Raw genomic sequence first — 51996 nt, 5'->3', positions numbered from 1 at the left:
TTATTGGAAAATTTTTTTGTTCCTTCAATGAAAGTGAAGCATAAGGTAATAGATGAGAGAGGTAGAGTGATAAAGAAGGTTTATGATCAGGCGAAGACGCCATACCAGAGGATCATGGAGAGTTCAGCTGTGCCCGAGGAAGTAAAAGAAGCTTTAAAGGAACATTATAACAGGTTATCCCTGGTAGAATTAAAAAAGAAACTTGATGAATTGCTTATCCGATTATTTGGAGGTAAAATGAAGGGGAAAATTTTTCAGGGACAGAAAAATGATCTAACTAATCAACATTTCAGGGACATATATTTTTGATCTAACACGGGCCTTTTGAAAAAAGTTAAAAATATTTTAATATTGTTTTATGAGTTTTGATTATACACCTCTTGCAGAAAAATTAAAGCCTAATAGTTGGGAAGATTTTGTAGGTCAATCCCATCTAGTAGGAGAAAAAGGCCTATTAAAAACTTTAATCTCTCAGGGTAAACCTTTTTCTTTTATTCTTTGGGGACCTCCTGGGGTAGGGAAAACCTCTTTGGCCTTTTTGGTAGGCCAAACTTTGAAAGCAGAATTTATAGTAGTAAGTGCTGTAGACACTACAGTTAAAGACCTAAAAGACATCATAGCCAAGGCCAAACAGCTAAAAGGGCTAAACAAACCTACCTTGCTTTTTATAGACGAGATCCATAGGTTTAACAAAACCCAACAGTCTTTTCTTTTACCTTTTTTAGAAAAAGGGGATATCTTCCTCATAGGGGCAACTACTGAAAATCCATCGTTTGAGTTAATACCCCCTCTTCTATCCAGAGTAAAAACTTTTATTTTAAATCCTCTTTCTAATGACGAGATTCTTTTAATACTTAAAAGAGGGTTAGAGCGGGTTCTTTCTGAGGCTAAAGAAGAATTAATCGTAGAACCTGAGGTGTTAGAAAAAATTGCTGAGGCAAGTAGTGGAGACGCCAGATCAGCTTTAAATTTACTTGAGTTGTCATTAGAACTGGCTAAGGCTTATGGGAAAAAGGTTTTATCTCTAAAAGACTTAAGAGAAGAACTTCTTTTTAAACCTATAAAATACGATAAAGCAGGAGATGAGCATTTCAATCTGATATCTGCGTTTCATAAAAGTATGCGCGGAAGCGACCCAGATGCTACTGTTTATTGGCTTGCAAGGATGCTCAAATCTGGAGAAGACCCTCTTTATATAGCAAGAAGGATTATAATTTGTGCGGCTGAGGATGTAGGGCTTGCCGACCCTATGGCCTTGGTGGTAGCGGTTGCGGCAAAAGAGGCCTTTGAGTTTTTAGGCCAACCTGAAGGGGAGTTGGCTTTGGCAGAGGCAGCTATATATGTGGCCAGTGCTCCGAAAAGTAACTCTGTCTATCGCGCCTTAAATGATTGTTATAAAGAGATAGACAGATCTAAGGAACTTCCTGTTCCTTTACATCTGAGAAATCCTGTTACTCGTCTCCTTAAAAACTTAGGTTATGGAAAAGACTATAAATATGCTCACGACTATGAAGAGGGTTTTGTTTTTCAGTCTTACTTGCCAGAAGACATTAAAGCTAAACAATTTTACTTTCCATCAGACCGAGGAATTGAAAAGAAAATTAAGGAACGTTTAAAAATCCTTTGGAAAGGGTTTAAAACCTACGATAAATAACTTAATTTTAAGAAAAAACATACCAAACCGTTTGCTTATAAGGGTCTACAAAGTTTTTCTTCAATTTCCCCTGAGGTATCTTTTCTTCAGAAATTATATTGTAGCCTTGGTTTAAAAAGGTTAATAGGTCTTCTTCACGAGTTAAAACTTTAACCGGACCTGAGGCATAAAAGATGATAACAGGATTTTCCTTTTGCCAAAAGGCTAAACTACCTTGAACGATTTCTCTTTTGATGACGTGCAGTTGATATGAAAGCTGGGTTAAATGGTGGAAGGTTATTGTTCCAAGGATAATCAAGTTTATCAAGAATAAACCTAACAAAAACTTTTTTAAAATCAAAAGAAAAGACGTGGGAAAATTTTCAACGAAAATCTTAGAAAAGATTATAGCCCAGAAAGGATAGACCCAAAGAAGATATTTATCAAACTTTTTCCCGGTAAAACTTAACAAAAATACAGGGATTATGGCTACGGTCGACAAGAAAAAAACTTCCTTGTTTTGTATAAGCTTGTGCCAAATTTCCTTTGCTTTTTCTTTATGGTAGGCTTTTTGTTTCCAAATTAGATAGAAAAGGAAGATAAAACAAAACCAAAAGTTAAGCAAGAGGTGTTTAAAGTAATAATACCAAGGATCTCTGGCTCGATCAAGCAGACGAGTTTTAACGTCAGTATCTAAAAATTCTTTAAATATTTCTTTACCAAAGGCTACATATCCATAACCATACCAACCTAAAGAAGGAATCAGTAGTATTAACCAGCCTAAGGGATTTAACAAAATTTTAAAAACCCTTTTATCTTTGGTTAACAAACCATAAACAAGAAGCCCTGGAAGATAAAAAAAGTTTAAAGGACCTCTGGTTAAAACACCTGCCGTTAGAAACACATAAAAAAGATATTGATAAATCCTTTTGGGGGCTACAAATAAATAAAGGTAGGAAAAATAAAACATCAAAAAAGAGAATAAAACAAACAAAGGTTCTATATCTACCCTATTGAAAAAAGAAAGAAAACGTAGATTAGCTAAAAGCATGATTAAAGAAAAAAGGCCAGACTGCCAATCTTTATCAAAGAACTTTATAAATACTAAAAACAAGAGTGTATAACAAAACACCGAAAAACATCTCAGACCAAAAACCAGCTTATCTGGGTCAGAAGAAAAGGGTTTACTCCAAACTGAAGCTAACCATGTATAGAGGGGGGTTTTGTAAAATAAGGTTCTCCGTTATAGGTTTGAAAAATTTTAAAATCTTTTACGGTTTCTTTAACTAAAATGGCTCTTCTTAACTCTTGATACGATGAAGGAGGTTGAAAAAAGGAAAAGACCAAAAAAGAAAGTGTCGTAAGAAATAAAACCAGAAAAACTTGAGTTTTTAAGTTCATAATGCCTTTACAAGAAAATTTTTAGGTATATTTTAGTATAGGTTTATTTATTTTAAAGTGAGGAAAAACGATGAAAGTTAAACTGGCTATTGTAGGTTGTGGGAAGGCAGCAGAAAGGCATCTAAAGATCTATCAAGCTTTGCAAGAAGAAGTAGAGGTGGTTGCTGTTTCTGATGTAGTACCAGAGAGAGCCAAAAAATTTGCTGAGGCCCTTTCTGCTAAACCATATACCGACTATCAAGAAATGCTTAGCAAAGAAAACATAGAAGTAGTAGACCTTTGTCTTCCTTCCGGCATGCACGCTGAAGTAGGAGAGATTGTTCTTGAAAAATTTGAGAAACATCTTTTGGTAGAAAAACCTCTGGCTCTTACCCTCAAAGATGCCGAACGTTTGGTTAATTTTGCTCAAAAGAAACAGCTTAAACTGGTTACCATCTTTCAAAATCGGGCTAACCTTCCTGTACAAAAGCTAAAAGAAGCTTTATCTAAAAATCTCTTAGGTAATCTTGTTTTGTTTTCTGCTAAATTTTATTGGAGTAGAGATCAAAGATACTATGATTCTGCTGCCTGGAGAGGCACTTGGGCCTTTGATGGAGGAGCTTTGGCTCAGCAAGGATGTCATTTTGTAGACATGCTTTATTACTTAGGAGGTCCGATAGAGAGTGTTTTTGCCAAGATGGGAACCTATCTGGTAAACATAGAGGCAGAAGACCTTTTAGTGGGTGTGTTTAAGTTCAAGAACGGGGCCTTAGGTACGATAGAGGCTACCACATGTTCTCGTCCTAAAGACTTAAAGGCTGAATTGGTAGTATTGGCAGAAAAAGGTTCAGCTGTCCTTGGTGGTTTTGCTATGAACAGATTAGACCATTTAGCCATCGATGGGGTAGAAAACATAGAAGATTTTGTCTCAGGTTTTGAAAAAAATCCTGACCATCCCTTAGGATGGTCTCATTTTACTTACTTAAGGTCTGCGATGAAATATTTTAGCAGTTCGGAAAAAGATCCTTGGTTGGTGGTTGGAGAAGAGGCCATACCTTCTTTAGAAGCTATCATCGGTCTTTATGAATCAGCAGAAACAGGAAAAGAAATAAAATTTCCCTTTGAACCTATAGCCTGTAAATTAGGTAAAAAAAATCTATAAGAGGTTTAAGATGAAAAAAATTCCTCTTTTAGACTTGAAAAGGTCTTGGGAAGAGATAAGACAAGAGGTATACCAAGGGTGGGAAGAAGTTTTGAGTTCTATGCAGATTTTAAACGGAAAGTATTTGCAGGAGTTTGAAAAAAATTGGGCTGAATATTTAGGGGTAAAATATGCCTTTGGGTGTAGTTGTGGAAGTACGGCCTTACTTATGGCTCTTATAGCTTGTGGTATTGGAAAAGGGGATGAGGTTTTACTTCAAGCCAATGCCTTTATTGCAGACATAGAGGTGATTCACTGGGTAGGAGCAACCCCTGTATTAGTAGAGGTAGACCCTAAAACCTTTGGTCCAGATTTAAACGACCTTTATTCTAAATTAACCCCTAAAACCAAGGCCTTGATATTGGTTCATATGTATGGACATCCTGCTGAGATGGATGAAATACTTGATTTTTGTGAAAAATATGGAGTTATCCTTATAGAGGATGCTTCTCATGCTCATGGGGCAACCTATAAAGGTAAAAAAGTAGGCACTTTTGGAAAAGTAGGATGTTTTAGCTGTGGACCTGTTAAAAACCTTAACTGTATAGGAGATGGAGGAGCGATTGTTACCGATGATGACGAATTAGCCTTTAAGATTAAGTTTCTAAGGGTGCATGGACAGGTAGAAAAAAACCATTCTCATTTTTTTGGGTTTAACTCAAGACTTGACGAACTTCAAGCTGTCATCCTTAATGCAAGGCTTAAAACCTTAGATAAAAAAAATGAAAAAAGAAGAGAAATAGCTCAAAAATACCACGAAGAACTTTCTGACCTTAAAGACCTCACCTTACCTCCTCTTGATCCTGAACACAGACAAAGTGTTTATCATAGGTATGTAATAAGAACTCCTTTTAGAGATGAGTTGGTCTCCTTTTTAAAAGAAAAAGGTGTAGGAACAGGGTATTATTATCCTATCCCTTTACACTTACATAAAAGTTATCAAACCACCTATCAGAAATCTTTTAGCCTTCCTGTAGCAGAAAGGTTGGCTAAAGAATCTCTCGCTATTCCTATGTATCCTGAGTTAACTGACGAAGAAATAAACTATGTCATAAGCTGTATAAGGGAATTTTTTCAGAAACAAGGATAGCTTATGAAGATTTCTCTTATCGTACCTGTTCATAACGAGGAAGGAAACGTTCCCATAGTTTATCAAGAAGCTAAAGCTGTTCTTGAAACCTTAAAGTCTTCTAAAGGGTATCAATACGAAATCATCTTTGTCAACGACGGAAGCACAGACAAAACCTTAGAAATTCTTAAAGAATTAAAAAAAAATGACCCTTTTTTAAGAATACTAAATATGGATCGTAACCGGGGAGAGGCAGCAGGCCTTACCGCAGGCTTTCAAAAAGCTACAGGAGATATCATCGTTTCTATGGACGGAGACGGCCAAAACGACCCTAAGTATATCAAAGATCTAATAGAGAAACTGGAAACAGGGTATAAGGTAGCCACTGGTTTCAGGTTAAAAAGAAAGGAAAATTTTTGGATAAGAGTCCTTCCGTCAAGAATAGCCAATTGGTTAATCAGTGTTTTTACAGGGTTAAAAGTAAGGGATAATGGGTGCTCGTTAAAGGCCTATCTTTCACCTATACCAAAAAAATATCAAATACCCCATGGTTTTCACAGATTTTTACCAGCTCTTTTCGGGGTTAAAAACGAAGAGGTATGTGAGGTACCTATAGTTGACCGTCCAAGGATATATGGAAAATCCCATTATAACCTAAAGAGGACTTTTGAGGTATTAAGAGAACTTATTACCATTCCTTTTGTACTTAGAAATGCATGGTTTTACGAAAAATTTTTTAAAATTAACTTTTGGGCCTCGATAGGTATGGGGATAATACTTTTGGTTTTAGCTGTAAAGTTTTCTCCTAAATTTTGGGTCTTAGAATTTTTTAACTTAGGCTATACCTCTATCTGTTATTTAATCTGGAAAAACTTAACTCGCTTCAACCAGGCTCAAAAAGAAGGGGTTTTTCAGGTAGAAGAAATTTAAAAACCTGGTAAAATTGACTTATCTAAAGAGAAATTTTTAGGGAGGGATAAGGTAATGTCATTTTTAAAAACAGTAGACCCAGATATCTGGGAGTTAATCCAAAAAGAAAGAGACAGACAGGAATATCAGCTTGAGATGATAGCTTCAGAAAACTTAGCCCATGAGGCTATCATGGAGGCAGAAGGTTCTTATTTGATGAACAAATATGCTGAGGGATATCCAGAGGCTCGTTATTACGGAGGGTGTACTTATGTAGATGAGGTGGAAAAACTTGCCATAGAGAGAGTAAAGATGCTTTTTGGGGCTGAGCACGCTAACGTACAGCCTCATTCTGGCACCCAGGCTAACATGGCTGTATATTTTGCCGTATTAACCCCTGGAGATACCATACTTTCGATGAACCTCTCACATGGAGGCCATCTTTCTCACGGAGCTTCCGTTAATTTTTCTGGGAAACTTTACAAAATCGTTCATTATGGTGTATCAAGGGAAACAGAGACTATCGACTACGACGAGGTAAGAAGGTTAGCCCTTGAACATAAACCTAAAATCATAGTGGCAGGAGCGAGTGCTTATCCCAGAACCATAGACTTTGAAGCTTTCTATCAGATAGCCCAGGAAGTAGGGGCTTTCTTGATGGTAGACATGGCGCATATAGCAGGTTTAGTAGCCGCAGGTATCCACCCTTCGCCCCTTCCTTATGCTGATTTTGTGACCTCAACCACCCATAAAACCTTAAGGGGACCAAGAGGTGGATTCATTCTTTGTAAAGAAAAGTTTGCAAAAATAATCGACAAAACAGTTTTTCCAGGTATACAAGGTGGTCCTCACATGAACGTAATAGCTGCTAAAGCTGTTTGTTTTAAACAGGCCTTAGAGCCTGAGTTTAAAACCTATCAACAACAGGTGGTTAAAAACGCTAAAACCATAGCGGAAGTGTTTAAAGCTGAAGGTTTTAGGATCGTTGCGGGTGGTACAGATAACCATTTGATTTTGGTAGACGTTTCGGTAAACGGTCTTACCGGTGCAGAGGCTGAAAAGCTTTTAGAAGAGGCAGGTATTACGGTTAACAAAAATGCTATACCTTTTGACCCACGTCCTCCAAGAATTACCAGCGGAATCAGGATAGGAACCCCAGCGATTACTACCAGAGGACTGAAGGAAAAAGAGGTAGAAGAGGTTGCTCAATACATGTGTGCTGTCTTGAAAAATCCAGATAAAGAAGGATTGCGTAAAGAGATAAGGCAAAAAATAAGAGAGATTTGCGAGAGGTTCCCTTTTTACAAGAGGTAAGATCTTATGGAACGTCCAAGCTGGCATGAATATTTTATGCTTATAGCAAAGATGGTTGCACTAAGGTCCGGATGTAATTCCAGACCTACAGGCGCGGTGATAGTAAAAGACAAAAGAATTTTAGCTACCGGATACAACGGCCCCATGCCTGGGGCTTGGCATTGTACAGATAAAGGACCTACCTATTGTTTTAGAAGAGAAAAGGGGATTCCAGACATAGATAAATACAATTTCTGTAGGGCTACTCATGCTGAGGCTAACGCGATCGCTCAGGCCGCAAGATTTGGAATTCCAGTAGAAGGAGCCAGTCTTTACTGTACGCTTGCTCCTTGTTATGTCTGTCTAAAATTAATCGCCTCTGCTGGAATCAAAGAAGTCTACTATGAATATGACTACGAAAGCAGAGATTTTGAAAGGGACCTTTTTTGGAAAGAGGCTATAAAGGAAGCAGGGATCAAAGTTTTTAAACAAATTGTGGTATCCGAAGAAACTATGAAAGCTCTTTCAACCATCCTACCCTACCCTACCTCTCAAAGAAGACTCCCTCCTACAGAATAAAGCTTTACTTTTTCAACTCTTTCTGTTGATTTTTGGCCCAAAAAGTCTTATTTTTTGTATAAAAACAGGCCTTTTTATATCAAAAGGAAACTGGAGGGTAGGTTTATGTCTAAGGATTATTATGAGATCCTTGGAGTTCCAAGAAATGCTACGCAAGAAGAAATTAAAAAGGCCTATCGTAAACTGGCCATGAAATATCATCCTGATAGAAACAAAGGCAACAAAGAAGCTGAGGAAAAGTTTAAAGAAATAAATGAAGCCTATGCTGTTTTATCAGACCCTGAGAAAAGAAAACTTTATGACCTTTATGGGTCAACAGAATTCCAGAGAAGATATACTCAAGAAGACATCTTTAGAGATTTCGATTTCGAGACCATCTTTAGAGACATAGGAATTGACTTAGGGGGATTTTTTAAAAAAAACAAAAGGGGAAGCAGAACATTTATTTTTGACTTAGGGGACATTTTTAGCAACCTCTTTGGAACCCACTTTGGAGGAGAAGAAGACTTTAGCCCATTTGGCGAGGTTTATGAAACCATACAATTAGATCTTCCTCTTACTACCGATGAGATTATAAAAGGTGGGGAAAAAGAAGTTATTCTTCCAGGAACTTATGAAACCATAAAGATCAAAATACCTCAAAATGTAAAAGATGGACAAATCCTTAGGGTAAAAAAGAAATCAGGGAAAACCACAAAGGAATATCTTTTTAGAATAAAAGTAATCCCTTCTTCAGGTTATAAAGTTGAAGATAGCAACCTTATCATAGAAAAAGAACTTCCTGTGAGCAGTTTTTTCTTGGGCGATGAGGTAGAAATCCAAACCCCTGAAGGAAGAAAGGTTAAAGCCAAAGTTCCACCTTTAACCAAACCTGGAGCTAAACTAAGACTCAAAGGGTTAGGCCTCCCCATCACTGGAGAAAAACGAGGGGATCTTTATGTGGTTTTAGTTCCTAAAATACCAAAAGCTCTTACTGAAGAGCAAAAAAAATTAATAGAAAAACTAAAAACCTTAGGGCTTTAATTCTTTGTTGACAAACCTTTTAAAAGTTTTAAAATTTGGATTAGCCATTAACTTCTCTAAAACATCCTTAAAAGGGGTTTCCTATGGTCAAAGATATTATGAGTAAAGCCCTTCCCACTGAAACCAAAGGCGTAAGGGTACTTTTTGGAGAATTTGTAAACATAGATTATCTTTATTCTTATTTAGGAACTATTATTTATGCTGAATCAGGGATGCAAAATATTTTTATTTTAGAAAACAAGTTTTGGGGTAGGATGCTTTTTATTAACAACAACCTTCAGTTTACTTCAAGAGACGAGTTTATCTACCATGAATCTTTGGTACATATCCCTGTTCAATCCACCCCTGAAGGTAGTATTAAGAAAGTTTTAATTTGTGGTGGAGGAGACTACGGGGCAGCAAGAGAACTTTTGAAATATCCAGAGATAGAAGAAGTGGTTATCGTAGACATAGACCCTAAAATACCTAAGTTAGTAGAAGAATACTTCCCTGAGCTTTTACCTGAAGATCCAAAGGACCCAAGGCTTAAACTGATAGTAGAAGATGCTTTTGTTATGGTGCAAAAATATTTAGATGAGGGGAAGGCCTTTGATTTGGTAATCATAGATTCTACAGACCCTGATATAAGTGACACAGGTATTACGCAGGAGCTTTCTCATGCCCTGTTTGGAGTAAAATTTCATCAGATGCTTTATAAGCTTTGTCCTAAAGGAGTTGTTGTACAACAATGTGGGACTCCGTTTACGATGAAAAACATTTTTACAGAAACTTATAAAACCTTCATAAACGTTTATCCTGCAAAAGAGGTGTTTTGCTATAGAAGCAATGTACCATCCTTTGGTAGTGATAATGCTTTTATCATGAGATGCCCTTATCCTAACCCAGAAATTCCAAAATGGAAAGAATTACCAAATGTATACTTTTATTCTCATGAAATACATGGTTCAGCCTTTGGTCTTCCTAAATTTTGGAGGGAGGCTTTAGCGGTATGAAGGTCTTAGGGGTGTTAGGTTCGCCTCACAAAAACGGTGGGTCTGCTCAGCTTTTACTTGCTGCCTTAAAAGGGGCAGAAAGAGAAGGAGCTAAAACTGAGCTGGTCAGTGTTTACGACGGAGAAATAAAACCTTGTATAGGATGTATCCATGACGAAGAGCCTAACTGTAAGTTTCCTTGCATATTTGAAGACTATGGAAAAATCATTTTAGAAAAAATCTATGAAGCAGACGGTATTATCTTTTCTACCCCGATTTATTGGTTTGCACCTTCTGGGCAGTTAAAAAACCTGATAGACCGCATGACTTGTCTTGAAAACATGGTCTCCTACGGAGAACCAAGTTATCTCGAAGGAAAAGTAGTAGGTGCTATAGCTGTAGGTGCAGACGAAGGGGGAGCCTGGACAGGAGGTTATATCATTACTACCATGACCTCAATGGGGGCTATCATCCCCCCCTGGGGTATCGCCTACTCACATAAGGCAGACAGAGCTATTTATGATGATAAAGCCTTGATGGATGCGATAAACATCGGTATCTTAACCACAAGGACTATAGCGAGACTTAAAGGTATTCCTGTAGATTTAACCTTTGTTTATAACAAAGAGCTTCTTGAAAACATCAGAAAAGAAGTTATCGCAAGTTTAAATTTTATAAACACAGGAAAGGAAGGCTATGGAAAAAGAGAAGCTAAAAGAAGCAGTATTTAAGGCTATTTTTGATAGAAGAAGTATAAGAAAGTATTTAGACCAAAAACCTGACAAGGAATTAATTTATCGTTTGTTAGAAGCAGGTATATGGGCTCCTTCTGGGTTAAATAACCAACCTTGGAGGTTTGTAATAGTCTGGTCTGAAGAAATTAAACAAAAGCTGGCAGCCTTAACCAGATATCATGAAATCATCAAAAAGGCTCCGGTTTTAATCGGTGTTTTTTTAGATAAAGACAGGATGTACCACCAGATAAAAGACCATCAATCTGCAGGTGCTTGTATCCAAAACATACTGCTTGCAGCCCATGCTTCTGGCCTTGGGGCCTGTTGGTTAGGTGAGATCTTAAAAAACGAGGAAAAAGTAAAAGAAGTCCTCTCATTACCTAAGGAGAAATACGAACTTGCAGCTTTTATCGCCTTAGGATATCCAGATGATCAAAGTAAAAGGACCTCCAGACAACCTTTAGAAAACTTTATCATCAAAGAGATTTAAAAGACTAAGCAGGGGGTTCTCATGACCAAAAAATTCGTTCCCTTGATGTTAAGCTTGAGTTTTATTTTAGTAGGATGTAGTAAAGGATTAGGAGGTTCAGGCGGTTGTCCTACAGTACAAGAGTTTCAAAAAAAATTAGATAGTTTACAGCCTGGAATTCAGATAGAAAAAATAGAAAAATCACCGATCCAGGGGTTATGTAAAGTAGTGATTAAAATATCGGAGTTTAATAAAGCTCTGTTTTATACTGACGCAAAAGGAAATTACATCATAAGTGGGAACATAATTGACATAGCGCAAAAAAAAGATATCGTAAGAGAAGAGATGAACAAATTAAACCAAAAAGTGCTTGATAAAAACACGTTAGCAGAGGTAGAAAAGCTTGTTGACCTTACCTATGGCAACTCTCCTAATGTCGTATACTTTATTACTGACCCTGACTGTCCTGTCTGTAAACGTGCTGAACCTGTGTTAGAAAACCTGGCTAAAGAAGGGAAGATTACGGTCAAAACCATACTTTTACCCTTAGAGTCTTTACATCCCGAGGCCAAAAATAAATCTATATCCCTTATCTGTGATAAGAAAGGTTTTCAAGACCTTATCCAAGGATATAAAGGGGCTAATCTTTGCGCTTCAGGGAAAGAAAAAATAGAAAAAAACATAGATTTTATGTTTAACAAAATAGGAGTAACCGGGACCCCTGCTTTTATCTTCCCAGACGGAGAGGTTGTAATAGGCTGGGTAGGTCCGGAGTTTATTCTCAACAAGTTTAACTTGCGATAAAAATATGTTAACCGTTCAAGAAAAACTTTTTTGCTTAAAACTGGCAAGAAAAACCTTAGAAGACTATTTTAAAGGAACTTATGAACTAATTAACCCTCCAGAGGAATATCCCTCTCTTAAACAAAAGAGAGGGGCTTTTGTGACCTTACTTAAGGAGGGCCATCTGAGAGGGTGTATCGGGATTATCGAACCTTTATATCCTCTTTATCAAGTAATCCAAGAAATGGCTATTTCTGCAGCCTTTAAAGATCCAAGGTTTCCTCCTCTTACCAAGGATGAACTTCCTTTTATAGAAATAGAGATTTCTGTGCTCTCTCCTCTTAAAAAAGGAACTATAGAAGAAATAGAAATAGGGAAGCATGGTGTATATCTAATCAAAGGCTTTTATCGAGGGGTACTCCTTCCTCAAGTACCTGTAGAGTATGGTTGGGACAAAAAGACCTTTTTAGAACACCTCTGTCTTAAAGCTGGCCTTCATCCTAACTGTTATAAGGAAAAAGACGTAGAAATCTATCTTTTTACGGCAGAGGTTTTTAAAGAAAGCGAATTTTTTTAAAACTAATCAAGCCTTTTTGTCTCCTCTAAAGAGGCTTATCAACTGGCTCAGGTTGTTGCAAAGGGCTTAAGTTTGACTATAATAACCAAACTTAGCTAAAAATTTTTTTATAAAAGGTCATGGATACAGCCTTTTTTATTTTTTCCTTAACATATTTATTGATGGCTATAGGACAACCTCCGTTATTTAGGATTGACCGAACAGGAGCAGCTATCATAGGTGCCTCTCTTATGGTAATCTCTGGGGTTTTATCTGTATATGAAGCTTATGAAGTCATAGATTATAAAACCATTTTAATCCTCTTTGGAATGATGATCTTGATCGCTAACCTAAGGTTGTCTGGATTTTTTAACCTTGTGTTATCGTGTTATCCTTTTTAGCCCAAAGAGTACAAAACCCCTCAAAACTACTTTACCTTTTGATTTTTACTTCAGGCATGTTATCTGCTTTTTTATAAACGCCACAGTTTGTTTAATCTTTACTCCCTTTATCCTTGCGTTAACCCAGAGGATAAAACTAAACCCCAAACCTTATCTTTTAGCCCTTTGCATGTCAGCTAACATAGGTAGTGTAGCTACCATCACAGGAAACCCTCAAAACATCATAATTGGGGCGGCTTCAGGCATATCTTACAGTAAATTCTTTTTTCATCTATTTCCAGTAGCTTTAGCAGGACTTTTTATCTGTGCTGGGGTAATCCACAGGTTTTACAAAAAAGATTTAACCTCACCAGTAAAAACCCCCGAAGAAGCCTTAAAATATAGATACAATAAGCCTTTGGTCATAAAATCTTCTTTGGTAGCCCTAATCACAGTAATTCTTTTCTTTTTAAACGTACCTATGGAAATTGTTTCTATAGGTGTAGGGTCATTTCTGTTGATTACCAGAAGGGTTAAGCCTGAAAAGGTGTATAACCTGATAGACTTTAGACTTTTAATCCTTTTTATAGGGCTTTTTATCGTCATAAAAGGGGTTGAAAAATCTGTAGTTTTTTATAGTTTGGTAGAACATTTTCAGATGTTAGTAACGGCCCCTCTATCTTTGGTATTTTCTTCTCTCTTAGTTTCTAACGTTGTAAGCAACGTTCCTGCAGTTTTGATCTTTAAACCTCTTATAGTTAATTACTTTAATGACGAAAAAGCCTGGTTTTTCTTAGCGATGTCCTCGACTTTTGCAGGGAATTTAACCATCCTTGGGTCTATCGCTAACATCATCGTCATCGAAGGAGCCTCTCCAAAAGTAAAGATTGGCTTTTTTGAATACCTAAAAATCGGTCTTCCGGTAACCCTACTCTCCGTTTTAGTTGGACTTGTGATTTTAAGTTTATTTTAATTTTTCCCTCTTGTTTAAAATCAATTTTTTAATAATATAGTGTTATATGAGTCGAACGAAAAAATGGGAAAAAATTGAAGAGGCAAGAAGGATTTTAAACCTACCTAAAAAAACTACGAGAAAAGAAATTAAAGAAGCTTACCATCGTTTGGTCAAAAAACACCATCCCGATGTTGGGGGAGATAATTCTACGATAAAAAAAATAAATGAAGCCTATGCCCTTCTTATGGAATATTGTGATAATTACTTGATAAATTTAGAACCTAATGATAATATACTTAATCCAGAAGATTGGTGGTTCGAGCATTTTGGAGAGGATCCTATTTGGGGTAAGGGAGGTTAGTAATGTTAATAGTTCAAAAATACGGTGGAACCTCGGTAGCTAACATAGAAAGGATTAAAAAAGTAGCAGAGAGGGTAATCAAGTATAAAAAAGAAGGGCATGACCTGGTGGTGGTAGTTTCTGCGATGGCAGGAGAAACAGACCGATTGATCAATTTAGCCAAAGAGATCACCCCAAATCCTCCTCTAAGGGAGTTAGACCTTTTAGTTTCCACTGGAGAACAGGTTACCTCAGCTTTATTAGCCATAACCCTTCAAAGCATGGGATTTGACTCAGTGGCTTTTTTAGGTTACCAAATACCTATCTACACCACCAACCTTTTTACCAAAGCCAAAATAAAGGAGATCAAGGTAGATAAAATAAAAAAAGAACTTAACCAGGGGAAAATCGTAGTAGTAGCAGGTTTCCAGGGGGTCACTGAAGAAGGAGATATAACTACCCTTGGAAGGGGTGGTTCTGATACCACTGCAGTAGCTTTAGCTGCTGCACTAAAGGCTGACCTTTGCGAGATTTACACAGACGTTGAGGGTGTATACACTGCTGACCCACGTGTAGTAAGTAATGCTCGTAAGCTTAAAAAGATATCCTATGAAGAGATGCTTGAAATGGCAAGCAGTGGAGCTAAAGTTTTAGAAATGCGGTCTGTAGAATTAGCCATGATATATAAAGTAAATTTAGTAGTAAAATCAAGTTTTACAGAAGCAGAGGGAACCTTAATAACCGAGGAGGATGAAGAGATGGAAAAGGTGTTAGTATCAGGTATAACCTACAGCAGGAATGAAGCGCGTATAAGCATATATGGGGTTCCAGATAAACCAGGCATTGCAGCTCAGATCTTTAGCCCTATAGGAGAAAAGGGTATTATTGTGGACATGATCATTCAAACGGTGCACCCTGACAATAAAGCTGATATTACCTTTACTGTCCCGAGAACAGACTATTCTCAAGCCTTAGAAATAGTAAAAGAGGTGGCTAAAAAACTAAAGGCTGAGAGAGTAGAAGGGGATGATAAAATCGCTAAAGTTTCTATCGTCGGAGCTGGTATGCGTACCCATTCAGGAGTAGCAACCAAGATGTTTGAAACTTTGGCCAAACATGGTATTAATATTATGATGATTTCTACCTCTGAAATCAAGATCTCCTGCGTGATCGACGAAAAATATACCGAACTTGCAGTAAGAGCTTTACATGAAGCTTTTCAATTAGACCAAGAAAATATAAAAGAGGAAAAGACTTTTATAAAAAGACCTAAAAAAACTAAATAAACACCATGAAAAGAGTTGAAATATACGATACTACCTTAAGAGATGGCAGTCAAGCTGAAGAGGTTAATTTTTCTTTAGAAGACAAAATAAGGATAGCCCTGAAACTTGATGAGTTTAAAATAGACTACATAGAAGGTGGATGGCCTGGTTCTAACCCCAAAGATTTTCAGTTTTTTAAAGAGATAAAAGACTACCATCTTAAACATGCCAAAATAGTTGCCTTTGGAAGTACCTATCATCCTAAAAAATCTCCAGAAACAGACGAAATTTTTAAACAGCTTTTACAGGTGAAAGTACCTGTAGTTACCATCTTTGGTAAATCCTGGACCATACACGTAAAGGAAGCTTTAAAAATTTCTTTAGACCAAAACTTAGAGCTTATCTCTAACTCTATCAGATATCTTAAATCTCAGGTAGAAAAGGTCTTCTATGATGCGGAACACTTTTTTGATGGGTTTAAAGGAGATCCTCAATATGCCTTAGCTACTCTTAAAAAAGCAAAAGAAGCAGGGGCAGATTGTTTAATCCTTTGTGATACCAACGGAGGTACTCTGCCCCATGAGATTGTAGAAATTATCACCCAGGTAAAAAAAGAATTAGGCAAGGATTTGGTTTTTGGTATACATGCTCATAACGATTCTGAGTGCGCCGTAGCCAACAGTTTAGAGGCTGTAAGATTAGGGGCCACCCAAGTTCAAGGGACGATAAACGGTATAGGAGAAAGGTGTGGTAACGCCAACCTCTGCTCTATCATACCTAACTTAGTTCTTAAGATGGGATATAGCTGTAGCTGTGCTGAAATGCTTTATAAACTTACAGAGGTTTCTAAATATGTCTTTGAGATAGCAAATCTTTCTCATCCTCCAAGGCTTCCATTTGTAGGTCGTTCTGCTTTTGCCCATAAAGGAGGAGTACATGTTTCTGCGGTGTTGAAGTCCCCTTCAACTTATGAACATATAGACCCGGTACTTGTGGGGAACACCAGAAGAGTCTTGGTTTCAGAACTTTCTGGTAAAAGCAACATCATCTATAAAGCCAAAGAACTGGGGATTGACTTAGAATTAGATAGTCCTCTTTTAAGTAAAATAGTAGAGGAAATAAAAAAATTAGAGGCAAACGGGTTTGAGTTTGAAGCTGCAGAAGCCAGTTTGGAGCTTTTAATCTATCGTTTGATGGGAGAGCCTAAACAGTACTTTGAACTTTTAAGTTACAAAGTGCTTGACCTAAAGTCTTATAAACACGAAGCTCAATCTGAAGCGACAGTGATCGTAAGGGTACCACCTGGAGTAGGAGAAGTAGAACATACTGCAGCCTTAGGCAATGGCCCTGTTAACGCCCTTGACAACGCCTTAAGAAAGGCTTTAGAAAGGTTTTATCCTCAAATCAAGGAGATGGAACTTGAAGACTACAAAGTTAGGGTACTCCCGGGACTTCCTGGTACCTCTTCTAAAGTGAGGGTGTTTATCCTTTCTAAAAGTAAAGACAAAAAGTGGGGGACCGTCGGGGTATCAACAGACATTTTAGAGGCAAGCTGTCAAGCCTTGATAGATTCCTACACTTATAAACTTTTTCTTGACAAAAGAAAAAAATAAAATGTCCGTTAAAATTTCGTTAGTAGGTAAAGGAGGAACAGGGAAAACCACCGTCTGTGCTTTGCTTATTAATTACTTAATAGAAAAAAACTTTACCCCCTTTTTAGCCGTAGATGCAGACCCTAATTACAACCTAAACGAGCTTTTAGGAATTAAAGAGTTCAAAACCTTAAGTGAAATAAGAGAAGAGATTCTTGCTCATAAAGTACCTGAGTTTATGTCTCGTTATGAATTCGTTGAGATGAAAATAAACGAAATTTTAATAGAAAATCCAGGCTTTGAGCTTTTAGTAATGGGTTATCCTGAAAAAGCGGGTTGTTATTGTCCTATACACTCTTTTCTTTCCCAAGCTTTAGCCAGGTTGTTTAAAAACTATCCATACGTGGTTATAGACAACGAGGCAGGCATGGAGCATCTTTCCAGGTTAAACCTAACTCAAATGGACCATCTTATCATCGTTTCAGACCCAAATCCCCGAGGAATACTTACAGCCGAAAGGATTTGGAAGTTGGTGCAATCCCTTAAGGTTGAAGCCAAAAAAATCTGGTTACTGATAAACAAAGCGTCAACTAACATAGAAGAAGAGATAGAAGTATGGGTTAAAAAAAACATAAAAGATCCTCAAATTAGCCTATTAGGATTTTTGCCAGAAAACAATACTTTAATTGAATATGAGTTAAATTCTTATCCTGTTTTTGAATGGGAGCAAAATTTTAAAACCCAAGCCTACAAAATTTTCGATAAACTCTGGGAGCAGTAAGATGAAAGAAAAAATCTTAAAACTTTACAACACGTTAACCAAAAAATTAGAGGAATTTTCACCTTTAAACCCTCCAAAAGTAACGATGTATGTGTGCGGTATCACTGCATACGATTCTCCTCATTTAGGACATATACGATCTGCTGTGGTTTTTGACGTTTTGACTCGAGTATTAACCTATTTAGGATATGAAGTAGTTTATGTAAGAAATATTACAGACATCGACGATAAAATCATCAATCGATCCAACCAGGAAGGTATCTTCTGGAAAGATTTGGTAGAAAAATATGTTAAAGAATATGAAACAGCCGTTGAAAAACTGAATTTATTAAAACCTACCTATACCCCTAAAGCCTCAGAACATATCTCAGATATCATAGCCATTATACAAAATTTAATAGACCGTGGATTAGCTTATAAAAGTAACGGAGATGTTTATTTTAGGGTAGAAAAATTTCCTCATTATGGAAAGCTCTCCGGGCGAAAAACTGAAGAATTACTTTCTGGGGTAAGGATCGAGGTTTCAGAAAAGAAAGAGAATCCTTTAGATTTTGCTTTATGGAAAGCCGCCAAGCCAGGAGAACCTTTCTGGGAAAGTCCTTGGGGATTAGGCCGTCCAGGATGGCATATAGAGTGTTCTGCCATGGCCTTAAAATACCTTGGAGAAACCATAGACATACATGGAGGTGGACTTGATCTAATTTTTCCTCATCACGAAAACGAGATAGCCCAAAGCGAAGGTGCTACAGGAAAACCTTTTGTCAGATACTTTGTCCATCATGGGTTGATAACCATAAACGGAGAAAAAATGTCTAAAAGCCTGGGAAACTTTGTCACGATGGAATGGCTTTTTGAACGTTTCCATCCCGAAATCATCAAAACCTTTCTTCTTTCCATGCATTACAGAAGTCCCTTAGACTATTCAGAAGAAAGCCTGAAAAACATAGAAAAAGCCGTGTATGGATTTTATGAAACCTTGTACTGGGCTGAAAAAGTTCAAAGCCTAAAGGAAGGACTCCTTTCAGAAAAAGCAAGACGTTTAGAAAAAACGTATCAAGAGTTTAAAGTCAAATTTATCTCTGCTCTGTTAGAAGATTTAAACACAGCAATGGCCTTGGGATATCTTTTTAATTTGGAAAAAGAACTTTACAACTTTGTAAGTAAAACTCCTCAACTTACCTCAGAAGAAGAGCTTCTGGTTAAAGCCATAGCTAAAGACCTAAGAGACGAAGCCTCCAAACTTTTAGGGCTTTTCCAAACTGACCCAATTTCTTTCTGGAAAACTGAAAGAGAAAAAAAACTTAAACCTTTAAGTTTAACCTTAGAAGAAGTAGAAAAATTAGTCAGAGAAAGAGAAAAAGCAAGAAAAGAAAAAAACTTTCAGCAAGCAGACCGGATAAGAGAAGAGCTACAGAAAAAAGGCATCATTCTAAAGGACACAAAAACAGAAACCTTTTGGTGGGTAGAATAAAATGATATGGTTTGACTATGTAGCCTTAGCTATTTTAAGTTATTTTACAATAAGAGGTTTTTTGTCAGGTTTTGTAAAAACCATAGCCTCTCTTTTAGGGATGGTGATAGCCTTTCTTTACTCAGGATGGCTTTCTATAAAAATAGCACCCTTTGTAGGGAGTATCACCACCTCAAACCCCAAAGTTCTTCCCATCCTAAGTTTTATCTTATCCTTTGCTATGATCTATCTAAGCTTTGTGTTAGCAGGGTTTCTTCTATCAGTCTTTTTGGGTAAATTAAACCTTACGCTGGCAGATAGAATTTTAGGAAGTATATTAGGCCTTATTAAAGCCTCTCTTTTTATTACCTTTATCTATCTTCTCTTAGTAATTCCCTATCCACCCTCTAAAAATAACTTAAAGACTGCTTTAACCTACCCTATCGTAGAAAAAACCCTAAAAATTTCTTCACCCTTTATTCCTGAGAGCTGGAAAACTTTTCTTAAAAAAAGAGAAGTGTTAACTTAAAGGGTACCTTTAGTCGAAAAGACCTCTTGAGAAAGAGGGGTTAAAGCCTTTCTAAAAGCATGAGCTAAAGCTTTAAATATACTTTCGGCTATGTGATGAGAATTTTTGCCATAAAAATTTCTCACATGAAGAGTGAACCTACCGTTTACAACTAAAGCCCTTAGAAACTCTTCTATAAGCTCTACATCGAAACTTCCTATCTTTTCGGTGGGGAAGTTAACCAAAAAAACAAAATAAGGTCTCTTAGCAAGATCTATTACCACCTGAGTTAAAGCCTCTTCCATAGGGATGGTTGCTTCTCCATAACGGGCCATACCTCGTCTGTCTTCCAAGGCTTCGTCTAAAGCCTCTCCTAAGGTAATTCCTATGTCTTCTACGGTATGATGGTAGTCTACCTCAAGATCTCCTCTTGCTTCTACTTGAAGTTTTATCCCTGAATGGTAGGCAAAAAGCTCAAGCATATGGTCTAAAAACCCTATCCCTGTGTTGATCACATTTTCCTCTAACCACTCTCCGGTTAAATCTAACTTTATTTCTACTTCAGTCTCTAAAGTATATCGCTTCTTTTCGACGGTTTTCATGTTTAACTCCTTATACAGATTAGATTTTAACCTCAAAAGAAGGATAACTCTCTAACACCTTAACGTCAAGATAGTCAACCTTTTTCAGGATCAAACCCTGAGGAGGAGCTGGAGGTGGTGCTACTTTTCGATCTTTTGCGTTAAGGATGTTTTCAAAATCCTCTACCGTAAGACGCCCCTTTCCTACTTCAACCAAAGCTCCTACTAAGTTTCTCACCATATAACGCATAAAACCCCTACCCTCTATCGTAAAAACTATCATGTTAGGATTTTCTAATGATCTTTCTAAGGTTGCCTGATAAATCGTTCTAACCGTAGTTTTAACCTCTGTTCCAGCCTTTCTAAAACTGGCAAAATCTTTTTCTCCGATGATTAAAGGCAAACAGCTTTTCATGGCTTCTAAATCAAGCGGCTCTGGCACCCACCAAGAATAAAGTCTCAAAAGAGGGTTTTTTATGGGATAATTATAGATCTGATAGACATAGGTCTTTTTATATGCATGCTTTTGTGCATGAAACTTAAAATCAACCTCCTCTACCCTCCAAACAGAAATGTCCTTGGGCAAGAGGCTGTTCAAGGCTTTAAAGATTATCTCTAAAGGTCTGTCTGAGGTGGTCAAAAAATGAGCGACTTGATGAAGGGCATGAACCCCGGCATCTGTTCTCCCTGAAGCCTTCAACGTTACTTTATGTCCGAGGATCTTAGATAAAACCTCTTGGATGACTCCTTGGACCGTTGGCCCCTTAGGTTGTATCTGCCAACCTAAATAATTAGTTCCATCATAAGCTATAAACAATCGAATATTTCTTATGTTGACCTCAGCCATTTTTAAACAAACACAGGAGAAAAAGGAAGTCCTGTTTCTTCGGGAAAACCAAACATTAGGTTAAAATTTTGTAAAGCCTGACCACTTGCACCTTTAATCAAGTTATCAATCACAGAAGTGATAACCACAAAACCTCTTTTTTTGTCTTCAAAAAGGCCTATTTTGCAAAGGTTGGTGCCTTTAACTTCTTTAATCGTGGGGACTGTGCCTTCAGGAGCTAAACGTACAAAAGGTCTATTTTGATAAAAAGTTTGTAAACAATCTCTTAAAACTTTTACTGGATATTTAGCCCTCACATAGATCGTAGAAAAAATCCCACGGTTTATAGGTAAAAGATGGGGGGTAAAAACCACCTTTACCTCTTTTCTGGCAAACAAAGAAAGTTTTTCTTCTATTTCTGGATTGTGTCTGTGAGAAGCTATTTTATAAGCCTTAAAATCTTCGTTTACTTCACAAAAACTGTAATAAAGGTCTGCCTTTCTTCCAGCCCCTGAGGTTCCACTCTTTGAGTCGGCTATGATAAAATCAGTCTCTACAAGGTCTTCCTTAACCAAAGGAATTAAAGGTAAAAGTATAGAGGTTGGATAGCATCCTGGGTTTGCCACCAAATCTGCCTTTTTAATCTCCTCTGTAAAAACCTCGCACAAACCATAAACTGCTTTATCGTTAAGCTCTGGATAAACATAAGGCAGTTGATATGTTTCTTCAAACATCGAAATAGACTTAAACCTAAAATCTGCAGAAAAATCGATGACCTTTACTTTATGTGTTAAAAACTGATAAGCTAATTCTTGAGCCTTTCCAGCAGGGACACATAAAAAAGCCACATCTACCTTAGGGGCTATGTTTTCTACCACAGGAGCTTCAAATACAAGATCTTTGTATTTTCCACTCCAACGGCAAACTTCTTCTAAAGACCTACCCTGATTTTCTCGAGAGGTGATAACTTCGATTTGAAGTCCAGGATGTTTTTCTACTAACCTTAAAAGTTCAAGCCCTGTATATCCTGTAGCCCCTATAATAGCTGCTTTTATCATAAAAGATAACTTGGATTTAAAAATTTAAAAGGGGCTACCTGAAGTAGCCCCAAATAGCCATTAACGTTTGGAGTACTGTTGACCTCTTCTGGCTCCTCTCAATCCATATTTCTTTCTTTCTTTTTCACGTGGATCACGTGTGATAAAACCGGCTTTTTTAAGCACTACTTTCAATTCAGGAGAATATAAAACCAAAGCACGAGCTATTCCATGTCTTATGGCTTCAGCCTGAGCAGACTTACCTCCACCTTCTACCGTACATTTCACATCAAACTTACCTAAGAGATTGGTAATTCTAAAAGGGGCAAACAACACGTCCTCTGCTACGATATGGTCATAGAAGTATTCATTATAAGGTTTATCATTTACCACAATCTGTCCTGTACCAGGATAAATCCATACCCTGGCCACAGCGGTTTTTCTTTTGCCGGTGGCGTAAATTCTTTCCATGTTATACTACCTCCTTAAAGGTCCAAAGGTTTAGGGTTTTGAGCTATATGAGGATGAGTGGAACCAGCATATATTTTAAGTTTTTTAAGCAACTTTTTTCTCATCCTGTTACGAGGAAGCATCCTTTTTACAGCAAGAAGAATAACCTTTGCTGGATCCTTAGCTAAAAGCTGCTTAGCTGTCTCCAATTTTAAACCACCCATATAGCCAGTATGACGCCAGTACACCTTCTGATCAAGTTTTTTACCCGTAAGTTTAACTTTTTCTGCATTGATAACAACTATAAAATCAGCTTGATCTACATGGGGAGTATAATCCGGACGGTTTTTTCCCTGTAAAAGAGTAGCTATTTTACTAGCTAATCTACCAAGCACTTTGTCTTTAGCATCCACTAAATACCATTCTCTTTTTACCTCTTCCTTTTTTACCCAAGGAGTTTGGGGGGTTAATACTGAAGACATACTTCCTGCCTCCTGCTTTTAAAAATTAAAAACGTAGTTTTATAACTTTATGCCAAAAATTCATTTTGTCAAGCAAAGCTTAGGGGTGTTCAATAAAATTTTTCTTTTTAGCAATATGTATCTTTTTTTTGTGATAAAGTTTTTTTTTATTCTTCTTTTAGGTTGGTCACTTCCTTAATTACTTCTTTCTTCTTTTTTTCTACCAATGATTTTTAAACTTTTGAAATAAAGTTTTTTGGGCAAATCTTTACCCTTGACCTTTTAATATTTTTATTAATAATTTTAAAATATATATGGCTAAAATTTGGCACCTCAAATTTACTTATTTTCTATCCGAGGTCTTTTATCTCAACCTTTATAAATTCCTTAAACCTTTTATCTGTTTAAAAAAACATAAAAATTGCAGAAGGATGTTAAGGAAGGAGAGGGTAAAGATGTTGAAATGTTTTTCAGCTTCGGGGAAGAGGACGGAGAGGGCATATTTGATTTGTGTTTTGGCAAAAGATCATTCTTTTTTGAGTTTTTGGATGAGACGAGAGAGGTTTCTCAGGTGATGATCTGGTGGGAGAGGATTAAGGAATTGGGGGTTAGAGTGAGCAAAAAGTGCAAGGATTTTAGCGTCTTTGGTATCAGACTTAGAGGGGTTGTTTGCGGAGAGGAACTGGAAGAACCTGTGAAGGATTTTTGGGTTGATAACAAAAGCTTGAATATCATTAGCAAGGAGAAAGTGATAAAGTGGGAGGAAGAATCTTCCAGTAGATTCCATGACTACGATAGGTTTAGGGTATTGTTTAAGGATGGAGAGAAGCTGAGAGAAACCTTCTTGAGACATAGGGAGGTGTTTGGAGAGGATAAAGGATTGTTGATGGAGGACAGCGATATTAAAAGTGTCTTTAGAGACATCAATACCGACGAAGTAATTCATGGGAGCACCTCCTTGTGTGGTGTTGTTGGTATAGTAAAAGTCCCTCGCTCCATCCTCCCATGTGGCAGAGGCTTAGGAAGCCTAACCAACTTATTGGGAGTTGAGGGACAGGGGGACAGACTCCTCTCGAGGCTTTTAAGCCTAAGAGTTATGGAGTCCTTGTCCCTCTTTATTTTGTTGTTGTCCATATTATTACTATACAACGCAACATATGTTAAGCAAAAACTAACATAAAAATTGCAGGAGGGTGTTATGAGTTTTACGTTAATTTTCATTGTAGTTTTGATTTTACTGTTTTTACAAACTTCAGTAAAGGTAATTAATGAATATGAAAGAGCAGTTGTTCTTAGGTTAGGTAAATTTTTAGCGGTTAAAGGTCCAGGACTTATCATACTCCTTCCAATCATAGATAGAATGGTCAAGATAGACCTAAGAACAGTAACTTTAGATGTGCCTCCTCAAGAGGTTATTACTAAGGATAATGTTTCTATTAGGGTAAGTGCCGTAGTATATTATAGGGTATTAGACCCAGAAAAATCATTTCTTCAAGTAGAAGATTATCATTATGCTACCAGTCAATTAGCCCAAACCACCTTAAGAAGCATCTGTGGTCAAGCAGAGCTTGATGAAGTGTTAGTCGAAAGAGAAAAACTTAATCTAAAAATCCAAGAAATCCTTGATGCAGAAACAGAACCTTGGGGTGTCAAGGTTTCGAAGGTAGAAATTAAAGAAATAGACCTTCCAGAAGAAATGAAAAGGGCTATGGCTAAACAAGCTGAAGCTGAGAGAGAAAGAAGGGCCAAAATAATCAGCGCTGATGGTGAGTACCAAGCCTCTAAGACCTTACTTGAAGCTGCCCAAATTATGGCACAAAATCCAATAACCCTTCAACTAAGGTATTTACAAACTCTTACAGAGATTGCAAGTGAAAAAAATTCCACAATACTCTTTCCTTTACCTATTGAACTGTTAAAAGCATTAACAAATAACCCTAAATAAACCAAAACAATGAGTGGTAATTTCTTATTTTAAAGAATTTTTTCACATGATATGTTTTTAAAAAATATGCATATTATCCTTTAAAAGGAGGGAAGTAAAAATGGACAAAGAGCTGGTTAAAAAATTTGCCGACAAATATCCAGAAATCAATGAGCTTCTTGAGAAACATCAGGAGATGGAAAACCAAGTAGCTGAACTTTCTCAAAAACCTTATCTTACCCCAGAAGAAGAGGTTAAACTTAAGGAACTTAAAAAGGAAAAACTTTATATTAAAGAAAAAATATACAAAATAATAAAAACAAAAGAAGGGATAGAGATAGACTAAAAATCTATATCATTTAAAAAAGTTTTTAAAGTTATATACTCTTTAGGAGGGATTGCTTTGGGTGAAGTTATGACTGGTGCCAAAATGGTGATAGAGGCTTTAAAGCGTGAGGGGGTGGAGGTTCTTTTTGGATATCCTGGTGGGGCAATCTTAGATATTTATGACGAGCTGTACAAAGCACCAGAGCTAAAGCATGTATTAGTAAGACATGAACAAGGAGCTACCCATGCTGCCGATGGTTACGCAAGGTCTACAGGTAAGGTAGGAGTAGTCTTGGTTACTTCAGGGCCTGGGGCTACCAACACGGTTACAGGAATTGCTACTGCTTATATGGATTCTATTCCGATAGTAGTACTAACCGGTCAAGTTCCTACCAGGTTAATCGGAAATGATGCCTTTCAGGAGGTAGATATTACTGGAATAACCAGGCCTATTACCAAGCATAATTTTTTGGTAAAACGTATAGAAGACCTTCCTACCATCATAAAAGCAGCCTTTTATATAGCAAAAACAGGAAGACCTGGACCGGTTTTAGTAGACATACCGAAAGACATACAACAAGCCAAAGGAGAGTTTTATTATCCTGAAGAAATAAAACTAAGAAGTTACAACCCTGTTTACGAACCTCATATAAAGCAGATAGAAAGGGCTTATCAACTTTTAGAAAACGCAGAAAGACCTGTCTTGATGTTAGGAGGAGGGGTAATTTCTGCTAATGCTTCTGAAGAAGCGAGGAAATTAGCTGAAAAATTAAAATTACCGGTGGTTATGACCCTGATGGGGTTAAGTGCTTTTCCTGGAGACCACGAACAGAGTTTGGGAATGTTAGGGATGCATGGTACCTACTATGCAAACATGGCAGTAGCCAACTGTGACGTACTCTTAGCCGTAGGGGTACGTTTTGATGACCGAGTAACTGGCAAAGTAGATGCTTTTGCACCTGGAGCAAAAATCATTCATATAGATATAGACCCAAGTTCTATTCAAAAAAACGTAAAAGTTGACGTTCCTATAGTAGCAGATTGTAAAAGGGCTTTAAAACGGTTATTAGAGTTTGTAAAACAAGGAGGAAAAGATAAAAAATACTGGGAAGAACGATTTACCGATTGGTGGGAACAGATTAACATCTGGAAAAGACGATATCCCTTGGTCTACAAACAAGAAGGAGATTACATAAAACCTCAGTTTGTGATAGAAAAACTATGGGAACTTACTAAGGGAGAGGCTATCATTACCACCGAGGTAGGACAAAATCAGATGTGGACTGCCCTTTTTTATAAGTTTAAACATCCTCGGTCGCTTATTACCTCAGGTGGATTAGGCACTATGGGATTTGGGTTCCCGGCTGCGATCGGAGCCCAAATGGGTAACCCTGATAAATTGGTAATAGATATAGCAGGAGATGGTTCTATTCAGATGAACATTCAAGAATTAGCAACCGCTGTAGAGCAAAGGCTTCCTATTAAAATCATCATCCTAAACAACGGATTTTTAGGAATGGTCCGTCAATGGCAAGAACTTTTTTACGGTAGAAGATACTCTTCAGTTAGATTTCAGGTTATCCCTGATTTTGTTAAGTTAGCTGAGGCTTATGGGGCTGTAGGAATGAGAATAACCCGACCAGAAGAGGTTGAGCCAGCGTTAAAAAAAGTTTTACAAACAAATTCTTTGGTAATTCTTGACGTTCATATTGCTCCAGAAGAAGGGGTCTTTCCGATGGTACCTGCAGGAAAGGCCACCACAGAAATGATACTTTTATAACCTGAAAAAGGGGGATTTTATGCAAGAAAAAAGATATACCCTTTCAGTCCTTGTAGAAAATACCCCAGGAGCCCTGGCCAGAATAGCAGGACTTTTTAGCGGAAGAGGTTTTAACATAGACAGCCTTTGTGTGGCCGAAACTTTAGACCCTACACTTTCTCATCTTACCTTGGTAACCCATGGGGACGATCAAATATTAGAACAAATCTTAAAACAATTGAGAAGGCTTATAGATGTTTATAAAGTGGTTAACGTAACCGAAGAAGGAGATCACGTTGAAAGAGAAATGGCTCTTATCAAAGTAAGGGCTGAAAAGGAAAACCGAGATGAAATCTTTAGAATATGCGAAATTTTTCGTTGTAAAATAGTAGACGTAAGTCCCAAAACCTATGTAGTAGAAGTTACAGGTGATAGAGATAAGTTGGAAGCAGTGATAGAATTACTTAAACCTATGGGAATCAAAGAAATCGTAAGAACAGGGGTTATAGCTATCAGAAGAGAAAAAAAATCTGCTTAAAAAATAAGTCTTTCCTCTTGATTTTTCCATGTCTCAAGTTATAAATGTTAAATCAATTTTTATGGTTGAGGTGTCAAAATGCTTAAAATAGACGTAGAACAGGAAAATCTTACTGAAGAACAGATAAAATGGTTTGAAGAAGCTTTCAGAAGATGTGCTAGAAGGATTATACTTTCTACTACTTTAGCAGGATGTGGGCATCCAGGTGGATCTCTTTCTTCTTTAAGTTTACTTTTGGTGGTCTATTCCTTAGCTAAGGTTAAACCGCAAAATCCTAAGGCATTAGAAAGAGATAGAATCTTAATTAGCCATGGACATATAAGTCCTGGGGTTTATAGTGTGCTTTGCGAATACGGCTTCTTTCCTGAAGAGCCCTTTCTAATGGAATTCAGAAGGGCTGGTTCTGCTTTCGCAGGGCATGTAGAACAATCAGTACCAGGGGTAGAATGGAACACAGGTAACCTTGGTCAAGGCCTTTCAGCAGCTTGTGGTATGGCTCAAGCCCTAAAACTTAAAAATCTTCCTAATCTTGTGTTTTGTTTTATGGGAGACGGAGAACAACAAAAGGGACAAGTAATCGAGGCCAGAAGATGGGCAGTTAAATTTAAACTTAACAATCTTATCACTTTAATAGACTATAACCAGCTACAAATAGGTGGCAAAATTTCTGAAGTGATGCCACAGGACTTAAAGGCAGAAATAGAAGCCACAAAATGGAATGTATTGGAGATCGACGGACACGATTTTCAACAGATTTTTAAAGCACTCAAGGTTGCCATCGAAAAAAGAGTATCTAATCCTGAACATCCTACAGCCATCATAGCCCATACAGTAATGGGTAAAGGAATCTCTTTTATGGAAAATGATCCTAAGTGGCATGGGATGGCTCTCCCAGAAGATTTAGCTAAAAAGGCTTTAGAAGAGTTAGGATTTGACCCTGGGGAGCTTGATGTTTTAAAAGAAAAAAGAAAAACCTGGAAGGTCAGTTTTAAACATCAAAATCATGACCCTTTACCAATAAAACTAAAAATACCAACCTCTACGATTTACCCACCTGAGGTTAAAACAGATTGTAGAAGTGCATACGGTAAGGCATTGTTAAACCTTGCTAAAGAAAACAACCCTCCAACAGGAACTCCAAAAATCTTAGGTTTAACCTGCGATCTTGAAGGTTCAGTAAAAATGACAGATTTTAAAAAATGGTCTCCTCAGGCTTTTTTTGAATCAGGAATACAAGAACATCATACTGCCTCTGTAGCAGGCACCCTCTCTAAAGAAGGATTTTCGGTATTCTTCTCTACCTTTGGAGTGTTTGCGATAGATGAGGTTTACAACCAACTAAGAATAAACAGTATCAATCGAACAGCGTTAAAAATAGTAGCTACTCACCTTGGAGCTGACGTAGGAGAAGATGGGCCTACCCATCAATGTATAGATTATATAGGTCTTTTGTTAAATCTTTATGATTTTGAAATTTACCTTCCTGCTGACCCCAACCAAACAGATCATATCATAAGATATATAGCAGACAAACCTCGTAACATCTTCGTAGGAATGGGACGGTCTAAACTGCCGGTGGTTACCAAGGAAGATGGAAGTCCTTACTTTGACGAAAGTTATACCTTTATTCCTGGTAAGGCTGATTGGATAAGACAGGGTGATCAAGGAGTTATTATTACCTACGGTACGATGATGCCTTATGCTTTAAAAGCTTGGGAAATTCTAAATTCTGAAGGAATTAAGGTAAGTCTTTTAAACGTAGCTTCTATAAGACCTTTTCCAGAAAAAGACTTATTAAAAGCCTCTGAATTAAAAAATCTCATCGTAGTAGAGGATCATCTGGTAGAAACAGGTCTTGGAACAAAGATAGCCAGCTTTTTTGGAATCAACCAAATCAAAGTTAACCTTAAACTTTTAGGCCATAAAACTATTTGCTCCTCTGGGAAGCCTTCAGAACTTTTTAAACAAGCAGGTTTAGACCCAGAAAGTATTGCTTATGCCATGAAACAAATGTTAAAATAATGAATTCTCAGATCAAAGAAGTAGAAGAGAAAAAACTAAGTCTAATCGAACACCTATTAGAGCTCAGAGCTTGTCTAATAAAGGCCTTTATTGGTTGGGCTATTGCCTCTGTAATTGCCTATTTTTTGGGCGATCACATCATAGATTTTTTATTGAAACCTTTAATGAAAGCTATACCTCAACAGAATTATGTATTTTTCCGCACCTTTCCTGAAGTTTTTGCTTCTTATCTTAAACTTTCTATAATAACAGGTTTTATTTTTGGTAGTCCTTATATTTTTTATCAACTGTGGTCCTTTCTCGCCCCTGGACTTTATCCTCATGAACAAAAATGGGTAAAAACTGCAGTATTTTTAACCTCTTTTGCGTTTATTTTAGGAGACCTTTTGGCTTATTTCTTTTTTTTACCGTTTATTCTTAAATTCCTTTATTCTTTCGGAGAAAAATTTCTGGTTTTCAAACCTTTTTTAAAAGATTATATAAGTTTTTGCCTTCGTTTTTTTTTGATCATAGGGGCGGTGTTTCAATTACCATCTTTTATGGTTTTACTTAATCGGTTAGAAATAGTAAACTACGAAGGATTTAAAAAATTTAGACCTTATGCAATCCTTATCGCCTTTTTTATAAGCGCTATACTAACTGGTGGAGGAGATCCTTTTAACCAAATTATTTTAGCCATACCCTTGACACTACTATATGAAACAGGTATAATTTTAGTCAGGTTATTTAAAACACTTAAATAAAAAGGAGGCTTTCTGATATGTTACCCAGCTTAGGAGGTCAAGAACTTTTTATCATACTTTTCTTAGCCTTAATCTTGTTTGGAGCTAAACGTTTACCTGAAGTAGGAGCAGGGTTAGGGAAAGGCATAAAATCTTTTAAAGAAGCTCTTCGTTCTACCGACGTCAAAGAAGATTTAGAAAAATTAGAAAACTCAAAAGAAGAAAAATCTAAAAATCAAGAAACTTCTAATAAAGCTTAAATTTTAATAGTTCTTTTATTTTCAATGTGTTAGAATTTTAAACTTTTTACTAAAAAATAAAAGGGGGGACTTAAAAGTCCCCCCTTTTATTTGAACTATCTACTAACCTTATTCTTCAGGTTTTTCTACTCCTGCTTCCAACCCCATTCCTACACCAGGTAGTCCAAACATAACCGTACTACCGGTAGAGAAGTACTCTAACTTCCCTTCTCTTACCAACTCGTTAGCAGCATTCTTAATCTCACGAGGGTTGGCATCAGGAATTTCTCTTTGTAAATCTTTTAAATAAATCTTAGTTTTACCACCCTTTTTAACCTTTTCTTCCATTATCTGAATTATCTTCTGTTTCAATTCTTCTTTGTTCATAACACACTCCTTTTTAAAAGTTTTTCTTAATCTTTACTTAAAGAGTTCTACTTTATAATTTTCTGGAGCATTAAATACCTCATCTACATGTTTGGTGAACTTAAAGTGCATAGAAGTCCTGTACGTAGTATAAGCAAGTCTGTAATCATCGATGCATTTTTCAGTAAACGGAATACCAGTTAATTCAAAGAATCTTTCCCAACCAATTCTGTTAATCCAGGTACCAATTCTTTCGTACTTATTAGCATACTGAGAATAGACTTCAATAATCTTTTTAAGCCATTTAACGGTAGTTGGCCAACGAGGAGGTTCGTTAGGAATATAAGGTATTACTACCCTTGAGAACTCAGGAGGAGTAATTCTGTTAGAAACCTTTCCACCGACCACGATAGTAATACCATCACCTTCTCCATCAGAAATAGGTAAAGCTGGGCACATGGTATAACAGTTACCACAGAACATACAACGGTCTACATTTATCCTTACTGTCTTTTTCTTCTTACCATCTACTTCAGCAGTAGCAGGTTTGATAGCACCTAAAGGACAGGAAGCAATAACCAAAGGTATTTCACAAACATGTTCTAACCTTTCGTCTTCAACCAAAGGTGGTTTTCTGTGGATACCTACCAAGGCAAGGTCAGAACAATGCACAGCACCGCACATGTTAAGACAACAGGCAAGGGCTAACTTAGTCTTTGCAGGAAGCTTGTGAGACCCAAAGTATTCAAAAAGTTCATCCATGATAGCCTTAACTACACCAGAGGCATCGATAGCAGGAGTATGGCAGTGGATCCATCCCTGGGTATGAACTATGTTGCTAATACCCGCCCCTGTACCACCGATAGGGAACTTGTAAGAACCATTAGGATGTTTCCTGTTTTTCAAGTCTTCTATAAGAGCCTTTAAAGTTTCTTCATCAGTTACATGAAATTCTACATTATTACGGGTAGTCCAGCGTACATAACCGCCACAATATTTATCTGCGATCTCACAGATTTCTCTGATGTAGTCTGTGGTTTCTAAACGAGGTGTTCCACACCTTACCACATAAACTACATCACCTGTCTCAGACTTATACTTTAAAACTCCAGGTTGGATTATCTCATGAGAAACCCATTTACCATAGTTTTTCTGAATAACAGGTGGCATAAACTGCCAGAAATAAGGAGGTCCTATATCGGTAATTCTGTTTTCCATGGGTTTTTCAGGGTTATATAACTTTTCTGCCAAAGTTGGATCATAAGGCTGTGTATAAATCGGGTCTAACTCTTTAAATTTTTCAATTCCCATTTTACCCTCCTTTTATTTTAAAATATTTAGGTCTTTATTCATCAAATCCATCCTCACCTTAAGCAGGGTGACGTTTTCTAAATTCAGCCACGTCTCTGGTCCAACCACCCTCAACCTCTTCTTCCTTCCAGAAGATGTATGGGTTGTCACGAGGTACTCTTACATGCTGAGGAATAGGTGTAAGCCCCATAACCTCGGTGATAAACTTGTTCAAACCAACTCTCTGGATAAGTTCACCGATACGTTCACGGTTCTTTCCATTTTCCATCCAATAATCCCAGGCCTTATAGATAAAATCTTTAAGTTCATCATAAGGTGGTTCCACCTTCATAAAAGGAACGATAAGGGTAGAAAGCTGAGCACCTTCTAAGATCGGTGCTTTAGCTCCGATCAAAATAGCGATACCGGTATCTTGACCAGGTCTTAAAGCCTCTGGCATAACAGCTATACAGTGCATACACCTGTTACATTCACTATTGTTGATGTAAAGTTTTTGTTCGTTTTCATCCCAGTACATACACTTAGTAGGACAAAGGTCAATAACTTCCTTCTTAATATCAAAGGGACCCCAGTCTCTGTCAGAAAAAGCTCCGGCATTAGGTTTAAGCTCACCCCTTACATATGCCCTTACTGCTTCTTGATCTATCCTAATATCGTCTCTCCAAGTACCTATAAAAGACATGTCAGCTCTTGCTACAGCAGCCACACAATCTAAGGGACATCCAGAAAATTTAAACTTAAACTTATATGGAAATGCAGGACGGTGCAATTCATCTTGGAAAGCCATGGTTAACTCATAGTCTAATTCTTGAACATCTATCAAAGCCCACTCACAACGGGACTTACCCATACAGCAAGCAGGGCTTCTTAAGTTAGAACCAGAACCACCAAGATCCCAATGAAGCTGATGAGTTAAGTCAAAAAAGATAGGTTCAAGCTGGTCAGTAACCGTACCTAAAAGGATGATATCACCGGTAGAACCATGAAAGTTAACAACACCGCTACCCCTGCTATCCCACATATCACAAAGCTTCTTTAAAGCTGAAGTGTGATACCACTTTCCTGCGGTATGATGCACACGAACAGTATGGAATGCCCAGATAGCAGGGAACTTTTCCTGCTGGTCAGAATATCTTCCGATAACTCCACCACCATAACCAAACACACCAACTATACCACCATGCTTCCAATGGGTCTCTTTGTTGGTATAGGAAAGCTCCATCTGACCCATTATGTCAAAACAGGCCTGATTCTTGTGCTTCTCAGCATAGGAATAAATGTCATCAACAAAGCTTGGCCAAGGACCAGTCTTAAGCTGGTCTACTTTTGGTGTATCATGTTTTTTCACCTCGCCCATTGTACCCTCCCTACAGTTTTTGTATAGAATACATTTTATTGATCTTGAATTATATGTCAAGAATAAAAAATTTAAATTAAGGTTGATTTTCTAATTAATTCTCTAAATTTTTCTTTTTTGCTTTGGTTTTTTAGTTTTTTTTTTACCTTTTGCTAATTTACCTTTTACTACTATAAAATTTTGGTTGCCATAGATAAATTTTTAGATATACTCAAAAATGTTATGGAAATTTTTGTTATAGAAAAGGTAACCAAAGTTTATAACCCCTATTTTAAAGTGCTGGATGAAGTATCTTTTATCGTAAAAGAAGGAGATTTTTTGGTCTTAACTGGACCGACTGGTGCAGGAAAAACAACCCTTTTAAAATTACTTTACCGAGAAGAAAAACCTACTGACGGAGAAATATTTTACAAAAACCTCCCCTATTCTAAGCTTAAACAACAAAATTTTTTACATCTAAGACGGAATTGGGGCATCATTTTTCAAGATTACAAACTAATACCAGACTTAACGGTTTTTGAAAACATAAAAATCTCTTTAATCTTAAGTCAAAAAAAAGTACCTAAAATAAAATTTCACATATTAAACTATCTTGAAAGATTTAATCTTGCACCTAAGGCCTTTAAAAAAGTAAAAGAACTTTCAGGAGGGGAACAACAGAAGGTTGGTATTGTAAGAGCTATTATTAGAGAGCCTGAATTATTGATAGCCGATGAACCTACAGGTAATCTTGATCCTGAAAGCTTAAGGGAAATTATTAAGATATTTCAAGAATATCAACAAACAGGAAAAACGGTAATCCTTGCTACCCATGACCCGGTGATTCTACAACTTAATGCAGGGAGAATCCTTAGATTAGAAATGGGAAGGTTGGTAGAAAATGTTCAAACTTCTTGCTAAGTTAGAGATTAAAAAGGGTTTACTTTATTATCTTTTTTTTATCCTATTTTTCTTTTTTTGGAATTTTTTTTCTTTAGCCCTTATTTATGCTTATGGAGTTCTATTTACCTTAGAAAAACACTGGAAAGATCAAATAACCTTAACCCTGTTTTATTATCCTAAAAACCAAGAACAATTAAATAACTTTGTTAAAGAACTACAAAACGATTTTTCTTCTTCTACAGAAAAAATAGAGGTGGTTACTCCAGAAATGGTCCTAAAACAAGCTCAAAAAACCCTTCCCAAGGAAATAACCCAAATTTTTACTGAAGAAGAGCTCAAGGAAAACTTACCTTTTCTCATCAAAATTTATCCTAAATCTTTGGGAAGTTATATAGAACTTACAGAGCGTTTAAGACTAATCGCCGCCTTAACACCTGCTTTAGAGCTTCAAAACCCTAAATATTTTAAGTTTCTAAAACTAAGTTTTTTTCTCAAATCAGGGATAATCGGGTTTTGGTTTAGCTGGATAATAGTTTATCTTGGGGCTATTTTTTTTATAAATACCTTATTGAATAACCTGCTTTATCAACAATATAAACTAATCCTTCTTTTAGGAGGTAATCCTTTTTATTTAAAATTCATCAGGTTTAGTTTTTTGGTTTCTATCATAACCTTAGGATTCTTTAGTTCAGGGGCTACCTTTTACTTAGCAGTAAATTCTCTAACAAGTATTATAAACTTTCCTCTTTTAGATATATTTTGGGTAAATTCCTGGTATTCTTTGGTGTATTTTATTTTTTTAGTAGTATTAATACCTTTTTTAAGTGTGTGGATAAGTTTTTGGAGTTATGAAATATAGAAAAATTTTAACTATCTTAGGTTGTCTTATTCTGATGCTCTCAAAAAATAATGCTTTATGTCTTCCTGCTCAAGACTTAAAATTAAAGGACATAGAAAGAAGATTAACAGACATAGAACAAACTAAAAAAGAGGTTTTGAGAGAATATCTAAAACTTTTTATCAAAAACCATCAGATTTCTTATTTAAAGGATGAATATCCTTTAAAAAGGTTTTTAGAAAAAACTTTACTCAAAAAATTAACCCAGCTAAACCAAGAGAAATTATCTTTAGAACATAAAAAAGCAGAGCTTATCAACATGTATTTGTTTAACAAACAAATTATTTCTCAAGCTATAAATCCTGTTTCTGGAGAGGCTATTAACCCAGGAGAGTATAGTTTTAAACTAACTCCTCCTGTTTTTATTAGAGCTCCTATCTCTGGGATGATAACCAACATAAAATACTCGCCAGAAGGGGTTATGATTAAGATAGAAAATGAAAAATGTAATTCTTCTTTGTTTCCCTTAAGTACTATAAGGGTGAATTTGGGAGAAAAGGTGGTGATAAAAGAAATCCTTGGTGAAGTTAAAACTCATAACTTTATCAGAGTAAAGATAAACTGTAGTTATCAGTAATGTTTGGTTTTCTTAAAATCTTTGATATAATTAAACATCAAAAAAAAGTCTAAATGGAGGGTGGTGTTAATGCCTATCTATGAGTTCAAGTGTGAAGACTGTAAAACTGAGTTTGAAGTTTTTTTGAAAAACAAAGAGGAGTTAGGGTCAGTTGAGTGTAAAAACTGCAAAAGCAAAAACGTTAAAAGACTGATGAGTGTGGTAAACTCTATCGTTAGTGGTTCAGTGGGATCTTCAGACAAACCAAGGATCACAGAATCTCATTCCTGTCCGTCAGGAAGTTGCACCCATATAGAACTACCTGGTTATGGAGATTAATCTTTGGTATTTAAGTTAGATTGTTCCTTTTCTAAAATTTCTAACCCTTCTTTTACCTTTTCTGCAAGCTCTCCAGCTCCCATCCCTTTGTATATTTTATAGGCTAAAGAATAAGCCTCTTTAGCTGCCTCAAAGTTGTTCTGGAATCTATAAACATCCCCTATACCCACCAAGGCACGAGCCGCTCGATGGGCATCTTTATATCTTTCTCCTATCTCTAAGTTTCTGTAAAGATAAGGAAGCATCTTATCGTATTCATTTTTTGTACGATAAACATGTATGATCTTTTCTACTATAACCGCCACACTAAATTCATCTTCTGCGGTTTCACATACATCTAAACAGGCTTTATAACACCTTAAAGCCTTTTCTATATTTCCTCTCATATGGTATACATCTCCTAAAAAGTCTAAGATGTTAGCCATTTCTTTATAAGCCTGATGTTGTTGAAAAAACTCTAAGGCCCTTTCCATAAGTTCTATAGTATCAAGGACTTTTCCTTCAGTCCAACACTTATGAGCTTCTATACAGAGTTCATATCCTGGTTTCAACTCCTCTGAAACCCCTAGTTGTTTAAAATAAAGCTCTTTTCTTTTCTCGATAAAGTTTTTATCTTCCATGTTAACCCCTTTGTATTTGTTGTATGATCTCTTTTAATTTAACCTTCTCGTATGAAAAGGTTTCGTGATTAAAAACTTCGGTTTCTTCCTCAGGGTTTAGTTTATCTAAATAAGGAGATATCTCCTTAGCCCCAAGATTAACAAAAGTCTTTAAAATCAAAGCTTTTATTTCAGAAGAGGAGTGTTCTATCAGGTCTAAAAGTAAAAAATAGCTATGTTTTTTTAAAACTTCGGGATTTTTTTCAGAAATCCGGTAAAGCGCATAAAGGACATAGACGTGGTATTCAGGAAACTTTAAAAAAGCTAACAGGTTTTTTATAAAAATAGCATATCTGTCTCCTGTCTCTCTTATGATCTCTCCTACTGCTTCAAGGGCTCCCCAGGCAGAAGACGCAGAATCAGCAGCAGCATAAAGAAGCCTTTTTATAAAGTCTAAAAGTCTTTCTGGGTAAGTCTTAGCTAAGGCAGGAGATACTTTACCCAACGCAACCACCGCTTTTCTACGAAAAACAGGGTCTGGATGGTAGAAAAACTTCTGAAGTACGTTGAGGTTTAAAGGTTCTGAAACTATATAGATGTTGAGGGTTTTGAAATCTTCCTTTTCGATTAACTCTTCTAATTCCTTTTTAGAAAGCTTCTTCTTAGGGTTGTTAGAAACTATCTCTGTAACAGGTTCTTTTCGCAAAGCTTGACTTAGTTTTAAGTGTTTTAATTCTCTGATGTCATCTGCTACTTTTAAAAAACAAAGCGCTCCCTTAGAAACTACCCTTGAGGTAGCTGGCATAGGAAGGATGGTATGGGTTTTTAAATCATAATCTTCGACCCAAACTTCTTTATAGTCCTCTTCAGGAATCAACTCCCACATCAAATCCCAATCACCTGCAGTAGCAAGAAAAAGAGCCTCTATAAAGGCATTTCCTCGGTTGTGTCCAGTCACATCACACACATAGACACTCCCACATTCGCACACACCAGCCTCTAAGTCAGAAAGACCTATAGGTAAAAGCTCTGGTTTTTTGATAAACCTACCACAAAAAGGACAGGTAGGAGGTTTAGGAACGGGCTTTTTCATTTAAAAGCTCCTCAAACTCTAGACTTACTGGATAACCTAAGCTTTTAGCTTGTGCTAAATTTTCTTTAGCCTTATCTATATCTCCCTGGTAGAAATAAGCTACGGCTAAATTATTGTAAAGAGTAGCCATTTGAGGAGCAAGGGATTTTGCTTTTTCTAACATACTTATAGCCTCTGCAAAAAGCTCCTTTTCTATCAAAATGGTAGAAAGGTTTATCATAGCAGGGATAAAATCAGGATTTATCTCTAAGGCTTTCCTATAACATCTTTCTGCCTCATCCAGGTTACCTAACTGAAACTCTATCAACCCTAAGTTTACCCAGGCCTCTACAGATTTGGGATAAAAGTTAAGGGTAAAGGTAAAGGCCTTTTTAGCCTCCTCAAGTTCCCCTTCTTGAGCTAATATGATGCCAAGGTTAACCATAGCCTCAAAATGGTAGGGATCAAGTTTTAAAACCTTTTTAAACGCCTCTTTAGCCTCTTGTAATTTTCCTAAATTAAAGTAAGCTATAGCTAATTTATGTTGTGCAAAAGGGGAATGAGGGTTTTCTATGGCTTCTTTCTCTAAAATTTTTAAAGCTTTTTCGTCTATCATCTTTTCCTCCTTTTAAAACTTTTTAAAGGATACCATCAATTATGAAGTTCTCAAGACGTAAAAATAAGAAATGGATGTTAACCTTTGGGTTGGTACTTTTTTGCAGTTTGATCTTGTTTTTTTTGGGTTACTATTTTGAAGGGTTAGAACCTGTAGTAAAAGGCCCTACCAAAGAATTTAGGGTAGTAGAAATCAAAAAAGGAGAGAGTGTCTGGACCATAGCTAAAAAACTTAAAAAACAAGGTATTATCAAAAGTTCCTTAGTATTCTATCTGGAAGCCTTAAGGAAAGGTTATTACCATAAACTAAAACCAGGAGAATATGGTTTTTACCTTAACCAGCCTCTGTCAGAAATTCTTACCATGTTAGTAGAAGGGAAAGTTTTAGCCAAAAAGGTAACCATACCAGAGGGGTATACTCTTTGGCAAATCGCTGATTTACTCGAAAAGAATGAAATCTGCCGCAAAGAGGATTTTCTAAAGTTGGCTGAAAGCCCTCAAACAGCTAAACAATATGGATTACCTGGTCCTACCTTAGAAGGATATCTTTTTCCCGATACTTATTATTTTTACCGAAACTCTCATCCAGGGCAAGTAGTAAAAACCATGGTAGATAACTTCTGGAAACACTGGAAAAAATACGAGGAAATAGCCAAAAAGCAGAAAAAATCATTAAAAGAAATAATTATTTTAGCTTCTATCGTAGAAAAAGAGGCTTATTTAGACTCTGAAAAACCAGTAATTGCTGCGGTTTATTTAAACAGAATAAAGAAAAAAATGCCTCTCCAAGCTGACCCTACCATCAACTATGCCTTAAAATCTTTTAGACGTTTAACTTACAAAGATTATTACCAGGTAAAGAGTCCCTATAACACCTACCTAAATCCTGGGCTACCTCCTACTCCCATAGGGAATCCTGGAGAAGAAAGCATAAAAGCAGTACTTTTTCCGGCTAAAGTACCCTATCTTTATTTTGTGGCTGCAGGTAACGGTTCTCACATCTTTTCTGTAACCTATAAAGAACATTTAGAGGCTATTAACAAAATAAGAGAAACCCCTAAAAATCCTTCTTCTAAACAGACTTCAGAAAATTTAGTTTATAAAACTCCTTCTGATAAACCTTCTACTGAACCCAAATCTGATACAAAGTTATAAAATCCAAAAGATTAAGTTCTTCTACCCTTTTTTGAGGTAAAATAAAGGCTTTTTCTAAAATTTCAGGTGGCACTTTATGTTTTAACATCTTTCTTTTTTGGCTAAAAAGTTTCACTAAAAAACTTTTATATCTTTTTAAATCTTTTATTTCATCAAAGTTTTTCCGGGTAAACTTAAGATAGGCTGAATTCACCTTAGGAGGGGGGACAAAAAACCTTGGGGGGATACTCATTAGGTATTCAAGCTGATAAAAGGTGTTTACAAAAACAGAAAGCCAAGATTTTTGCTGGATAAGTCTTTCTGCTACCTCTTTTTGAACCATATAAAAAGCCTGATATACAAGATGTTTATGGTATATCGTGTTTTCTATGATAAGGCTGGCAACATTATAAGGGAGGTTACCTATGAGTTTGAGTTCCTTTTCATTTAAAGTATTAAAATCAAAGGTAGTAGCGTCGGTCTGCAAAATAACCACCCGAGGGTCGTTTAGACTAACTTTAAGTTTCTCTACCATCTCTGGGTCTATTTCTAGAAGATAAAGGCGCTTTAGGGGGGTAGCAAGTAGTCTTTTGGTAAGGTTTCCTGTCCCTGGACCTATCTCTACTACCACCTCTTCTTTTATCTCAGCTATTTCAACCAGTCGATCTAATACACCTGATGAAACCAAAAGATGTTGTCCCCATTTTTTCTTTAGCATGTTTCAAAGTTTAAATTCTTTCTGTTTTTTTTCCAGAGGATAAAAAAAACCAAACTTATTGTAAAACCTGAAATTTTTGGTAGATTTAGAGAAACTTTTTTAATCCTCTGGTAAGGAGATCGAAGTCATGCCTGAGTGTCTTCCATTTTATGGCTGGAGATATAATCCCGAAAAAGTAAACATCGAAGAAGTAGTTGCCCCTCCTTACGATGTGGTTGGCAAGGAAGAAAAAGCTTTTTATCAGAAAAAAAGTCCTTATAACATCTTTCATCTGGAGCTTCCTGAAACCTACCAAAAAGCCAAACACCTTTTGGAAGAGTGGATAAGGTCGCAAATCCTTGTAAAAGAACCTAAACCTTGTCTCTATTTTTATGAACTATCCTTTATGAGAGAACAGAAAACCCTTTCCCGAAAAGGTTGGATTCTATTGGTAAAGCTACATCACTTTAAGGAAGGGATAGTTTTACCCCATGAGAAGGTTTTTCCAAAGGTAACAGATGATCGATTTGAATTGCTTAAGAATACCGGGTTTCAGTTTAGTCAGATTTTTGGGTTATACGAAGACCCAACCCTTATCACCCTTTCTTATAGTCCTAAAGAACCAATTTATGAAGTAACCCTTGACCAGCAAACGCATCGTCTTTATCAAGTTACTGGGTTAGACATAATAAGAGATTTGACCGATTATCTTAAAGATCAAAAAATATATATCGCAGATGGACACCACAGATACACCACTGCCTTGAGATATAAAGAATACATGGAAAATAAATTAGGCACAACCCCTACAAGGGATTATCATTACATAGCGATGTATGTTTGCCCTTTAGAAGAGCCAAACCTACTTATGCTTCCTACTCATAGAATCTATCGTTTACCAAACCCTGAAGATTTAATTCAAGCCTTAGAGAATTGGGCAGAAAAAGTTTACACCATGGAGCCTGTTAACTTTTCTCAGGATTCTTTTAAAATAAAAGAAAGGGAATTTGGCCTGTGTTTTAAAAATAAGGTTATGATTTTTAGGATAAAACAAGAAGTTTATGAGCGCTTTCAACAGAAAGATCCAGTGCTTTCTAAACTAACCCTTTACAACTTTTTATCCCTGATGGAACAAGCCTTTAAGATTAAAGAAGAGATGCTAAAGGAACAAAATCAGGTTGAATTTATCTCTGAGGTAAAAGAGGTGTTTAATCATATCAAAGATCAAGAAATTGGGGTAATTTTCCCTGAGCTTTCTCCCTTAATCTTAAAAGAGGTTGCATTGCAAGGGAAAAGAATGCCTCATAAAAGCACGTTTTTTTATCCTAAAATCCTTACAGGGTTGGTTTTAAATGAAGTAAGCGGAAAACCTCTGGACTTTAAGTTATGAAGGAGAGTTTAGCCTATTTTAACCACTGGCTTTCCTTTTACTACGAAAAAAAGGATTTATTTTTAAAAGACCCTTTTATTCAGGAAAAACTCGAATTATTAAAAAAAGCCATAGAAAAGAGTCGTCAGGCATTTATAGAAAAAGGGTCGTTTGCTTTTTGCAGTGCTTGTGCAAAATCAGGAGAAAAGTGTTGTAAAGCCGGGTTAGAATGGAAACTAAGTCCTGCTGAGTTTTTGATAAACCTTCTGCTTGCAGAAATCTATGGTTTAACCGTTGTTTTTAATACTTCTCGACAGGAGGACTGTCTCTTCTTAGGAGAAAAGGGATGTAGCCTTATCCTTACCCCTGTTTTTTGTAGAAACTTTTTCTGCGATAAACTGGCCAAGCACTTAGGTCATGCTAACCTAACCTACATCCAGCAAGCGATGGAAGAGGAGGCTACCTTAGGTTTTATTGTAGCTAACTATATAACCACTAAATTGTTACAAAAGGAGGGAACTAAACATGGAGCTTAAGGGAAAGGTAGCTTTAGTAACAGGAGCCTCAAGAGGGATAGGTAGGGCGATAGCCTATCAACTTGCAAAGGATGGAGCGGAGGTAGTTATCAATTATAAAGGATCCGAAGAAAAGGCTAAAGAGTTGGCTATCGAAATAGAAAAGCTTGGGACCAAGGCCTATCTTTCTAAGTTTGACGTAGCCAACCCTGAGGAAGTTCAAAAGGCCATAAAAGAATTAGAAGAAGCTGTCGGACCTATTCAAATCTTAGTAAACAACGCAGGGATCACCAGAGATGCTTTGTTTTTAAGGATGAAAGAAGAGGACTGGGATTTGGTTATTAAAACCAACCTATATTCGGTTTTTTATGTGACTAAGGCAGTACTTCCGATGATGACCAAAGCTAAATGGGGAAGAATAATTAACATCTCTTCGGTAGTAGCCTTTAGCGGAAATGCTGGGCAAACCAACTATGCAGCAGCTAAGGCTGGGATCATAGGTTTTACTAAAGCTTTAGCTTTAGAGGTTGCTTCGCGAAACATAACGGTTAATGCTGTTGCTCCAGGCTATATAGAAACTGACATGACGAAACAGTTACCTGAAAAGGTTAGAGAAGCTTTTTTGCAAGAAATCCCTTTAAAAAGACCAGGAACCCCGGAAGAAGTAGCCTATCTTGTTTCTTTTTTAGCCAGCGAAAAAGCAAGTTATATCACAGGATGTGTGTTTCATGTTAACGGAGGTTTGTTGAGGGTTTAACCCTTTTTTTTGATTTTTTAGGCATTGACTTTTTTAAATTTTAGGTATATAGAAAATAACATGGAAGTTATCACGGTTAAAACTCACAAAAAGGTTGAATTGATTGACATAACTGAAGAAGTCTTAAAAAGGCTCCCTCCTAAGGATGGGATTTGTGTGCTTTATGTCCCTCACACCACAGCAGGTATTATCATTAACGAAGGGGCTGACCCAGCTGTTAAAGAAGACCTGATCATGGCTTTCGAAAGGATAGCACCAGAAACCCTTCCTTACAAACATCTGGAAGGAAATTCACCAGGACATGTGAAATCTTCGATAACAGGACCTTCTTTAACTCTTATCGTAGAAAAAGGAAAGCCCATTTTAGGTACCTGGCAAAGGATTTTTTTTGCAGAATATGATGGACCAAGGACAAGAAAGGTATTTTTAAAATTTTTAGAGGGTTAAGTCTATGAAAAAACATTTAGTCTGGTTAGGGTTAGGTGTTGTTTTTACTTTGGTTTTAGGAGGATGTAGAGCAAGTTCTCAATATTTTGAGCAAAAAATCTCTTCTCATAAAGAAATCGCTCAGACCTTTATCCAAGAAAAACGTTATACCGAGGCTTTAAAGGAACTTGAATTAGCGGAAAAATCAAGCCAGTGTGATATCTGTGACATAAGAAGAATTTTACAACTTTTAGAAAATGCCACCACTCCAGGAACGATAGAAGATCTTAAAAAAGCCTTGCAAAACGAAAGAGAAAAATGTGACCCAGAGGTTTATAATCTTTTAGGCTTAGCCTACATAGGGAAAAAAGACTACGAAAAGGCCAGACAGGCCTTTAAAGATGCTATCAGCATTAAACCTGATTATTCAGAGGCCTATAACAATCTTGGTTCTTTGATGATTTTACAACAAAATTATCATAAAGCCATAGAATATCTGGAAAAGGCGATTCAGAATCCTTACTATACCAATGCTTACATGGCTAAAACCAATTTAGGATGGGCTTATTTTCTCTTAGACCAAAAGGAAAAAGCTAAAAGCATTTTGATCGAAGCATTTAGAGAAAACCCAAGATATCCCAAGGCTGTAATCTATATTGGTTATGTATATCTTAACGAAAACGACCTTACCTCAGCCAAGTTTTACTTTAAAAAGGCCTTAGAAATAGACAAATATTCCAGTGAAGCACGCTTTTATTTAGGAGAAATAGCCTTTAGAGAAGGCGACTTTAAACTTGCTAAAGAGTTATGGAATTCGATTGTTTTACTTGAACCGAATTCTGAATGGGCTAACAAAGCTTCTGAAAGGTTGTATTTATTAGAAAGAAAATATCTTGGAAAACCAAACCCTTAGCCTCAAAGCTAAGTTTTGAGGCTAAGGGCTAAAAACTTAATTTGCTAAGGTTAATACCTGGCTTTTCAGTTCTTTTTCTTTTGTTTTTAAAACCTCTAACCGGTTTAAAGCCTTTAAGAAAGCCTTAATACTTGCTATAACGATGTCTCCGTCTTTACCAAGCCCTGCGGTTCTTAACCCTGTTTCGTCTTCTATGATCACACTACAGACTCCCTCAGAAGAGGTTCCACCTGTAAGGGCACTGATGTTAAAATCTACGAGTTTGAGATGTTTTTTATCCTTCTCTTCTCCATTAAAGCTATACCCTAAGGCTTGAGCTACTGCTTTATAGGCTGCATCTATAGGCCCTATCCCTAAACCTACAGCTACTTTATTTCCTGAAAGATTATCTCTTATCTCTACTTGAGCAACCGGCTTAAGTGAGCCACTCAACACACTTATCACCTGAGAGGAAACCAACTCATAACGATACTCTTTGTCACAAAAGAGATCAAGAAGAATTCCTTCTAAATGTTCTTCGTCTATCTTTCTTAAAACATCCTTTATTTCTTCTCTAAACTTTTCAAAAACTTTAGTTAAAACGGTATCATCAAACTGCCAGCCTCTGCTTTTTAGTTTGAAAGACAGGGCATGTCTTCCTGAGTGTTTACCGAGAACGATAGCAGACCCAGTCCAACCTACCTCTTCTGGCTTGATAATCTCATAGGTAGTACGCTCACAGATAACACCATGTTGATGAATACCAGATTCATGAGCAAAGGCATTGGCTCCAACGATGGCTTTATTGGGCTGTACCAACATTCCGGTATACTTAGAAATAAGCTGGCTGGTAGGCACTATTTTCTCAGTCGCAATGTTTACCTCTAAAGGATATCCTAAGGACTTTTCAAAGAAATCTTTTCTAACCTTAAGAGCCATTATAACTTCTTCTAAGGCGGCATTTCCTGCCCTTTCTCCGATACCGTTTATCGTGCCTTCTATTTGAGTTGCACCGGCTAAGATGGCAGAAAGGGAATTAGAAACCGCAAGCCCAAGGTCGTTATGGCAATGAACAGAAAGTCTTAAACGTCCAGATTTCAAATCTTCTTCGTATCCAGCAGCTATCAATTTTTCTACCAAAAATTTAAACAGGTTATAGTACTCCTGAGGCACTGTATAACCCACGGTATCAGGAATGTTGATGGTAGTGGCTCCTGCTTTTACCACCTCTATCACCACTTGAGCCAAATATTCCCAATCACTTCTGGTTGCATCCTCGGCAGAAAATTCAACGTTAGGGCACAAAGAGCAGGCATACTTTACAGCTTCTCTGGCGATTTCTAACACCTGAGCCCTGTCTTTTTTCAGTTTATACTTAAGATGGATGTCAGAAGTAGCTATAAAGGTATGAATTCGCGGAGACACAGCATGTTTGATAGCCTCCCAAGCTACCTCTATGTCTTTTTGATTAGCCCTGGCTAAGGCCGCAACAGTACATCTTTTCATCTCCTTAGCCACGTTTTTTACTGCCTCAAAATCTCCAGGAGATGTTATGGGAAACCCTGCCTCTATTACGTCTATACCTAAATCTTCCAAAACCTTGGCTATCTCTATCTTTTGTTTTAAGTCCAGTGATACCCCAGGAGATTGTTCTCCATCTCTAAGAGTGGTATCGAAAAACACTATTCTGGGATTCAAGGTAAACCTCCTTAGTAAGATTTTTTAAGAAAAATTTTATCTTAATTTTTGGTTTTGCCAACGTTTCCTTAAAAATAAACTTTTAACTTCGTAAACCTCAGATATCCCAATTTTTATCAAAACTTTTCATTTAGGTAAATAAGTTTTATAATATCTCCCATATAACTAAGAGATGAGCCCTTTAAAAATGTGGACCAATTATCCCAAACCAAGACTAGTTATAAGCGCCTGCCTTTTAGGAGAAAACACGAGATATGACGGAAATCCCATTGTATTCCCTTTAATCCAAAAACTCTCCAAGTTTTGTGAATTTGTAAAGGTTTGCCCAGAAGTAGACATAGGTCTTCCTGTGCCACGAGATAGAATTATTGTCTACAAAAAAGAGGGAAAACCTGGGGTCTTTCAACCAGCTCAAAAAAGAGATTTGACAGAAGAAATGTTAAACTTTTCTAAAAAATTTCTTGAGAACCTTAAAGATATAGATGGCTTTTTGTTAAAAAGTCGATCTCCTTCCTGCGGAGTTTCTGGAACCCGCTGGTATAAAGATAAAGAAGGCACCTTTCCTATCGGTAGAGGAAAGGGTATTTTTGCGATAGAGGCTGAGAAAATCTTTCCTGACATTCCTGTCGAAGACGACGGAAGGCTTCATGATCCTTTTATCAGAGAAAACTTTCTCACAAAGATTTTTAGCCTGGCAAACCTAAGAAACTTTTTAACCAAAGCAGAATCTTTCAAAGACCTTATAGCCTTTCATCAAAGATATAAATATCTTTTGATGAGCTATTCACCAGAAGGACTTAAAGAATTAGGTCAACTGGTAGCCAGTGGAAATAAACTTCCTTTTAATCAAACCTTACAGAAATACAAAACTCTTTTTAAAAAAGTCTTATCTCAACCTCCTACAAAAGGAAAGGAAATAAATGTATTACTTCACGTGTTTGGCCATTTCTCTTCTAAACTAACACCTGGAGAAAGGAAACACTTTCTATGGTTGATAGAACGCTACAAAAAAGGGAAAACTTCCAAAAACACCCTTCTTGAAATTCTTAGAGCCTGGACGTTTAGGTTTGAAGACCATTACCTCAAAAACCAGGTGTTTTTGAACCCATACCCTCTTGAATTAGAATAATTTGTGTTTTATAAATTTTAAAAAAACAATAAAATAGAGGAGCCTATGAAAGGGATTTTGCAAAAATTTGCGATAGGTTTGTTGGTTTTTCTTGGATACTTAGAGCATGGTTGGGGTTATGATGTAGAACTTGCTAAAAAGTTTGATAGTTTTTTCTCTAAGCTTACCCCAGAGGTAATAGCTAAGAAACCCTGTATGATAAGTGTAAAAAATCTGTTTGAGATGATTGAAAAAAAAGAACCTTTTGTGGTTTTGGACATAAGAACTCCTCAAGAAAAAAAATTTGTTAGCATTTCCCTTCCTAACACGATAGACATACCGATGCATGAACTTTTTAAAGAAGAAAACCTTAAAAAACTTCCTAAGGATAAATTAATCGTGGTAGTTTGCCACACCGGAGCCAGAGCGATTGCTGCCAGTTTGCCTCTTAACATGCTTGGGTATAAAGCTATAGTCCTTGATGGTGGTATTTCTGAACTTACCAAAGCAGCCGGAAGAAGTGTGGTGGGGCTTAGCTGGTAAAAGTTGGAAGTAGATTTTTTATTTATTAATCCTTGGATATATGACTTTTCTGCCTATGATTTCTGGCTTAAACCTTATGGGTTACTGTATATAGGGGGTAAGTTAAGAAAGTTAGGATATAGAATTTATTATTTAGACCTGCTTGACCCCTTTGCAGAAGAACTACCTAAGCTTCCTAAAAGAAGGGACTTTGGCACAGGACATTTTTATAAACAACCTGTGCCAAAGCCTTGTTTTTTTCAAGACGTTCCAAGAAGATTTTATCGCTATGGACTTCCTTTCGAAACCTTTAAGCATAAGATATCTCGTCTTAAATTTAAAGCAGTCTTTATTACCACCACCCTTACCTACTGGTATCCTGGGCTTTTTTGTCTGATAGATTTTTTTGCTAAAAATTATCCTCAAACCCCGATTTACATAGGAGGAATCTACGCCAAACTCTGTAAAGACCACCTCCTACATTTTTTATCATACTATCCAGACACAAAAACTGTTGTGGTTACCCAAGAAGAGGAAGAATTCCTCGCCGAGGTCCAAAAAGAGTTCTTTCCTTCTGGCCCAGCTTTTATTCATGACTATCCTGTGTTTGACCTGCAAACCCGAATACCTTACGTAATCATAATGACCAGTCTGGGGTGCCCGTTTAACTGCCCTTACTGTGCCTCTAAAAGGCTTTATCCTTACTATAAAGAAAGATCTCCTGAAGGGCTTTGGGAGGAGGTAATTTTTTGGCACAAAACCTACGGAGTTAAGGATTTTGCTTTTTATGACGATGCCTTACTTTTTAATTTTGAAAAAAAATTAAGACCCTTTTTAGAAAAGGTTATCGATTCCAAACTTAACATAAGGTTTCATACCCCTAATGCAGTGCATGCAAGGTTTATAGATAAAGAGGTCGCCTTACTTTTAAAACAGGCAGGATTTAAAACCATAAGACTTGGGCTTGAAAGGGTAGAAAATCGGTTTGACCATAAAGTTACTCTTGAAGAATTCATAGAGGCAGTCTCTTACCTTAAACAGGCAGAATTTACTGCTAAAGAAATAGGGGCTTATGTCCTTTACGGTATCCCTGAAGAAAACTTTAGAGAAGTAGAAAAAGCCCTATTTTTCCTTGAAAAAATAGGAGTAAGCCCTTATTTAGCAGAGTTTTCGCCTATCCCAGGGACTCCTTTTTTTGAACTGGCTAAAATTTACTCCCGCTATCCCATAGAAGATGACCCTATCTTCCATAACAACTCGGTGTTTCCTGCCTTAAAAAACCCTGTTTGGGAAGACATAGAAAGGATAAAGAATTTGGCCAGAGCCATAAGACATAGGTTATCACCACCTTAAAACTCCATCCACAGAAAGGCCCACTCTTTTAAAAACTTTTTTTCTACCAACCGATAACCTAAAGCTTCATATATTCTTAACATCTCCTCTGCATCTTCGATTAGGATACCTGTTAAAAAAATATTTGTTTTTCCTTTCTCAGAGATTTCAACCATCTTTTGAGAAAGATTTTTAAGCTCTCTATAACCTATGTTAGCAAGTATCAGATCAAATTTTTCGGCAGGGACTTCCTTACTTATAATAATCCTTCCTTCTACCTGGTTTAACTGAAGATTTTCTAGACAGGATTTTAGAGCTTCTTCATCTATGTCTACTGCCCAGATTTTGGCTTTAGGTAAAAGCTTAGCACAGGCTATGGCCAAGATACCTGTCCCGCAGCCAAGGTCAAGCACCTTATAAGGACTGTTTTGTCCCTTAGTCAAGGCAAAATGTTCTATGTATTCAAGCATCATCTGGGTGGTAGGATGATGCCCTGTTCCAAAGGCCTGCCCTGGTTCTATTAAAATCACCACCTCACCCTGGGTGCTAAACCCTTCTTCCCAGGGAGGAATAACCCAAAGATGTTTTCCTACTTTTAAAGGCTTAAAGTTTGCCTTCCAAAGTTCTGCCCAGTTCTTTTCTTCAAAAACTTTATATTCTAACTCCACAAAAGGGTATTTAGCTAAAGTTTTCTCAACTTCTTCTAACTCTGGACTATCCTCTTTAAAGTAAAACCTAAAAACCACCCTGTCTTCCTGATAGGCTGTTTCCCATCCTTGAGAAAGTAACTGATAAAGCACTTCTTCTATTTCTTCCTCTTTTTCTGTGGGAACTTTTACGTTTATTTCATAAAGCATTTAAGAAAGCCCCCTAATTCCTTTTTGATCATATTTTAAAACATTTTTGGATTTTACCCAGACAAAAAATAACGTGCCAATCTTAAAAATTGGTTGTAAAATAGTAGGTTGTATGCGAAAATTCCCAGAAGAAACTCAAAAACTTATTTATCTAAGTCTTATCTATTTCTTTTCAGGCCTTCCTTTTGGGTTTTTCTATACCTTTATTCCTGTATTTTTAAGGACAGAAGGAATAAGTTTAGTACACATCGGACTTTTTTCCTTAGCCAGTTTGCCCTGGAGTCTAAGACTTTTATGGGCTCCTTTGATAGACCGGTATTTTAATAAAACTTTTTGGATGGGCATATCTTTAATAAGCATCGGAATAGTTATCTTATCGTTAGCCTTTATTCCTCCTCAAGGGATCACCTTTTTCATCTTGCTTACCCTGCTTTGTTTTTTTTCCTCGGTTTTTGATACCGCTGCCGATGGTTTTGTGGTAGAGTGGATCCCTACTGCTACCTTAGGAAAAGCCAATGGCCTAAGGATAGCAGCCTATCGATTAGCTCTGATTACTTTTGGAGGTGGGTTGGTTGCAGTAAGCCATTACTTGGGGTTTAAACCGGTATTTTATCTAATCTTTCTTACAGGTTTATCCATAGGGCTGTTTTTACTACTCAACCCTTTTCTTAAACACAACCCACCTAAAAAAACTTATTCTCTAAAAGACCAGTTTATTCTACCCATCGCTGAGATACTAAAGAGGAAAGGGGTTTTCACCCTTCTTTTGTTTGTCTTTACTTACAAAATAGGGGATTCTTTGCTTGGGGCGATGGTTTATCCCTTTTGGGTGGACAGAGGTTTTTCTCGGTTAGAAATAGGGTTAGTTGCAGGCTCTATCGGAAGCCTTCTTACCATCCTTGGGTCCCTTTTAGGAGGATATCTTTCCAGCAGATGGACCGTCAAAAAATCCTTGCTAACATTAGGCTTATTTCAAGCCTTCTCTAACTTAGGTTATACCTTTGCCTCGATCCCAGCCCTTCCCAAAGAGACCGTTTATTTAGCCTCTATAATCGAAAGCTTTACCGGAGGCCTTGGCACAGCAGCCTTTGTTACCTTTCTTACCAAGCTTTGTCAAAAAGAGTTTTCTTCAACCCAGTACGCGGTTTTTTCTACCCTTTTCAGTCTTTCTTTAACTTTATCAAGAGGATTGTCAGGTCTTTTAACCACCTATTTAGGTTATACCCTATTTTTTGGCCTAACCTTTTTGATCTCCTTTCCTGCTTTTCTTTTGATACCTAAAGTTACCCAGGGTTTAAACTCAAAAGATTCTTAGAAATTACTTTTCAATTCTTTTGCATAAGGGCAAACCCTTTTAGGAGGCCATTTTTTAAAAATCTTATCCTTTTCAGAATGGCAGTTTAGACAAAAACCCACCCTTAAAATCTTTACCAGTTCCTCCTGACAAAAAGGACGAAGATTGGGCTGAGGAAAATTGACCAGCTTAGTTCCGTTAAGGGTAACCATCTGAGAAAGACAAACCCGCGGAGATTTTAGAAAAGGTTTTTCTAAGTTTACAACCTCTATAGAGTTTTTACCTTTTACCACCTTTCCATACCCTAACCCTAAGGTTTTTGTGTCTTGATGGCAACTTTTACAAGAACGCCCCTGTTTCCCTGTGCTATGAGGGTTCAGTTTAGCAAAGGTAAGGCTTGTTATTTCTTTTTTTACCTCTCCTTTCTCTGAGAGGATGGTGATAAAATCCTGTCAGCCTGGGGTAACGGTAACCACTCTTTGATTATCTTCCACCGCTAAAGTAGGAAGTGCAAGTCTTCTATAAGATTCATGCTCTATCCAAAGCCCCTTCGTTTCCTTAGCAAGTATTTTGTCAAGATGGGTCTCTCTTGGGTCATATTTGATATGACAGCCGTAACAATCAGGCATATGTTTGGCATGAC

The 51996-nt window shown here is 36.9% G+C and carries 60 protein-coding genes and 1 pseudogene (1 of these 61 only partly in view); 42 read left to right on the top strand and 19 right to left on the bottom strand.

The window, feature by feature from the left end; genetic code table 11:
• Window positions 1-309, top strand: a pseudogene (locus tag H529_RS11570) (hypothetical protein); the annotation flags it as partial.
• Between the two features lie 49 nt (window positions 310-358).
• On the top strand, window positions 359-1654 hold the full coding sequence (locus tag H529_RS0104680) for a replication-associated recombination protein A (protein WP_022855387.1): 1296 nt from the start codon (window positions 359-361) through the stop codon (window positions 1652-1654).
• A gap of 7 nt (window positions 1655-1661) precedes the next feature.
• Here H529_RS0104680 and H529_RS0104675 read toward each other — a convergent pair whose 3' ends face one another.
• Window positions 1662-2765: an ArnT family glycosyltransferase gene (locus H529_RS0104675; RefSeq protein WP_022855386.1), complete on the bottom strand. Its 1104-nt coding sequence runs from the start codon at window positions 2763-2765 to the stop codon at window positions 1662-1664.
• A 68-nt stretch (window positions 2766-2833) separates the two neighbouring features.
• Entirely contained in the window at window positions 2834-3034 is a 201-nt protein-coding gene (locus H529_RS0104670; protein WP_022855385.1) for a hypothetical protein, read from the bottom strand.
• Window positions 3035-3104: 70 nt separating this feature from the next.
• On the opposite strand from H529_RS0104670, the gene H529_RS0104665 reads away from it, so the two are divergent.
• From H529_RS0104665 to H529_RS0104580, 19 genes are all read left to right on the top strand, one after another.
• Complete coding sequence (locus H529_RS0104665) at window positions 3105-4175, top strand: Gfo/Idh/MocA family protein (protein WP_022855384.1); 1071 nt, start codon at window positions 3105-3107, stop codon at window positions 4173-4175.
• A 10-nt stretch (window positions 4176-4185) separates the two neighbouring features.
• Window positions 4186-5304: a DegT/DnrJ/EryC1/StrS family aminotransferase gene (locus H529_RS0104660; protein WP_022855383.1), complete on the top strand. Its 1119-nt coding sequence runs from the start codon at window positions 4186-4188 to the stop codon at window positions 5302-5304.
• Window positions 5305-5307: 3 nt separating this feature from the next.
• Window positions 5308-6213: a glycosyltransferase family 2 protein gene (locus H529_RS10155; protein WP_022855382.1), complete on the top strand. Its 906-nt coding sequence runs from the start codon at window positions 5308-5310 to the stop codon at window positions 6211-6213.
• A 54-nt stretch (window positions 6214-6267) separates the two neighbouring features.
• A complete protein-coding gene (gene glyA / locus H529_RS0104650; protein WP_022855381.1) occupies window positions 6268-7506 on the top strand; it encodes a serine hydroxymethyltransferase in 1239 nt (412 codons plus the stop codon).
• 6 nt (window positions 7507-7512) lie between these two features.
• Window positions 7513-8064 (top strand): deoxycytidylate deaminase, encoded by a 552-nt coding sequence (locus H529_RS0104645; protein WP_022855380.1) that lies wholly within the window; start codon window positions 7513-7515, stop codon window positions 8062-8064.
• A 105-nt stretch (window positions 8065-8169) separates the two neighbouring features.
• On the top strand, window positions 8170-9087 hold the full coding sequence (locus H529_RS0104640; RefSeq protein WP_022855379.1) for a DnaJ domain-containing protein: 918 nt from the start codon (window positions 8170-8172) through the stop codon (window positions 9085-9087).
• Window positions 9088-9170: 83 nt separating this feature from the next.
• Window positions 9171-10079 carry a spermine/spermidine synthase domain-containing protein gene (locus H529_RS0104635; protein WP_022855378.1) on the top strand — a complete coding sequence of 303 codons (909 nt, stop codon included), beginning with the start codon at window positions 9171-9173 and terminating at the stop codon, window positions 10077-10079.
• Window positions 10076-10789, top strand: coding sequence for a flavodoxin family protein (locus H529_RS0104630; RefSeq protein WP_022855377.1), 714 nt, complete (start codon window positions 10076-10078; stop codon window positions 10787-10789). Before H529_RS0104635 ends, H529_RS0104630 begins: the two co-directional genes overlap by 4 nt.
• The gene (locus H529_RS0104625; RefSeq protein ID WP_022855376.1) at window positions 10755-11282 is read left to right on the top strand and encodes a nitroreductase family protein; all 528 of its coding nucleotides are present in this window, start codon (window positions 10755-10757) and stop codon (window positions 11280-11282) included. Before H529_RS0104630 ends, H529_RS0104625 begins: the two co-directional genes overlap by 35 nt.
• A gap of 21 nt (window positions 11283-11303) precedes the next feature.
• Window positions 11304-12065: a DsbC family protein gene (locus tag H529_RS0104620; RefSeq protein ID WP_022855375.1), complete on the top strand. Its 762-nt coding sequence runs from the start codon at window positions 11304-11306 to the stop codon at window positions 12063-12065.
• A gap of 4 nt (window positions 12066-12069) precedes the next feature.
• Complete coding sequence (gene amrA / locus H529_RS0104615; RefSeq protein ID WP_022855374.1) at window positions 12070-12621, top strand: AmmeMemoRadiSam system protein A; 552 nt, start codon at window positions 12070-12072, stop codon at window positions 12619-12621.
• A gap of 119 nt (window positions 12622-12740) precedes the next feature.
• The gene (locus tag H529_RS11825) at window positions 12741-13001 is read left to right on the top strand and encodes an SLC13 family permease (protein WP_051132408.1); all 261 of its coding nucleotides are present in this window, start codon (window positions 12741-12743) and stop codon (window positions 12999-13001) included.
• Window positions 12976-13953, top strand: a complete 978-nt coding sequence (locus H529_RS10975) for an ArsB/NhaD family transporter (RefSeq protein ID WP_051132407.1) — start codon at window positions 12976-12978, stop codon at window positions 13951-13953. Before H529_RS11825 ends, H529_RS10975 begins: the two co-directional genes overlap by 26 nt.
• A 46-nt stretch (window positions 13954-13999) precedes the next feature.
• Window positions 14000-14296 (top strand): J domain-containing protein, encoded by a 297-nt coding sequence (locus H529_RS0104605; RefSeq protein WP_022855373.1) that lies wholly within the window; start codon window positions 14000-14002, stop codon window positions 14294-14296.
• Between the two features lie 2 nt (window positions 14297-14298).
• Window positions 14299-15561 carry an aspartate kinase gene (locus tag H529_RS0104600; protein WP_022855372.1) on the top strand — a complete coding sequence of 421 codons (1263 nt, stop codon included), beginning with the start codon at window positions 14299-14301 and terminating at the stop codon, window positions 15559-15561.
• Window positions 15562-15566: 5 nt separating this feature from the next.
• On the top strand, window positions 15567-17153 hold the full coding sequence (gene cimA, locus H529_RS0104595; protein ID WP_022855371.1) for a citramalate synthase: 1587 nt from the start codon (window positions 15567-15569) through the stop codon (window positions 17151-17153).
• A gap of 1 nt (window position 17154) precedes the next feature.
• Entirely contained in the window at window positions 17155-17913 is a 759-nt protein-coding gene (locus tag H529_RS0104590; RefSeq protein WP_022855370.1) for an ATP-binding protein, read from the top strand.
• 1 nt (window position 17914) lies between these two features.
• Window positions 17915-19384, top strand: a complete 1470-nt coding sequence (cysS, locus tag H529_RS0104585) for a cysteine--tRNA ligase (protein ID WP_022855369.1) — start codon at window positions 17915-17917, stop codon at window positions 19382-19384.
• Window position 19385: 1 nt separating this feature from the next.
• Entirely contained in the window at window positions 19386-19892 is a 507-nt protein-coding gene (locus tag H529_RS0104580) for a CvpA family protein (RefSeq protein WP_022855368.1), read from the top strand.
• Here the strand turns inward: H529_RS0104580 and hisB are convergent.
• From hisB to H529_RS12155, 6 genes are all read right to left on the bottom strand, one after another.
• Complete coding sequence (gene hisB / locus H529_RS0104575; RefSeq protein ID WP_022855367.1) at window positions 19889-20473, bottom strand: imidazoleglycerol-phosphate dehydratase HisB; 585 nt, start codon at window positions 20471-20473, stop codon at window positions 19889-19891. The genes H529_RS0104580 and hisB overlap by 4 nt on opposite strands.
• 19 nt (window positions 20474-20492) lie before the next feature.
• Entirely contained in the window at window positions 20493-21299 is an 807-nt protein-coding gene (truA, locus tag H529_RS0104570; protein WP_022855366.1) for a tRNA pseudouridine(38-40) synthase TruA, read from the bottom strand.
• Window positions 21300-21301: 2 nt separating this feature from the next.
• Window positions 21302-22336 carry an N-acetyl-gamma-glutamyl-phosphate reductase gene (gene argC / locus H529_RS0104565; protein WP_022855365.1) on the bottom strand — a complete coding sequence of 345 codons (1035 nt, stop codon included), beginning with the start codon at window positions 22334-22336 and terminating at the stop codon, window positions 21302-21304.
• A gap of 60 nt (window positions 22337-22396) precedes the next feature.
• Window positions 22397-22786 (bottom strand): 30S ribosomal protein S9, encoded by a 390-nt coding sequence (gene rpsI, locus H529_RS0104560; RefSeq protein ID WP_022855364.1) that lies wholly within the window; start codon window positions 22784-22786, stop codon window positions 22397-22399.
• A gap of 14 nt (window positions 22787-22800) precedes the next feature.
• Complete coding sequence (rplM, locus tag H529_RS0104555) at window positions 22801-23247, bottom strand: 50S ribosomal protein L13 (protein ID WP_022855363.1); 447 nt, start codon at window positions 23245-23247, stop codon at window positions 22801-22803.
• A 505-nt stretch (window positions 23248-23752) separates the two neighbouring features.
• A complete protein-coding gene (locus tag H529_RS12155) occupies window positions 23753-24172 on the bottom strand; it encodes an IS110 family transposase (protein WP_081642256.1) in 420 nt (139 codons plus the stop codon).
• A 252-nt stretch (window positions 24173-24424) separates the two neighbouring features.
• Here H529_RS12155 and H529_RS0104540 point away from each other — a divergent pair, with 252 nt between their 5' ends.
• From H529_RS0104540 to H529_RS0104510, 7 genes are all read left to right on the top strand, one after another.
• A complete protein-coding gene (locus H529_RS0104540) occupies window positions 24425-25171 on the top strand; it encodes a slipin family protein (RefSeq protein WP_022855361.1) in 747 nt (248 codons plus the stop codon).
• 100 nt (window positions 25172-25271) lie between these two features.
• Entirely contained in the window at window positions 25272-25496 is a 225-nt protein-coding gene (locus H529_RS0104535) for a DUF465 domain-containing protein (protein WP_022855360.1), read from the top strand.
• A 69-nt stretch (window positions 25497-25565) separates the two neighbouring features.
• Window positions 25566-27257 (top strand): biosynthetic-type acetolactate synthase large subunit, encoded by a 1692-nt coding sequence (ilvB, locus tag H529_RS0104530; RefSeq protein WP_033396832.1) that lies wholly within the window; start codon window positions 25566-25568, stop codon window positions 27255-27257.
• Between the two features lie 19 nt (window positions 27258-27276).
• Entirely contained in the window at window positions 27277-27774 is a 498-nt protein-coding gene (gene ilvN / locus H529_RS0104525; protein ID WP_022855358.1) for an acetolactate synthase small subunit, read from the top strand.
• Window positions 27775-27852: 78 nt separating this feature from the next.
• Window positions 27853-29796, top strand: a complete 1944-nt coding sequence (locus H529_RS0104520) for a transketolase (protein ID WP_022855357.1) — start codon at window positions 27853-27855, stop codon at window positions 29794-29796.
• A complete protein-coding gene (gene tatC / locus H529_RS0104515) occupies window positions 29796-30539 on the top strand; it encodes a twin-arginine translocase subunit TatC (RefSeq protein ID WP_022855356.1) in 744 nt (247 codons plus the stop codon). Before H529_RS0104520 ends, tatC begins: the two co-directional genes overlap by 1 nt.
• Window positions 30540-30556: 17 nt before the next feature.
• Entirely contained in the window at window positions 30557-30778 is a 222-nt protein-coding gene (locus H529_RS0104510; RefSeq protein WP_022855355.1) for a Sec-independent protein translocase subunit TatA/TatB, read from the top strand.
• 108 nt (window positions 30779-30886) lie between these two features.
• Here H529_RS0104510 and H529_RS10145 read toward each other — a convergent pair whose 3' ends face one another.
• The 3 genes from H529_RS10145 to dsrA all read right to left on the bottom strand — a co-directional run bounded on the left by H529_RS10145 (window position 30887) and on the right by dsrA (window position 33791).
• Window positions 30887-31144, bottom strand: coding sequence for a dissimilatory sulfite reductase D family protein (locus H529_RS10145; protein ID WP_022855354.1), 258 nt, complete (start codon window positions 31142-31144; stop codon window positions 30887-30889).
• A 33-nt stretch (window positions 31145-31177) separates the two neighbouring features.
• A complete protein-coding gene (gene dsrB, locus H529_RS10140) occupies window positions 31178-32341 on the bottom strand; it encodes a dissimilatory-type sulfite reductase subunit beta (protein ID WP_051132411.1) in 1164 nt (387 codons plus the stop codon).
• Between the two features lie 151 nt (window positions 32342-32492).
• Window positions 32493-33791, bottom strand: a complete 1299-nt coding sequence (gene dsrA, locus H529_RS0104495) for a dissimilatory-type sulfite reductase subunit alpha (protein WP_022855352.1) — start codon at window positions 33789-33791, stop codon at window positions 32493-32495.
• Window positions 33792-34013: 222 nt separating this feature from the next.
• Between dsrA and H529_RS0104490 the strand changes: the two genes are divergently transcribed.
• The 4 genes from H529_RS0104490 (at window position 34014) to H529_RS0104475 (ending at window position 36466) form a co-directional block, all read left to right on the top strand.
• Entirely contained in the window at window positions 34014-34691 is a 678-nt protein-coding gene (locus H529_RS0104490) for a cell division ATP-binding protein FtsE (protein ID WP_033396815.1), read from the top strand.
• Entirely contained in the window at window positions 34672-35532 is an 861-nt protein-coding gene (locus tag H529_RS0104485) for a cell division FtsX domain-containing protein (protein WP_022855350.1), read from the top strand. The genes H529_RS0104490 and H529_RS0104485 overlap by 20 nt, the downstream gene beginning before the upstream one ends.
• On the top strand, window positions 35522-36148 hold the full coding sequence (locus tag H529_RS0104480) for a hypothetical protein (protein WP_022855349.1): 627 nt from the start codon (window positions 35522-35524) through the stop codon (window positions 36146-36148). Before H529_RS0104485 ends, H529_RS0104480 begins: the two co-directional genes overlap by 11 nt.
• Window positions 36149-36217: 69 nt before the next feature.
• Window positions 36218-36466: an FmdB family zinc ribbon protein gene (locus tag H529_RS0104475; protein ID WP_022855348.1), complete on the top strand. Its 249-nt coding sequence runs from the start codon at window positions 36218-36220 to the stop codon at window positions 36464-36466.
• Here H529_RS0104475 and H529_RS0104470 read toward each other — a convergent pair.
• The 3 genes from H529_RS0104470 to H529_RS0104460 are packed head-to-tail and all read right to left on the bottom strand — an operon-like array spanning window position 36463 to window position 38753.
• Window positions 36463-37086 (bottom strand): tetratricopeptide repeat protein, encoded by a 624-nt coding sequence (locus H529_RS0104470; protein WP_022855347.1) that lies wholly within the window; start codon window positions 37084-37086, stop codon window positions 36463-36465. The genes H529_RS0104475 and H529_RS0104470 overlap by 4 nt on opposite strands.
• Before the next feature lies 1 nt (window position 37087).
• Window positions 37088-38158, bottom strand: coding sequence for a DVU0298 family protein (locus H529_RS11200; RefSeq protein WP_022855346.1), 1071 nt, complete (start codon window positions 38156-38158; stop codon window positions 37088-37090).
• Entirely contained in the window at window positions 38139-38753 is a 615-nt protein-coding gene (locus H529_RS0104460) for a tetratricopeptide repeat protein (RefSeq protein ID WP_022855345.1), read from the bottom strand. The genes H529_RS11200 and H529_RS0104460 overlap by 20 nt, the downstream gene beginning before the upstream one ends.
• A gap of 41 nt (window positions 38754-38794) precedes the next feature.
• On the opposite strand from H529_RS0104460, the gene mltG reads away from it, so the two are divergent.
• A complete protein-coding gene (gene mltG / locus H529_RS10130) occupies window positions 38795-39907 on the top strand; it encodes an endolytic transglycosylase MltG (RefSeq protein WP_081642255.1) in 1113 nt (370 codons plus the stop codon).
• Here mltG and rsmA read toward each other — a convergent pair.
• On the bottom strand, window positions 39876-40604 hold the full coding sequence (gene rsmA / locus H529_RS0104450) for a 16S rRNA (adenine(1518)-N(6)/adenine(1519)-N(6))-dimethyltransferase RsmA (protein WP_022855343.1): 729 nt from the start codon (window positions 40602-40604) through the stop codon (window positions 39876-39878). The two genes, mltG and rsmA, sit on opposite strands and share 32 nt — an antisense overlap.
• Window positions 40605-40731: 127 nt before the next feature.
• On the opposite strand from rsmA, the gene H529_RS0104445 reads away from it, so the two are divergent.
• The 5 genes from H529_RS0104445 to H529_RS0104425 are packed head-to-tail and all read left to right on the top strand — an operon-like array spanning window position 40732 to window position 44563.
• The gene (locus tag H529_RS0104445) at window positions 40732-41973 is read left to right on the top strand and encodes a DUF1015 family protein (RefSeq protein ID WP_022855342.1); all 1242 of its coding nucleotides are present in this window, start codon (window positions 40732-40734) and stop codon (window positions 41971-41973) included.
• Window positions 41970-42488, top strand: a complete 519-nt coding sequence (locus tag H529_RS0104440) for a hypothetical protein (RefSeq protein WP_022855341.1) — start codon at window positions 41970-41972, stop codon at window positions 42486-42488. The genes H529_RS0104445 and H529_RS0104440 overlap by 4 nt, the downstream gene beginning before the upstream one ends.
• Window positions 42478-43224 carry a 3-oxoacyl-[acyl-carrier-protein] reductase gene (gene fabG, locus H529_RS0104435; RefSeq protein ID WP_022855340.1) on the top strand — a complete coding sequence of 249 codons (747 nt, stop codon included), beginning with the start codon at window positions 42478-42480 and terminating at the stop codon, window positions 43222-43224. Before H529_RS0104440 ends, fabG begins: the two co-directional genes overlap by 11 nt.
• 60 nt (window positions 43225-43284) lie before the next feature.
• Window positions 43285-43671, top strand: a complete 387-nt coding sequence (locus H529_RS0104430; protein ID WP_028843052.1) for a secondary thiamine-phosphate synthase enzyme YjbQ — start codon at window positions 43285-43287, stop codon at window positions 43669-43671.
• A 4-nt stretch (window positions 43672-43675) separates the two neighbouring features.
• Entirely contained in the window at window positions 43676-44563 is an 888-nt protein-coding gene (locus H529_RS0104425; protein WP_022855338.1) for a tetratricopeptide repeat protein, read from the top strand.
• Between the two features lie 36 nt (window positions 44564-44599).
• Here the strand turns inward: H529_RS0104425 and H529_RS0104420 are convergent, their stop codons facing one another.
• Window positions 44600-46240, bottom strand: a complete 1641-nt coding sequence (locus H529_RS0104420) for a 2-isopropylmalate synthase (protein ID WP_022855337.1) — start codon at window positions 46238-46240, stop codon at window positions 44600-44602.
• 187 nt (window positions 46241-46427) lie between these two features.
• Here H529_RS0104420 and H529_RS0104415 point away from each other — a divergent pair, with 187 nt between their 5' ends.
• Genes H529_RS0104415 through H529_RS0104405 form a run of 3 tightly spaced genes read left to right on the top strand, consistent with a single transcriptional unit; the run spans window position 46428 to window position 49223 of the window.
• Window positions 46428-47369 (top strand): YbgA family protein, encoded by a 942-nt coding sequence (locus H529_RS0104415; RefSeq protein WP_022855336.1) that lies wholly within the window; start codon window positions 46428-46430, stop codon window positions 47367-47369.
• 45 nt (window positions 47370-47414) lie between these two features.
• A complete protein-coding gene (locus H529_RS11195) occupies window positions 47415-47891 on the top strand; it encodes a rhodanese-like domain-containing protein (protein WP_022855335.1) in 477 nt (158 codons plus the stop codon).
• 3 nt (window positions 47892-47894) lie between these two features.
• On the top strand, window positions 47895-49223 hold the full coding sequence (locus H529_RS0104405) for a B12-binding domain-containing radical SAM protein (protein ID WP_022855334.1): 1329 nt from the start codon (window positions 47895-47897) through the stop codon (window positions 49221-49223).
• Here the strand turns inward: H529_RS0104405 and H529_RS10120 are convergent.
• Entirely contained in the window at window positions 49220-50059 is an 840-nt protein-coding gene (locus tag H529_RS10120; RefSeq protein ID WP_022855333.1) for a 50S ribosomal protein L11 methyltransferase, read from the bottom strand. The genes H529_RS0104405 and H529_RS10120 overlap by 4 nt on opposite strands.
• A gap of 112 nt (window positions 50060-50171) precedes the next feature.
• On the opposite strand from H529_RS10120, the gene H529_RS0104395 reads away from it, so the two are divergent.
• On the top strand, window positions 50172-51374 hold the full coding sequence (locus H529_RS0104395; RefSeq protein WP_022855332.1) for an MFS transporter: 1203 nt from the start codon (window positions 50172-50174) through the stop codon (window positions 51372-51374).
• Here the strand turns inward: H529_RS0104395 and H529_RS0104390 are convergent.
• Both H529_RS0104390 and H529_RS0104385 read right to left on the bottom strand, forming a co-directional pair.
• The gene (locus H529_RS0104390) at window positions 51371-51646 is read right to left on the bottom strand and encodes a hypothetical protein (protein ID WP_022855331.1); all 276 of its coding nucleotides are present in this window, start codon (window positions 51644-51646) and stop codon (window positions 51371-51373) included. The two genes, H529_RS0104395 and H529_RS0104390, sit on opposite strands and share 4 nt — an antisense overlap.
• A 159-nt stretch (window positions 51647-51805) precedes the next feature.
• Window positions 51806-51996: the 3' end of a hypothetical protein gene (locus H529_RS0104385; protein ID WP_022855330.1), read on the bottom strand. The gene runs 1123 nt beyond the window's last position; the window shows 191 of its 1314 coding nt (coding positions 1124-1314); the start codon falls outside the window, past its right edge; the stop codon is at window positions 51806-51808.

Source organism: Thermodesulfobacterium thermophilum DSM 1276 (genome assembly GCF_000421605.1).
Classification (GTDB): Bacteria; Desulfobacterota; Thermodesulfobacteria; order Thermodesulfobacteriales; family Thermodesulfobacteriaceae; genus Thermodesulfobacterium; species Thermodesulfobacterium thermophilum.
This window is presented reverse-complemented; position numbering and strand designations above follow the sequence as displayed.

What these genes read in the sequence shown, in the direction of transcription:
- H529_RS0104665 (WP_022855384.1), top strand. Translation starts at nt 3,105, where the DNA reads ATGAAAGTTAAACTGGCTATTGTAGGTTGTGGGAAGGCAGCAGAAAGG.
- H529_RS0104680 (WP_022855387.1), top strand. Translation starts at nt 359, where the DNA reads ATGAGTTTTGATTATACACCTCTTGCAGAAAAATTAAAGCCTAATAGT.
- rplM (WP_022855363.1), bottom strand. Translation starts at nt 23,247, where the DNA reads ATGTCTTCAGTATTAACCCCCCAAACTCCTTGGGTAAAAAAGGAAGAG.
- H529_RS12155 (WP_081642256.1), bottom strand. Translation starts at nt 24,172, where the DNA reads ATGAATTACTTCGTCGGTATTGATGTCTCTAAAGACACTTTTAATATC.
- glyA (WP_022855381.1), top strand. Translation starts at nt 6,268, where the DNA reads ATGTCATTTTTAAAAACAGTAGACCCAGATATCTGGGAGTTAATCCAA.
- ilvN (WP_022855358.1), top strand. Translation starts at nt 27,277, where the DNA reads ATGCAAGAAAAAAGATATACCCTTTCAGTCCTTGTAGAAAATACCCCA.
- truA (WP_022855366.1), bottom strand. Translation starts at nt 21,299, where the DNA reads ATGGCTGAGGTCAACATAAGAAATATTCGATTGTTTATAGCTTATGAT.
- H529_RS0104425 (WP_022855338.1), top strand. Translation starts at nt 43,676, where the DNA reads ATGAAAAAACATTTAGTCTGGTTAGGGTTAGGTGTTGTTTTTACTTTG.
- amrA (WP_022855374.1), top strand. Translation starts at nt 12,070, where the DNA reads ATGTTAACCGTTCAAGAAAAACTTTTTTGCTTAAAACTGGCAAGAAAA.
- H529_RS0104630 (WP_022855377.1), top strand. Translation starts at nt 10,076, where the DNA reads ATGAAGGTCTTAGGGGTGTTAGGTTCGCCTCACAAAAACGGTGGGTCT.
- rpsI (WP_022855364.1), bottom strand. Translation starts at nt 22,786, where the DNA reads ATGGAAAGAATTTACGCCACCGGCAAAAGAAAAACCGCTGTGGCCAGG.
- tatC (WP_022855356.1), top strand. Translation starts at nt 29,796, where the DNA reads ATGAATTCTCAGATCAAAGAAGTAGAAGAGAAAAAACTAAGTCTAATC.
- H529_RS0104660 (WP_022855383.1), top strand. Translation starts at nt 4,186, where the DNA reads ATGAAAAAAATTCCTCTTTTAGACTTGAAAAGGTCTTGGGAAGAGATA.
- hisB (WP_022855367.1), bottom strand. Translation starts at nt 20,473, where the DNA reads ATGAAAACCGTCGAAAAGAAGCGATATACTTTAGAGACTGAAGTAGAA.
- H529_RS0104605 (WP_022855373.1), top strand. Translation starts at nt 14,000, where the DNA reads ATGAGTCGAACGAAAAAATGGGAAAAAATTGAAGAGGCAAGAAGGATT.
- H529_RS0104600 (WP_022855372.1), top strand. Translation starts at nt 14,299, where the DNA reads ATGTTAATAGTTCAAAAATACGGTGGAACCTCGGTAGCTAACATAGAA.
- H529_RS0104395 (WP_022855332.1), top strand. Translation starts at nt 50,172, where the DNA reads ATGCGAAAATTCCCAGAAGAAACTCAAAAACTTATTTATCTAAGTCTT.
- H529_RS0104480 (WP_022855349.1), top strand. Translation starts at nt 35,522, where the DNA reads ATGAAATATAGAAAAATTTTAACTATCTTAGGTTGTCTTATTCTGATG.
- H529_RS0104590 (WP_022855370.1), top strand. Translation starts at nt 17,155, where the DNA reads ATGTCCGTTAAAATTTCGTTAGTAGGTAAAGGAGGAACAGGGAAAACC.
- H529_RS0104460 (WP_022855345.1), bottom strand. Translation starts at nt 38,753, where the DNA reads ATGATAGACGAAAAAGCTTTAAAAATTTTAGAGAAAGAAGCCATAGAA.
- H529_RS0104645 (WP_022855380.1), top strand. Translation starts at nt 7,513, where the DNA reads ATGGAACGTCCAAGCTGGCATGAATATTTTATGCTTATAGCAAAGATG.
- H529_RS10120 (WP_022855333.1), bottom strand. Translation starts at nt 50,059, where the DNA reads ATGCTTTATGAAATAAACGTAAAAGTTCCCACAGAAAAAGAGGAAGAA.
- H529_RS0104490 (WP_033396815.1), top strand. Translation starts at nt 34,014, where the DNA reads ATGGAAATTTTTGTTATAGAAAAGGTAACCAAAGTTTATAACCCCTAT.
- H529_RS0104625 (WP_022855376.1), top strand. Translation starts at nt 10,755, where the DNA reads ATGGAAAAAGAGAAGCTAAAAGAAGCAGTATTTAAGGCTATTTTTGAT.
- H529_RS0104445 (WP_022855342.1), top strand. Translation starts at nt 40,732, where the DNA reads ATGCCTGAGTGTCTTCCATTTTATGGCTGGAGATATAATCCCGAAAAA.
- H529_RS0104635 (WP_022855378.1), top strand. Translation starts at nt 9,171, where the DNA reads ATGGTCAAAGATATTATGAGTAAAGCCCTTCCCACTGAAACCAAAGGC.
- dsrB (WP_051132411.1), bottom strand. Translation starts at nt 32,341, where the DNA reads ATGGAAAACAGAATTACCGATATAGGACCTCCTTATTTCTGGCAGTTT.
- H529_RS11825 (WP_051132408.1), top strand. Translation starts at nt 12,741, where the DNA reads ATGGATACAGCCTTTTTTATTTTTTCCTTAACATATTTATTGATGGCT.
- H529_RS0104520 (WP_022855357.1), top strand. Translation starts at nt 27,853, where the DNA reads ATGCTTAAAATAGACGTAGAACAGGAAAATCTTACTGAAGAACAGATA.
- mltG (WP_081642255.1), top strand. Translation starts at nt 38,795, where the DNA reads ATGAAGTTCTCAAGACGTAAAAATAAGAAATGGATGTTAACCTTTGGG.
- ilvB (WP_033396832.1), top strand. Translation starts at nt 25,566, where the DNA reads ATGACTGGTGCCAAAATGGTGATAGAGGCTTTAAAGCGTGAGGGGGTG.
- H529_RS11195 (WP_022855335.1), top strand. Translation starts at nt 47,415, where the DNA reads ATGAAAGGGATTTTGCAAAAATTTGCGATAGGTTTGTTGGTTTTTCTT.
- H529_RS0104510 (WP_022855355.1), top strand. Translation starts at nt 30,557, where the DNA reads ATGTTACCCAGCTTAGGAGGTCAAGAACTTTTTATCATACTTTTCTTA.
- cimA (WP_022855371.1), top strand. Translation starts at nt 15,567, where the DNA reads ATGAAAAGAGTTGAAATATACGATACTACCTTAAGAGATGGCAGTCAA.
- fabG (WP_022855340.1), top strand. Translation starts at nt 42,478, where the DNA reads ATGGAGCTTAAGGGAAAGGTAGCTTTAGTAACAGGAGCCTCAAGAGGG.
- cysS (WP_022855369.1), top strand. Translation starts at nt 17,915, where the DNA reads ATGAAAGAAAAAATCTTAAAACTTTACAACACGTTAACCAAAAAATTA.
- H529_RS0104540 (WP_022855361.1), top strand. Translation starts at nt 24,425, where the DNA reads ATGAGTTTTACGTTAATTTTCATTGTAGTTTTGATTTTACTGTTTTTA.
- H529_RS0104470 (WP_022855347.1), bottom strand. Translation starts at nt 37,086, where the DNA reads ATGGAAGATAAAAACTTTATCGAGAAAAGAAAAGAGCTTTATTTTAAA.
- argC (WP_022855365.1), bottom strand. Translation starts at nt 22,336, where the DNA reads ATGATAAAAGCAGCTATTATAGGGGCTACAGGATATACAGGGCTTGAA.
- H529_RS0104640 (WP_022855379.1), top strand. Translation starts at nt 8,170, where the DNA reads ATGTCTAAGGATTATTATGAGATCCTTGGAGTTCCAAGAAATGCTACG.
- H529_RS0104485 (WP_022855350.1), top strand. Translation starts at nt 34,672, where the DNA reads ATGTTCAAACTTCTTGCTAAGTTAGAGATTAAAAAGGGTTTACTTTAT.
- H529_RS0104415 (WP_022855336.1), top strand. Translation starts at nt 46,428, where the DNA reads ATGTGGACCAATTATCCCAAACCAAGACTAGTTATAAGCGCCTGCCTT.
- H529_RS11200 (WP_022855346.1), bottom strand. Translation starts at nt 38,158, where the DNA reads ATGAAAAAGCCCGTTCCTAAACCTCCTACCTGTCCTTTTTGTGGTAGG.
- H529_RS0104580 (WP_022855368.1), top strand. Translation starts at nt 19,386, where the DNA reads ATGATATGGTTTGACTATGTAGCCTTAGCTATTTTAAGTTATTTTACA.
- H529_RS0104535 (WP_022855360.1), top strand. Translation starts at nt 25,272, where the DNA reads ATGGACAAAGAGCTGGTTAAAAAATTTGCCGACAAATATCCAGAAATC.
- H529_RS0104670 (WP_022855385.1), bottom strand. Translation starts at nt 3,034, where the DNA reads ATGAACTTAAAAACTCAAGTTTTTCTGGTTTTATTTCTTACGACACTT.
- H529_RS0104430 (WP_028843052.1), top strand. Translation starts at nt 43,285, where the DNA reads ATGGAAGTTATCACGGTTAAAACTCACAAAAAGGTTGAATTGATTGAC.
- rsmA (WP_022855343.1), bottom strand. Translation starts at nt 40,604, where the DNA reads ATGCTAAAGAAAAAATGGGGACAACATCTTTTGGTTTCATCAGGTGTA.
- dsrA (WP_022855352.1), bottom strand. Translation starts at nt 33,791, where the DNA reads ATGGGCGAGGTGAAAAAACATGATACACCAAAAGTAGACCAGCTTAAG.
- H529_RS10155 (WP_022855382.1), top strand. Translation starts at nt 5,308, where the DNA reads ATGAAGATTTCTCTTATCGTACCTGTTCATAACGAGGAAGGAAACGTT.
- H529_RS0104440 (WP_022855341.1), top strand. Translation starts at nt 41,970, where the DNA reads ATGAAGGAGAGTTTAGCCTATTTTAACCACTGGCTTTCCTTTTACTAC.
- H529_RS0104620 (WP_022855375.1), top strand. Translation starts at nt 11,304, where the DNA reads ATGACCAAAAAATTCGTTCCCTTGATGTTAAGCTTGAGTTTTATTTTA.
- H529_RS10145 (WP_022855354.1), bottom strand. Translation starts at nt 31,144, where the DNA reads ATGAACAAAGAAGAATTGAAACAGAAGATAATTCAGATAATGGAAGAA.
- H529_RS0104475 (WP_022855348.1), top strand. Translation starts at nt 36,218, where the DNA reads ATGCCTATCTATGAGTTCAAGTGTGAAGACTGTAAAACTGAGTTTGAA.